Origin of the sequence: Fibrobacter sp. UWH4 (assembly GCF_900142475.1) — a bacterium.
Classification (GTDB): Bacteria; Fibrobacterota; Fibrobacteria; order Fibrobacterales; family Fibrobacteraceae; genus Fibrobacter.
On sequence record NZ_FRAY01000003.1, the window covers coordinates 230686 to 288356 of the forward strand.

Sequence of the window (57671 nt, forward strand, 5' to 3'; positions counted from 1 at the left end):
CCTGCGGGTTTTTCGTTTGACCATGCGGAATGGGTGGGAAGGTTGGATCTTGCCGTGGCATCTTTAGTCAATTCGAACGGATCACACCGCAAAGTTGTGTTGGTTGATTTGGTCAACGACGAAGTTGTTGAACTGGCGGAAGGCGAGGAACTTTGGCATCCGAGCCTGTGGATTTATGAAAGTGGCTTTGAGACAAAGAATTTTGAACTTGATTTGGATAGTGCCGGAATATATTTTGACAATCCGTCGGATCCTCTGTTGTCTTATAAAATGAACATATTTTGGATCGAAGCGGACTCGATTGAGGTTGTAGCCCTGGGATCTTCTAGAATGAGTGCTGGTTTTAATTCGAATTCGATAACTTATGGCAAGTCGTTCAATATGGCAACGATTCCGTCGGATATGGATATTTTTATGTATCTGGCGGAATTTTATATCCATAAACATTGTCCTCGTCTAAAGGCCCTTGTGGTTGGAATTGATTTTGACTTGTGGTATGATTTGGAAAGCGCGACCGTGATGAAAAATATCCTTTCCTATCCTGGATACTTTTATGACTATAATCATCAGTTCTGGGTTGACGGAGGCGTGGACCAAATAAAAATGATTAGCGCCAAAATAGTCGATGAATCGACTGTTTATCAAGATATGCATCGTAACATGGGTTGGGTCTATGTGGCGGAGAGTCCCTTTGAAGAAAATCCTGAATTCTCCGGATTTATGTTTGGACGAGATTCAACCTGGAGTGACGATTCGACAACGTATCGGCGCGCCATGAACAATCTTGATTTTATCATTCGAAGCGCAGCGATTAAGGGCGTCAATGTAGTCGGAGTCATTTTTCCGCAAAGCCCTGAATATAAGAATTCAGGAGCATTTGGAAGACATGGCATGCGACGTTCCCATGCGATGAAGCTTCTTGAAGAAGTTCAGGAACTTGCCCAAAAATACGGTAACTTTTATTTGCTGGACGAAAATAAGATGGGGGACCATGATTACGCTATGAGCATGGCCTACGACTATGACCATCTGAATTATCGGGGGGCCGAAAAAATAACGGCTCGTATCGATTCGGTTCTGAATTCGATAAAATAATTATTTCTCCACCACGTTCCCGAGGATGTGGTGGATTTTTTTGATGCCGTCGAATGCCGAGGGGTTGCTGATGTAGTAGAAGATTTGTTCTACGAGCGCGTCAGTGTTGAAATCGTAAGAGGGAATGCGCAGCAGGTAGCTTTCCATGGAGTTGTCGAAGGCGATATAGGTGGGCCCGATGTTTGGCTGCGGGATTTCCATATTGTTCTCTTCGGCCATTTCCATGAAGATTCCCGCGACCTCGTCGTTCACGCAAATCCAGGGCATGTTGTTGCCGTTTGTCGCCTGGAATTCTAGCGCACGTTCGGCAAGCGTCTTGAGCTTGTCCTTTTCGAGGCTGCGCGCCATGATTTCCACAGAGAGTTTTTCGACTTTCTTGCGGGCGATTTCTTTGTAATCCCAGGGGCTTGCGAATTCGGCGTCTACGTAGGGGTGCACCACGAGTCCCGATTCTTCGAGGCCGGTCAAGCGGTCCTTGGACCAGGAGCTATTGTGGTACGGCGAAAAATAACCGACTTCGGTGACTCCGAGGCCCAGCAGATAGCGGCCAATTTCTTTGCCGGGGGTCTTGCCGAAGGTGGAGTTGAAAAATATCCAGTTGTCCTTGCGCAAAAAGCTCCTGGGTACGGCGTCGATGGGGTGTTCCCACCATACGGCTACGGGGAACTTGGCCTCGGCAAAAAATGTCAGGAGCGGCCTGAAGTTCTGCACCAAAAGTGTCGAAAGCACAGCTCCCACGGCATTTGGATGTTCCGAAAGTTTGCAGGGCTTGCCGCTGCGGTCAATGAGCTTGCCCGTGGCATCGTTGATGCCGAACAGAGTCAGCTTGTAATGGTTTTTACCCGCAGTCTTGTAAATCAGTCGCAAAAAGTCCAGTTCGCGTTCACTTTCGGCGCTGAATCCGCCCCAACTGTTGCAGCGTGTGACAAAGATGAGCTCGCTGAGGGGAGCGTCGTCTTTTTGCTGCTGTTTGCGGTAAAAGACATACTGGCGACCTTCTTTTTTCAAAATACCCAGAGTCACCTTTTCTTCTAGGAATTTGCGGAGCGTGCCTTGTGACACGTTATAGCGGGCCGAAAGTTCCTTGGAAAGCGGAAGCGGCTGCGAAGGCTTCAGGTAGCCTTGCGCAAAGTCGCGTTCGAAAGCCTTGGCGAGTTTTTCGGAGACAGTCTCATGAACGTAGGCGACTTTGGTCCGTAGGGGAGACGTGCCCCAGAAACAGCCCTTTCCTTGAATCTTGCAAATTTTTCCGGCGGATTCCAGCTCGGCAAGCGCCGCCTGCACCGTGCCCGACGAAGCTCCAAAACTCTTGATCATGGAACGCACTGACGGGAGCCTGTCGCCCTCGGCGAGGTTCATGTCGAGCAAAGCCTTGATAATCCGCTGTTTCATACCTAAATATTAATAAAAAGTCGTGAGCCACAAAGCCCCAAGCGTTAAGCTGGGGCTGTGGCGAGAGCGCGAGCCAATAGGAAGCACCGACTTATTAGCTGCTCGCGCGGTCTGTTGTAAACAAATGACCCGCACAGGGGAGGTTCCTATGCGGGCCGGGGTTGTTTGGGGTTGGATGAATTTCTAGAAATTAAAGTCGACCTGGTAGTTTGCCTTGTTATTCGGGTTCACGCGAGCGCCCTTGGCGTTGACCGTACCGCGGATTTCCTTGTTCTGGAGCTTCACGCGGGTCGGGAGGATGCTGGTCGGATCGGCAGAAGAACTCGATGACACGAACGGATTGTTTTCCTGACTGCTGGAACTCGGCGGGTTAAATTGCTCGCTGCTAGAAGACTGGGGATTTTGGCCCTGGCCGTTGAATTCTGCATCGCCTGCAGCATCCTGGGGAACCTGGCCGTTGAAGTTTTCCTGACCCTTGCGGGTGAGGGCCAAAATCAGCATGCCGTTCCTGGAATAGATGTTCTTGTCGGTGAGATCTACGCGGTTGCCTTCGAAGGTCCAATCGCCCTTGCCCCAACGGGAGCCGTCAAAATTCTCAAAGTTGTCAGACCAGTCAAGCGTAAAGTCGCTGCCGTTCGGGCCTTGGCCCGGAGTGTACTTGTAAGCCTTGACCCAGTTGATGAACTGGAAAAGCGGAAGTTTGGATTCGTCAAACTGGCCGACCCAAGCAGCACTTTCGGAAGACCAGAGGTTAAAGCGCAAGCCCTGCGTTCCCTTGAGGTCGTTTACCTGGCCGCCTTCGGTCTTGCGGACTTCGACTCCATCGACAGTCCAACGGACATAATTAGGAGTCCATTCGAGGCCGTAGGTGTGGAAAGCCTGGTCGGCAGCCGGATTCACCGCATGGTGCTTTTCGCTTGTTTTCTGTGCACCGGCCTTGCCGGTAATGATGTTAGATTGGAAACTGCTTGGGTTTTTACCCAGAACTTCGATATCGACTTCGACCCAAGGGCGTCCATCTGCAATTTCGGAACCATTCTGGTAGAGGAACATGGAGCTGACAGTACCGGAGGCTGCAGCCATCTTCATGCGGGCTTCGTACTTGCCGTACGTAAATTCATCCAGAGTATAAAGTTCTGCCCCGGAATAAGCTTTGTCTTGAGCCATGGTTGCTACCGCCGCGATTGCGAGTACGGAAAGAGTCGTTTTAAGATGCATTATGCCTCCAATTAACACATCCACATTCACCGATAATGAATTTATAAAGAAAATGCAGACGTTACAACGTTTGCAAATGTCAAAACATTACAAGTGTATCGACTGAACTATATGAAAAAGGGAGATGCCTCTCCCTGATTACAGCCCCTGCAGCGCAGGGTCTTCCATCACCCTTTCGCCTAAGGGTTCCGCCCCTAAAACCCCAGAATGCGAGAAAAAATTTGCTTAAAGATCCAGCGATTCCTGCATTCCGGATTCGGCGAGTGCTTTTGGAATGCTCTTGTGGAGCATCTCGTAGGCGGTGCGCGTGGCGGTACGGCCACGCGGCGTTCGCGCGAGGAGCCCCTTGCGGATAAGGTACGGCTCATAAACTTCTTCGAGGGTGTCCGGCTCCTCGCCGAGCGCTGCCCCGATGGTGCCCAGCCCCACGGGGCCACCGCCGAACTTGTCGATGATCATCGATAAAATCTTGCGGTCCATGTGGTCGAGGCCTTCACCGTCGATTCCAAGCATTTCAAGCGTCTTGCTTGCCGACATCAGGTCGATGACTCCTGTACCGCGAACCTGGGCCACGTCCCTGCAGCGGCGGAGCACGCGGTTGGCGATACGCGGCGTTCCACGGCAGCGCCCGCTCAAGAGTCTTGCCGCGTCTTCTTCGAGTCCGACATTCAGAATTTTCGCGCTGCGCATCAGGATGCTCTTGATGTCATCGTCGTCGTAAAGCTCCAGTCGATAATGAAGCCCGAATCGGTCTCGTAGCGGGCTAGTCAGGAGTCCGCTTCTTGTGGTCGCGCCCACCAGCGTAAAATGCTTGAGCGGCAGGTTCACGCTCCTGGCCGCCGGTCCTGAATCGAGCATGATGTCGAGCCTGAAGTCTTCCATGGCGGGGTAGAGGTATTCCTCGACCACGCGGTTCAGACGGTGGATTTCGTCGATAAACAGGATGTCGTTTTCCTGTAAACTCGTCAAAAGTCCTGCAAGGTCGCTCGCCTTTTCAAGAACAGGGCCGCTCGTGATATGGATGTTCACGCCCATTTCTTTCGCGATAATCCCGGCAAGGGTTGTCTTGCCGAGCCCCGGAGGACCGCAGAACAGGCAATGGTCCAACGAGTCGCCACGGTGCTTGGCGGCCTCGGTAGCAATCGAAAGGCTCTCTTTGATGTTCTTCTGTCCGGTAAACTCTTCGAGACTAGGCGGTCGGAGAGTGCGTTCAACATCGCTTTCGTCGCCTGTCCGGCGTTCCGGAGAAATAATGCGCTGGTCGTCCATTCTCATCCTCTGTGGATTGCTTCGCTACGCTCGCAATGACGTTTTTAAAGATACTTCAAAGCCTCAGGGATAAGGGCTGCCGCATCGGCGGAATCTCCCAAAATTTCGGCTGCTTTCATGACGGCCTTTTCTGCCGCGGGGTCCTTCACGCCGAGGGTATGCAATGCGAGAACCGCTTCCATCTTCGGTCCCGTGAGTGCGCCCATACTGGCGATTCCCGAGCCTTCCACACCGCCCAGGGCGGATAGCATGGCTCCCGCCTTTTCCTTGAGCGAAAGGACCATCTGTTCGCAAGTTTTCTTGCCGAGTCCCTTGATTTTCCCCAAGGCGCTCTTGTTGTCGCTGGCGATCATGTTCAGAAGGTCTGCCGGGGTGCTTCCGCTAAGGATTCGCTGGGCGAGCTTGGGGCCGACCCCGTTCACGTCCAGAAGCATCAGGAAAGTGTCCTTTTCTGTCTTGTCGGCAAAACCGAAGAGTGTCATGGAGTCTTCGCGCACGACGAGGTTTGTGTACAGCGTGACTTCGGCCCCCTCTTCGGGGAGTTTGCCCGCGGTGTAGGCGGAAATATTCACTCCGTAGCCTACACCGTTGACGTCGACGACCACGAAAGTGGGGGTCTTTTCAACCAAAATTCCACGAATCTGCTCAATCATGACAGGACCTTTTGCACTATTTTGATTATAAACATCTGTTCACTGCACAAATATATACTATATCTTTGGCTCTGTCAAGTTTTTTTTGATTTAGGAGTCATTTTTTATAAGTTCTTGTCACACTTTTTCGCCTTGTTCGACTTGGACAGCTCTTTAAGAGGTTGAATAATTTATATTGATGCAAAAGAAAGGAGGACGATGATGGATATTCGCAAGAGTAAAGTTGAAAAGAATCGGGAATGGTCGGTGTCTACCCAGAGGCGTCTTGCTGCCGCGTTGGGAGTCTCGGCGCTGGTTTCGCTGACAGCCTGTGATCCTGTTTCGACTAGTGGAAGCATCTCGGCTCCCGATGAAAATTCCTCCTCGTCGGAGGATGCAATTTCGTCTTCTGCGGACCAGAAAAACATATCCTCGAGCAGTATTGCTCCTGTAAGTGGAGTGTCCTCGGCTTTTGATGATTTCCCGAAAAGTTCGTCCTCGGTCAAAATTGATTCGCTGGAGGTGACCGCTGGCGAAATCGTTCCGCCGCTGGAATCATCCAGTTCTTCGGCTAGGCTTGAGCCACCCATGAGTTCCTCGGTTGAATATCCACCCTTGGCGGGGATTCTTCCGCCGGATCTTCCTCCCGTAAAAACGCTCTCGAGTTCCTCGCAGGGCCGTATCGAGTCAAGTGCTGCGACTGCGGGCTTGTCCTCTTCGTTCAGCGACGTGGTTCCGCAATCCAGTTCATCTGAGCCTGAGCCATTGGCCGGCGATCCGGTTGAAATTGCGCCTCCTCTGGCGGACGTTATTGAGAATCAGCCTGTCGAAAAATGAATCTCGTCCTCTCTTTAACGGAACGGTGCAACCTGCGTTGCACCTACTGCTATTACAAGGTAAGCCACGAGGCGCGCAGCCTGGTGATGATGGATGACGTTATGGAGGCGGCAATTCGGCTTGCTTTTGAACGAACCCTGAAGCTTGGCCAGAGGTTTCTGAATATCACTTTCTTTGGCGGCGAACCGTTACTTTGTATGGGCGCCATCCGCAAGGGCGTGGATTTTGCCAAGAATCTTGTGCGTGAACGGCTTGGCGAGAGCGAATTTCGCTTGCGCTTTGCGGTGAATACGAACGGAACTTTGCTCGATGATTCCGTTGTCGAATTCCTGGAGCGGGAAAATTTCCGCATCTATCTTTCGCTCGATGGTCACGAGGCTCATCACGATGTTTGTCGCAAGCAGGTTGGCGGGGCGGGTTCTTTCAAATTGATAGAACCGCATATTCCAGCACTCCGTAGACTTGATACGGTTGTTCTTTCAGTCGTGACCCGTGAAAATATGGGCTCGCTTTCGGATGCTGTCCGCTGGATTCAATCCCAGGGGTTCAGGAACATGACGACGGCGGTCGATTTCGACGGCAAGTGGACGGGGGAGGAATTCGATGTTCTTGCCCGTGAGTACACAAAGTTGGCTGGATTTTGGGTTGAACTTAAAAAGAATAAGGTTCCTTTTTACTTGGGAACTGTTCAGGACAAGCTAAAATTTCGATTGACGGGTGCGCGTCACCGTCTTACGAGCTGCCATGTGGCCGAAGGCATTGTCGCTTGCGCCGCGAACGGAAACCTTTTTCCTTGCACGCGTTTTATCAGCAGCAAAAAAGACGCACCCTACGTCATGGGGAATGTCTTTGACGATCCTGCTCAAATTTGGAATGGCGCGGTCGCACGGGATATTCTGGATTTCTTCAACCGCGACAAGGAAGATTGTGTAGGTTGCGCTCTGCGTTTCCGGTGCCATGCGCATGAATGTGCCTGTACGTCTTTTTATTCTACAGGTTCCATTCACGGAGTTTCGCCGGAAGTCTGTACGCACGAACAGATGCTCGCCGCCATTTGCGACGATGCTGTTTGTGACAATGCTTTTTTTGACAAGGCTCTCGGCGAAAACTAGAACAGGCTCGGGGGCGGATTGTTGTCGTCGAGGCCGGCCAGGTTGCGGTCGGCATCGGACATTTCGTTCGCTTTATACTGGTCGAGCGGGTCTTCGGGTTCCACGATCAGGTTGTAGTAGACGTTGTTCTTGAGTTCGTCCTCAATGTAGAACAGCGTGCCGCCCATGGCGGAGCCGCATCCGGCGCAGGCGCCCTGGTAGCGGATTTTCAGTCGGTTGTCGTCGGTGAGGTCCAGGATTTCTACGTCGCCACCATCGCCCTGGAGCATTCCTCGGACGGACTGGTGCAGCCAGGCTTCCACCTTTTCGATCTTCTGCACCTTGGTCAGGGCATTCCATTCGGCATCGGCTTCGGCGCGGCCTTCGGCGGTCTGCGTGCGGTACTTGATGCGTTCCATCTTTTCGCGAACCAGGATGGCGGTTGCCTTCTTTTCGGGGTACTCCGTGAGAATCTTTGCGATCAGCGTGTTCATCTGCTTGATTTCCGGAGCGGTTTCGGGGATGGCCCGCACATCGGGGGTGTCGCGGAGTTCAAGTTCGATGCTTTCGGCGGTAATGGCGCAAGCTTCGTCTACGGTTACCATCTGGATTTTCTTGCAGAATGTATCGGCAAGAGCGGTAAAGATGGGACCACCGTAGGTGAAGAATCTCGTTTCCAGAATCTTGTCGCATTCCGGGTCGATCATCAGGTAGACTTTCAGGCTTGCTTCCTTGACGTCGACGAGGGCGAGTCCCTTCTCGTCGGCTTCAATCTGGAAAATGGCGCCCCTGTACTTGGGGGCCTTCGCTAAATCCTGCAACTTTTGAGACAAATCTTCGACACTCATCGTTTAAATCCTGTTATGCTCGCACCTGGCCGTTTCCGCGCAAAATCCACTTGTAGCTGCAGAGGCTTTCGACACCCATGGGGCCGCGTGCATGCAACTTGTCGGTAGAAATACCCACTTCGGCGCCGAGGCCGTATTCGCCACCATCGGCAAAGCGCGTACTCGCGTTCACCATCACGCTGCTGCTGTCCACGTTCGCAACAAAGTAGTCCTGCACGCTTGCGTCTTCTGCCACCACGGCTTCGGTGTGGCGGCTGCTGTTCTTTTCGATATGGTCACAGGCTTCGGCGACGTTATCGACGAACTTGACGCTTGCCTTGAGGGCGAGGTATTCGTGGTGGTAGTTGGAGTCGTCGCCAATGTCCTTGATGCGGCTGTCGTGGCTCTGGGCGTCGTGATCGCCAAAGAGTTCTACGCCACGGTCGGCGAGGCAATCAATGAGTTTCTTGACGGTTGCCGCGTCAATGTGGCGGTCGATAATCACGCATTCCATGGCGTTGCACACGCCCGTGCGCTGCGTCTTGGCGTTAATCAAGATGTTCACCGCCTTGTCCATGTCGGCAGACTTGTCCACATATACGTGGCAGATGCCGTTGAAGTGCTTAATCACGGGAATTTTGCTCTGTTCGACCACGGCGCGGATCAGGCGTTCGCCTCCGCGGGGAATCACGAGGTCGAGGCAGTCGTTACGCTGCAGGAGCATGCCCACCAGGTCGTGGCTCGTTTCAGTCACGAGCTGCACGGCGTCTTGGTCGATGCCTTCTTCGGCGAGGGCTTCGTGGAAAATGCCGGCGAGGCACTTGGCGGAATTCAGCGATTCCTTACCGCCGCGCAGAATCACGGCGTTGCCCGCCTTAAAGCAGAGGCAGGCTCCGTCAATCGTTACGTTCGGGCGGCTTTCAAAAATAAAGAACACGGATCCGATAGGTACGGCGATACGGCTAATCTTGATGCCGTTCTTGAGTTCGCGGCTTTCGAGTACCTTGTTCAGCGGATCGGCAAAAGAGGCGATTTCTTCGGCGCCCTTGGCCATGGCCTCGATGCGGGCGTCGTTCAAGGTCAAGCGGTCCATCTTTGAGTCGTCGAGCTTTCCGGCGGCGGCTTCGAGGTCTAGCTTGTTTGCTGCAAGGATTTCCGGCTTACGGTCGCGCAGAATCTGGGCGACACGGTTCAGCACGGCGCTACGCTTTTCGCCCGGGAGGGTACGGAGCGCCTTGCTTGCCTTCTGGGCGTTTTTGGCCAGAAGGTCGGAGTATTCTTCCAAGTTGGAATATTTCAAGTTGGAGCAAGTCATAAGCCGTTTTTATCCTTTTTTGAGCATTTTTTTAACTGTTTGTCTTATTTTACAATATAGAAACTTGTTTTTTGTCACATTGGAGTATAATTTCAAAATACAGGTTTGTTTTTACCCGCGACGTTGGATTGTTGTCGCAAGGTATCGGACTTGGGTGTTTTGACTCGGTGCAGTCCTTCTCTCTCGGGGAGGCACCGGGTCTTTTTTTGTGCTTCGGAAAAATTCTATCTTTTTACCCATGGCAAAGAAGAAAAAGATTTGGAAATCTCCGGCCATGGCACAGGCCATGCGCAGCAAAGAAGACAAACTCCGTGATACGCTCACTCAGATTGTAAGCGGACAGAGCAGACTTTTAAATCGTCCCGAAGACTTGTACGAGGCTATTGCAAACGGCATTGACGATATCGAAAACTTCAAGAATCCGAAAGACCAGTTGGAACTTTTGGCCTGGACGTTGCGTGCCGACTTTATTTCGTTCAAGGCTGACACCGACGAAGAAAAGGAATACTGGGACAACCTCTTTTACGATGCCGGAACGTTCTTTGTGGAACTCGCATCGCAGTATACCGACAAGGATTATGTTGCAGACTTGGTTCATGACCTTGCCATGCGCCATGTGGGTGGTGAAGGCCGCTCGGTGGTGTTCCTGAGCGTCGAAGAAATTTTGCCCAAGGAACGAGCCCAGGCCTTGCTGGTTGAACTTATAGACAAAGTAACGGAAGTTGACCAGGGGAACCGCGAAGATATTCTGGATGCCATTTGCGACATGGCGGACTCCATCAAGGATGCGGCAAATTTTGCGAAGGCGGCTCTGTTGAAGGATCCGGATAAGAGCAATGCGACACTTATCGACATTGCCAATGCGCAGTTTATGGCGGGAAACCTTGAACTGGCCAAGCAGTGGCTCGGCGATGTGCGAAACCCTGGTTCCGAAGACGAAGAAGCGTACCTCGATTTGCAGGCCGCCATTGCCGACAAGGAAGGCCGCAAGTCCGACTGCATCAAGATAGCCCGTACTTTGTACGAAACCTTCCCGAAGGTGATGAACCTAGGGCGTTTGGCGGCATTCCTGCCCGATGCGGATGCCGACCGCGTTCTCAAGGAACATGAACAGTTCCGTAACGGCAATACCGCAGATTTGGAATTTATGCAGCTGCTTGCCGGGATGAAGCGTTACGAACAACTTTCGGGCTACGTGGACCGATTCGAAAAGGATTTAACGACGCTTGATGCCGAAGAACTGACGGGGCTTGCCGATGCGATCGAAAAGGATGGCCAGAAGGCTCTTGCCGACCACATCCGCGACTGGATTGTGGAAGAACCCGAGGATGCCCAGGCCTTTGATAATAGTGATAAGTAGACGAACGATTTAAGTCATCCTGGAGACCGTAGGTCGATACCGGACAGCACTTGGTTAGTGGACGCCTTTGGCGTCCGCAATTTCGGCTCAACCATGCCAGAATGTAAACATTCTGTCGCGGCGTTCGCCTTATATGCTTTTGTAACCTTAGTGCGCATGGTCCCCGAATGGGGAGGATCCAGTACTTATTATTCCAGCAGCAGTTCCTGCGGAATGGCGCCTTCGATAACGAGGAGACGCCGCTTGAGGTCGAGCCCCAGGGCGTAGCCGACCAGGCTTCCGCCCTTGCCCACCACGCGATGGCAGGGGAGGATAATCTGTAGCGGGTTCGCGCGGAGGGCGGCGCCCACGGCACGCGTGGCGCGGGGCTCTCCAACCGCTTCGGCCACCTGCTGGTAGGTGCGTGTTTCTCCGTAAGGAATCTCGGCGATGGCTTCCCAGACCTTTTTCTGGAAATCGGTGCCGTACACCTTAAGCGGGAGCGAAAATTCGTGAAGCTTTCCGGCCAAGTACAGGTTCAACTGCTGTACGGCCTTGCGGTAGGCGCGGGCCACCGTCGAAGATAGTGTTTGAACCATATCCGGCTCGGCATAGGCGCAGGCCTGAACCGAACTCGGCACGCCTTCTCCCGTATAGCGCAGACTACACAGCTTGGATTTTTCGAACACGAAAGTCCACTCGCCCCACAAATTGCGGTGCGCAATCGTCGTGAATCTTGAATCCGAGAAGTTCATGGTATGAATATAAAATTTGACAGTCATCTGGTTGTCAAAATTGATTGTAAAAAGACAAAAATGGTATAATTCCTTAAATTTTCCAGTTTTTTGCCCCATTTTACTATTTTTAGGTTGGTTAGGAGGTTTTTGTGGGATTTTACAACTGGAGGTCTTCTGTGAAGATTTTTACAAACGTCATTGCGAGCCCTGTAAGGGCGAAGCAATCCATTTTTGGTCGGTTAGTATTTGCTCTTGTCTTTGCGGCGTTCACTGCGTGTGACAGCGGTTCCAGCAGTACTGACCCTGACCCGATTGCGGAAGTTTCGAGCAGTGGCGGTGGTGATGAAGTCTTCTCCTCGAGTTCCGTTACGGACAAAGGAACGTCTTCCGGTGGAAGTTCGAGGTCTTCTAGCTCGGCAATTGGCAAAAATAGTAGCTCCTCAGTGAACTCTGGCTCGGATACATCTAGTTCCGATGAGGGTTCTTCTGTCAAATCTTCGTCAAGTAGTCTTGATCCTTGTAAAGAAGAATATGAGGGACGCGAAAAGATTTCTTTAGATGAAAATCGCCAACGTGTTGAATTTGTTTGTCATGATGGTTTTTGGATTCCCTTGGCTAAATCTAGTTCGTCAGAAATCTCAAGTAGCAGCTACTACGATATGTCGAAACAGTATAATGAAAATGTCGAGTATGGCGAGTTTACGGACCCTCGCGATGGAAACGTCTACAGAACTATTACGTATGCAGCGAAGCCTTATATATCGTCGAATATAGTAGCGATGGCAAGTAACCTTAATTATGGCGAGATGGTTCCCGTAGACTCGGCAACGAACGCCGACGGCGTTGTCGAAAAGTTCTGCTACAACGATGATCCCTGGTATTGCGAAAACGGTTTCGACGGACTTTATTCCTGGAGCGAAGCGATGAATTTCCACCGGGCGTGCGACACCCTTTTTCTAGGGTCATCTGCTGATTGTCCGAATGTTTTTGATGAAGACAATTCAGAAAGGCGTCAGCATCAAGGAATATGCCCGGAGGGGTGGCATGTTATGAATGAATTTGAGTGGCGTAGACTTCCGTCGACTGATTTTGGATGCGGCAAGATGCTTTCGAAACTTTTTATGGGAACGGATCAGGTTGGATTTTCTGCACTGCTTGGAGGCGGATATTATGTTGGTAACTATGAAGGAATGGGCGAATATGTCCCGTTTTGGACTCCTCAAGAGGTCTCTGATACGTCAAAGTTTGCGGGATCAGTTTTCTTGACCACTTTTTTGAATGCAGATAAGGTCGAATTTAGACATCGTAGTTACAAACAAAATAAAGCGGCTGTTCGCTGTGTGAAAGATTATATCGTAGAGTAATCTTTTTTAACAAATGTTTAACATTAAAGCAGGGCTTTGGGGAAAAGCGTGCAAGGCTCTACTGCGCGGGCGCTTGCGCACGCATAAGAGAGCCGCCGCAGCGGACGCCGTAGGCGTCAAAAGCGTGCTAAGTGAGTGTCGCGACAAAACGCTTGCGTTTTGGCATGACCGAACGACGCCGCGGACGCCGCAGGCGTCAAAAGCCCATTGGGAGTTATTATGTCAAAGAAGAACAACAAGAAGTCTATCAAGAAATTCAACCACAATGCATACAAAATCGAGTCGCTAGAACCTCGTATGCGCTAAAGCGCACTTCTTTTTACACAAGTTTTACAAACACATTTTTGCCAAGAGTGAATACCTTTCTATATTCTCGGTGCAGTTCTGAAAAGTGTGCGGAGACATCCAAGAAATTGGATGTTTTTCTTTTTCAAAAGGAACTCTATAAAGGCCATGGGTGATTCTACTGAGAAAATCGTGGCAGTTTCTGGACTTACTCCGGCAGAAGTCGAAGCGCTGTAGCCCGGTATGATAGCTAAAATAGACGTCTTTTACTACATTTCCTGACATGGAATCTTACTTTTTTATCGGTGTAGCGGGCGTAGGCATGAGTGCCATCGCCCAGTATTTGGTTGGCAAGGGTGTTTCTATTAGCGGATCTGACCGCCAGTTCGGTGCAGCAGAAAAGCCGCTTGTGATGACTCAGCTCGAAGAATGTGGCGTCAAGTGCTTTCCGCAAGACGGCTCGGGCGTTGTCGCGGGTCTCTCTGCGGTGGTGGTGAGTACCGCCATCGAAGATACGAATCCGGATCTCAAACGCGCCAAGGAACTGGGAATCCCGGTAATGCACCGTAGCGAAATGCTCGCAAAGATTTCTAAGGAAGCAAAGACCATCGCCGTTTCGGGCACCAGTGGAAAGTCCACCGTGACCGCCATGATTTATCACATTCTGCAATATGCGGGCCTCCAGCCGTCGGTCATGACGGGGGCGGGCCTCGTGAATTTGCAGAAGGAAGGCAAGATCGGTAACGCCGTGTCCGGTAAGGGTGAATGGCTCGTGGTCGAAGCAGACGAAAGCGACGGAACGCTGGTGCGCTACGAACCCGAAATCGGTCTGATTCTGAATGTGGACAAGGATCACAAGGAATTGAGCGAACTCCAGGAAATTTTCCTCAAGTTCAGTCACAACATTCTTGATAACGGCAAGATTCTGATTGTAAACGATGCGCATCCGCTGGCCAAGAAGTTTAGCGCCGGTCGCGAATTCGATTTTGGCTTCGAAAACTATGTGGGCGTGCAGGGCACGGATTTCAAGTCAGTCGGCACGTCCATTCAGTTCCGCGTGCGCCACAATGCAGAACTTGTGAAGTTCGTGGTACCGCTCCCGGGCAAGCACAATATGGAAAACGCCCTGGCTGCAACGGCTGCCGCACTCCGCGCAGGAGTAACGCTCCACACTTGCGCCGACGCCCTTGCGACGTTCCCCGGCGTGTTCCGCCGCCACCAGATTTTAGGGGCTTTCAACGGCGTGACTCTGGTGGATGACTTCGCGCATAATCCGGCAAAGATTGCCGCCAGCATCAAGAGCGCCCAGGACTTTACCGAGGGCCGCGTCATCGCCTGGTTCCAGCCTCACGGCTTTGGCCCCACGCGATTCTTGCGCAAAGACCTTGTGGAATTTATCGCGAAGACGCTCCGCCCCAAGGACTTTGACGACGACCGTGAAAACGACGTGATGTTCTTCAGCGAAATCTACTACGCCGGCGGCACCGTCACCCGCGACATCAGCGCCGGTGACCTTGCCGATGACCTCCTGCTCAAGGGCTGCGAAGCCATCTACATCGCCGACCGCAACGAATGCGCCAAAAAAATGGTGGAATACGCCCAGCCCGGCGACACGATTCTGCTGATGGGTGCGCGAGATCCGAGTCTACAGAATTACGCTCAATATGTGCAGAAGTTACTCGAAGAAGAGTTAATGTAAGCACACCCATCGCTGTGAGCTGAAAACGACTCGTATTGACGAGTCGTGTCAGCGAGAGAATCGGCGTTGGGGAAGTTCCTTGTTGATTCTAGCCGATTCGGTCTTTATAGGACCGGGCGGCCTTCGCAACTCCGAGCTGGGGCCCCTCCCGCATTATAAAAAGTTTTTAAGGGCTTCCCTTAAAAACTTTCATGCTTGCTCATGCAATGCAGGCTGCCGCCTTCTTCAATCACGGTGCGGCAGTCCAGCCCGATGACCTTGCGGTCGGGGTACACGCTTTCAAAGTAGCGCTTGGCGACAGCGTCGTTCGGCGACTTGTACTTCGGGAAAATGAGTGCCCCGTTGGCGTAGATGAAGTTCATGTAGCTGGCCGGCAGAATCTGGCCGTCGTCGAGCTTGCGCTGCGGCGGGAGCGGCAATGTATCGACCTTCGCCGACTTACCGTAATGGCTCTTGAGCCAGGTTTCGATCAAGTACTTTGCTTCGGTCAGAATAATATTGTTCGGGGAACGCTTGTCGGTGGCTTCGCACATCACGATGCGGTCCTTCGCCACGAAACGCGCCACATTGTCGATGTGTCCGTCGGTGTGGTCGCCATGCAAACCGTGGGGGAGCACCAACATGTCGCGGAGCCCGAAGGCCTTGCAAAGCGCCTTGACAACCTTCTTGATATCCTTTGCTTCATTACGGTTCTTGCCCGTCAGGCAATCCAGCGTGGTAATGCCGAGGCCGTCGCCGTTGACTTCGATAGCGCCACCTTCAAAAATGTACGGGACGCTTACGCCCTTCTTGTATTCAAAAATGTCGGCGATTCGAGCAGGAATTTCGTTGTCATTTTTCCAAGGCGGAAACTTTGCGCCCCAGGCGTTAAAGACCGTTTCAGAAACAATCGTTTCTTTTCCCTTCTTCAAGAAGAACGGACCGTAATCGCGAATCCAGATGTCGTCTGTCTTGATGGTAAAGAAACTAGCCGGGTAAGGGCGGTCGGCAACGGCAATTTTTTCTTCCGTCGTCAAAAAATCCTTTTTAGGAACCAGCACATTCACGGGCTGAAATTCGCTAATTGTGCGAATCAGATCGACATAGAACTTGCGGATCATTTCTCCGCGTTCACCGTACCAGTTCTTTTTGTTGTGCGGGAATGCGAGCCACGTGGCGGCCTGTTCTTCCCATTCGGCGGGGTAACGTACATTTGTTTTAGCCATATTTACTATCTACCATAAGAGTCATTCTTGATGAATCCAAGACTGGTTTCCGTCGCTGCGCTCCAGGATGACTTTTGTAATCGCGTCATCCTCGACCAACGGGAGGGGATCCAAGTTGACTTAATTCGTTCCCCAGATTTTCAGGATGTCGCCATAAAGGTCTACGCGGCGATCCCTGAAGTGCGGCCACCAGCGGCGATTTTCTTCGGTTTCCTTCAGGTCGATTTCTACGATGCTTGCACCCAAGAAATCGGTGTCGCACTTGTGAATCAAGTAGCCATCAGGGGCTGCCACGAACGACGTTCCCCAGAAGGTGAGTTCGCCTTCGGTGCCGATACGGTTTGCCGAAAGTACGAAGGTGCGGTTCGCAATGGCGTGTCCGCGCATCACCGTGACCCAGCTGTCCTGCTGGCGCGGGTAGATTTCGGCAGGTTCAGACTTCATCCAGCCGATAGCGGTGGGGTAGATCAAGATGTCCGCACCCTTCAGGCTCATGATGCGGGCCGCTTCGGGGAACCACTGGTCCCAGCAAATCAGCACGCCCAGCGTACCGGCGCTCGTCTTGATGGGTTCAAAACCCGTGTCGCCCGGAATGAAGTAATACTTTTCGTAGAAAGCCGGATCGTCAGGAATGTGGCTCTTGCGGTAAAGACCGGCAATGCTTCCGTCGCGTTCAAAAACGAAGGCGCTGTTATGGTATATGCCACGGGCGCGCTTCTCGAAGAACGGGAAAACGATCACCGCGTTGATTTCTTTTGCAATATCCTGCCACTGCTTGACGATGGGGCTATCTTTTTCGATGGCCATGTCAAAAAAGTCGGCATTTTCCTCGAACGGAAAATACGGCGTATGGAACATCTCGGGGAGAACGACCAGGTCGATTCCCTTGCCCTTGAGCGCAAGCGCCTGGTCCACGTACCACTGGTTATTGGTTTGGCTGTTGCCTGTCCACTTGCCCTGCAGTGTTGCTGTCTTGATTTTGTTCATTTTGCAAATCTTTGTTGTTCAGTTTTAGAAACCAATAATCTTCGCTGTTAATGGAACTAGCGTTAAGGATAGGATCGTTTTCTAAATCGTTCATAGTTTAAATATAGAAATTAGCGGAGGGTGTCACGAACAAAACCGTCTTCAGGCGGTTCGCCAAAGACTTCGAAGGTTCCCGAACCAATGACGGCCCCGTTCTTGTACGCGACTTCGACGCGGTACTTGCCCGGGGGCGTGTTCTTTTTGCGTGTGAACGTCCTGAAGCCCGATTCGCGGCCTCCGTTTAGCGTCATGCGTCCCGAAGAAATGCGGTCCGTCAGTTTGTACTTGCTGGTTTGAGGATCCTGGTAGTACCATAGGTATTCCAGTTCGGCCTTGAGTTTTGCCGGTGCGTAAATCGAGGCGAGGAAATAAACCTCGGAAGAATCAACCTTGTGTACGCTCGGAATCTGCAACCCGATGCTCTGGAAAATATTTGGGTCATCGATGTCGCAGGTGTAGGTTGCCTTGTCAAAATTCTGGCAGGCAATTTTTTGCTTGAGCACGAGCGGAACGGGCGGAACCCAGTTCATAATGTAGGCGACCACCAGGAGAATGCTGATGAGCGCCGGGGCTACGAGAATGCTCTTTTTGCGGTGCGAAATTTTCCAAATAAACATGCACATTCCGAACGAAAGTAGCGTGCTCAGGAAAAACCAAATGAATCCGATTCGATGAACCAAGTGCGGAATGGCAAAGTTCATGAACATGGTGCCCAGCAGACAGAAAAAGGCGAGGCTCACTCCGAAACTTTCGTATTTCTTCTGCAAGAATTCGTTACCGACCAAAAGGATTGCTAACAAAATAACGAGTAGGAACGAGGCGAGGGATCCGCTGCTCTTGAAATAGCAGACTACAAGGGCGCTAAACAGGCCGCCGAAGCAGAACTGGACTGCCCAGGTGAATCGCTGCTTCCAGGTTTCGCTCCACTCGCGGTCCAAAAAGCGGTGGCGCACGACAATCGCATTTTCGGGAATGGCGGTCGATTCATAGCCGACGTTCTTGGCGAACTTGCTAGCGGCATCTTTCGCCTTGACTGCGGCATCCTTTGCTTGGGCGGATGCCTTGGCGGCGGCGTCTTTCGCTTCTTGTGCCGCTCGGTTCGCCGCTTCAATTGCCTTGGCGGGGGCCTTTTCTGCAAGGAGAGCTGCTGCCTTCTTGAATTTAGATTCGACGGCCGTTTCTGCAGGAGCGTGAGTTTTGGGTGGTGTAGTTGCTGATGACGTATTTTGCTTGGGTTTTGCCTGAGCCTCCGCCAGCGCTTGCAGGCGTTCTGTGGTCCAGCCTTCGGGGTGTTCCAGCTGCGCCGAAAGCAAGATTACCAGAATAAGCGCACCGGTGTAATAGGCGAGTAGGATAAGAATGTCGGACCCATAGACCATTTGCCCGAGCGTTATGGAATCCCATGCAAAACCGCCCAAAAAGGCTATCGCGGGAAAGAATTTCTCAATTTTTTTGACAGCGGGCTTTTCCCGCAACTTGTTCACGAACTCCATGGCAAAAAAATACAAAAATGGGAGGCTTTTAATCCGAATACAAAGATAAAGAAATGTTTATTTGCTCAATTTTTTTGAATAAGGATGAAATTGTCATAAATTAATTAAATTTAAGGTGTTAAAAAATAAGATGGGTGAAAAATGAAATTTGTGCCAATTTTTTTTATGTTTCAAAGAATATGTTTATAGAAGGACCTTTTGGTGGAACTATATTTGCCCCTCTATCTAAACTTATTTTAGGACAAAATACTAAAGTATTATATGGACTTTTTTTTGCCAAAGATATTACTGTTCATCAATATACTCAAATATATCGTGTAGACTTTGATCCTATTGTAAAAAAAACGTATGTGTTAGGTAGGTAGAACGATGAAAAAAATAATCCAATTTGTAATCTTCCTTGTTGCCTTTTTACAGGCGGAAACATTTACCTTCTATCTATTCGTTCCTGAATATAAGGAATGGATTGAGGCTCCTCCTGCAATCAAAAATTTGGAAAATGGTGATACTGTTTCCATGTCTGCTGATGAATATGTTGGATGGTATCATTATTCATGGGATAAAAATGAAGTTCCCGATTCGATTCTAATTTATTCGCGTAGGGATTCCTCTTATCTTGATCCAATAAGTTTAGACGGCTATTGTTCTAAAACAGCAAGTCCTCTAATGATGAAATTGTTGAGTGATGCAATAAATCAGGATACAATTTTTTTCGTTGCGGATTCATCTTCGCGTGAAATAGTGAATGGTGAGGATGTTTTTTCTTATTTTGATATTCGTAAGGAATTGCATTATGCTCAAAAAGATTCTTTTGATTACTATGTAAAAACTTTATATATCCTTGTTCCTGATTATAAAGAATGGATTGACGAAATACCTGTTGCGATAGATGCTTATGATTTTTCTAGAGCATGGGAAATGCAGCCTGATGAAAGGTATGACGGATGGTTCTTTCATTCATGGAAATATTGCTCGGAAACTCCAGATTCAATTTATTTAGTAAAAAAAATGGATAATGAGAGAAAATCTCTTGTGGGGATAAACGGATATGCATACGGCGAAACGGAGCTTGTTGCGTTGAATCTTGAAATGGGAAGGGAAATTTATTTCTATCCTGATTTAAATTACGATTGCGAAATCCCTGGTAAAGATTGTTTTTGTGAAAAAGAAGGTGAATGTTTCTGTAATATTCAGGAACGTTCAACATGGCAATATTATGATGTTCGTTCAGAATGTCAGCTGAGGTATGATTGTTTAAAAGATGATTTTGAACCGACCTATTATGATAATGTGAATAAATTAGCTTTTATGTATACGGTTTCTTCCGTGGAAGGAACTCTGATTCAGGCTGAAAAGAAAATGACCTCGGATGCAAATGATGTTGTTTATTTCGATAAACAAAGTATTCATGTTAATACAAAACAGCTTGTAGATGGCTCTTATATCGTTGAATTTTGGCCGATAGCGAATGGAAGTGCAAGAAAACGAATTCTTCGATTCTCTGTAAAAAATGGAGTCGCATCAAAAGGTCCGTCTTTTGTGAAACGGCCGTATATTGGTATTCAGACATTTGGTTCTTCAATACAGATTTCAAGTTCCATATCTCAACCGTATGTTATATTCTCCTCTATGGGGCAAACAATAACTCGTGGTTCTGTTAAGGGTACGATAAATGTAAAGATGCCTTCAGCGGGGATTTATCTTGTAAAAGTGGGAGCAGAAATGCTTCGGATAAAGGTCTTTGAATAGTTTTGCAGGCCTCGATTCTTGTCGAGCGTCTTCGTTTTAGCTAAATTTACGCCGTAAAAAATTTTAAAAGGCAAAAACCATGAAACTCTCCAAGTACTTTTACGTGACGCTCCGCGAAACGCCGAGCGACGCCACCATGCCGAGCCACATCTTTTTGATGCGCGGCGGCTACATCAAGCCTGTTTCTACCGGTATCTACTCCATGATGCCGATAGGTTTCCGCGTGATCCAGAAGATCGTGAACATCATCCGCGAAGAAATGAACAAGATTGGCGGTATCGAAGTGGACTTGCCGGTGGTACAGACTGCTGAACTCTGGAGCGAATCGGGCCGTTACCAGGCCATTGGGGAAGAACTGCTCCGCTTCAAGGACCGCAACAACCACAACATGGTGCTCGCCATGACGCACGAAGAAGCCATGACCGACCTCGTGCGCTACGTGCTCAACAGCTACAAGCAGCTGCCGGTGATGCTCTACCAGTTCAAGACCAAGTACCGCGACGAAGCCCGTGCCCGCGGCGGCCTGATCCGCGTTCGCGAATTCCTGATGAAGGACGCCTACAGCTTCCACACCAGCCAGGAAGACCTGGACCGTCACTACCAGGAAGAATACGACGCCTACCTGCGCATCTACCGTCGCGTGGGCATTGAACCGGTGGTGGTGCAGAGCGATACGGGTATCATGGGCGGTAAGGTCGCTCACGAATTCATGCTCGACACTCCGAACGGCGAAGATTACTTGATTCTCTGCAAGAAGTGCGGCTACCAGGCGAACCGCGAAATTGCGAAGTTCCAGCGTGTGCCGTTCAAGGGCGACGAAAATGCAGCCCTCGAAAAGGTCGCCACGCCGAACAGCGAAAGCATCGAAGAAATTACCAAGTTCCTGAACGTGCCTGCCGAATCGACTGCCAAGTGCGTGTTCTTCGACTTCGAAGGCAAGCTCATCACGGTTGTTGTCCCGGGCAACCTCGACGTTTCCGAAATCAAGCTTCACAACTTGCTGAAGGCCAAGGAACTTTACCCGGCCGAAGACAGCCTCATCAAGGCATGCGGCATGGTTCCGGGCTTTGCTTCCCCGATCAATTCTCACGATACGCGCGTCATCGTGGACGAAGCGATTGCCGATTCCTTCGACCTCGTGACCGGCGCCAACGAAGAAGGCTTCCACTTCAAGCATTGCAACCCGAAGCGCGACTTCCCGAAGTTCGAAGTGGCCGACATTGCCGAAGCTTCCGAAGTCTGCAAGTGCCCTTGCTGCGGTGAACTCCTCACGGAAACTCGCGGTATCGAAATGGGCAACATCTTCAAGCTCGGCACCAAGTTCTCCGAATCCATGGGCGCAAAGTTCCTCACCGCCGAAAAGACCACCGCTCCGGCCATCATGGGCTGCTACGGCATCGGCGTGGGCCGTTTGATGGCTTCCGTCGTGGAAAACAGCCACGATGACTTCGGACCGATTTGGCCCAAGTCCATCGCTCCGTTCCAGGTGGAAATCGTCCCCATCGGCAAGGATGCCGAACTCGTTGAACTCGCCGAAAAATTCGAAAAGGAACTCGAAGCCGCCGGCATTGACGTGCTCGTGGACGACCGCGACGAACGTCCGGGCGTGAAGTTCAAGGACGCTGACCTCTGGGGTTCTCCGGTGCGTATCGCCATCGGCAAGAAGGGACTTGCGAACGGTGAAGTCGAATGGAAGTTCCGCAACGAAAAGGAATTCTCCATGGTCAAGGTGGAAGACGTCGTCGCGAAGGCGAAGGAATATTTCGCTGAGTAATGACAAGGGAGGGGTTCTCCCTCCCTAAAACTCTCCCTGCGCTCGAAACTAGTTTCTTCGCGGGCACCTTCGGTGCAAAAAAAATTATTTTATAATGAAGATAAATCCTATAGCGAATGCTATAGGATATTTTATTAGAAAAAAAGCGTCGGCCAGGGAAGGGGAGGGTGCAGGGAGGGGACCGGGCGGCCTTCGCAACTCCGAGCTGGGTCCCCTCCCGCAAAAATAAAGCTTTTTATTTATAACCTCTGTTTTTTTGAAACTTTTTTAAAAAGTCATTTTTCTATATTATTCTCCGAAAAAAATTTCTCTAAGGAGATTCTTATGGACATGAAGAAGATTGCTCTTGGTTCTGCAGCGTTGGCTGCTTTTGGTCTTATGGGTTGCGACCAGATGGGTGGCGACAAGGCCGAATCCAAGGCTCCGGCCGCAATTACTGCAAATTCTACCGACGACCAGAAGTTTGCCTATATGCTAGGTGCTCAGTTCGGTGGCCAGAATTTTACGATTATTCCGCGCCAGATGGGCGAAGAACTCTATGAAGATGCCCTGCTGCAGGCGATTCACGACAATGTAAAGGCGAATAAGGATACGAACTTCAAGGTTCAGATGACTCCGGATTCGCTGCAGGCCGTGAGCCAGCGTTACACGGTAATCGCCCGTACCCGCAACGAGATGCTTCGCCCCGATAGCGCCCTGTTGGCCGAAGGCAACCAGGAAAAGATCAGGGCTTATGTGGATTCTGTTTCGAAGACTCTGCCTGTCGCAAAGGCTCCTGCTTCTACGGGTGCTGCAGTGACGGTTGCTGGTGATTCTCCGGACAATACCAAGTTCTCTTACCTGCTTGGTCTCCAGTTTGCAAACCAGCTTATTGCAATCGGTAACCAGTTCCAGACTGAATTTGATGTCGACTATTTCATTCTGGGTGTCAAGGAATCTGTAGCCAAGGTTGCTGACTCGACGGTTGCTCTTTCTCTCCCGCAGGATTCTCTGACTGCGGTCGGCCAGCGTTACCAGCAGAAAATCCAGGAACTGCGTCAGGCTGCTTTCAAAAAACAGCAGGAAGAAGAAGCCAAACTGAAGGAAGAAATTGCTCCGCTCCGTGGCGATACCCTTGCTAACGGCATGCCGCAGAAGTTTAACCTGAAGGTGAAGGCTACCAAGATTTCCGTCGACAAGGCGATTGCATCTGGACTCGAAAATCTCGAACCGTTCGCGAACAAGCCGCTTCTCGTGTTCTATTTCTCCGCCACTTGCGGACATTGCGCTCACGCTGCACCTGAAATCCTTGCGATTGCCAAGGAATTGGCTCCGAAGGGCCTCACGACGCTCGCTGTGGCCAGCGGTGGAAACCAGAAGGTCGGTATCCGCAAGTTCATGGACAACGCCAAGTGGGACGAAACTGTTAACGTGGTCTGGGACGAATCCCGCCAGTTCGGCGAACTCTATAGCGACGGCTATGTTCCGAAGGTCTACGCCGTAAATCCGGATGGCACTTACAAGATGTATGCCGCCTTCGAAAGCCAGAAGGAAGAACTCAAGCAGGACCTTGCTGGAATCCTTTCCGGCAAGAATGTTGAATGGAAGCCCGAAGCTCCGAAGACTGAAGAAAAGAAATAGTTCAGATTTCGGAATTCAGAATTCAGAGTTGGAGGAAAAATTCCGAAATCCGAATTCAGAATTCTGAATTTATCTTATGTCTCTAATCGCAGAATTCGATGTAGTCGTTGTCGGCGGTGGTCATGCCGGTATCGAGGCGACCCACGCCGCTTGGAAATTGGGCGTAAAGACCGCCATGCTCACGATGGATATTAATGCCATCGGTCGTATGAGCTGTAACCCGGCCGTAGGCGGGGTGGCGAAGGGGCAGATTGTCCGAGACATTGATGCGCTCGGTGGCCTGATGGGATTACTCACCGACAAGGCGGGCATCCAATTCCGCATGCTCAATATGAGCAAGGGGCCGGCCGTGTGGGGTCCGCGAGCCCAATGCGACATGAAGTACTACAGCGAGGTGGCACGCGAAGTCATTACAAGCCTTCCGGGGCTTTCGGTGATTCAGGGGGAACTCGCTGCTTTTTCGCGAATGGCTGACGGTCGCTTGGAACTTTCGCTCCTGAATGGCGAACGCTACATCACGCGCTCGCTCGTGATTACGAGTGGGACCTTCCTTGCTTCCAAGATGTTTACCGGGCTTGAAACCAGCATCGGTGGGCGAGTGGGTGAGCCGAGTGCCGATAAACTTTCAGAATGCCTTGCACGCGAAGGGATTGCGCTCCGTCGCCTGAAGACGGGGACTCCCAGCCGCTTGGACCCTGATTCCATCGACTTTAATGAGTGCGATATTCAGCGTGGCGACGATACTCCGTGGCCCATGAGCGATCGTCACTTGGCAAACACGGTGCCAGGCCGCGATGCGGATTATTTCTGGGGCGACCCGACGAATAAATTTGTTCGAAACGATTGCGTGTGCTGGATTACCCGCACGAACCTGAAAACTCACGATATTCTGCGCAGTGGCTTTAAGGATAGCCCGATGTTTAGCGGACGCATTCATGGAAAGGGCCCGCGCTACTGTCCGAGTATCGAAGACAAGATTAATCGTTTTGGCGATCGTGACGGTCATCAGCTTTTCTTGGAACCGGAACAGGCCGATATCGGTCGAGTCTACATCAACGGTTTCAGTTCTAGCTTGCCGGCGGATATTCAGCTTGCGGCTATTCATACGATTCCGGGATTGACCCGCGCCCGTGTGTTGCAGATTGGCTATGCTGTGGAATATGACTCGGTGGATGCCACGCAGCTTTTCCCGACGTTTGAATGCAAGAAGGTTCCGGGGCTCTATTTTGCGGGTCAGGTCTGCGGTACGAGCGGCTATGAAGAAGCTGCCGGTCAGGGGCTTTTGGCGGGTATCAACGCCGCCCTGAAGGTCAAGGGCGAAGAACCTTTGATTCTTGGTCGCTCGGATAGCTACTTGGGCGTCATGGCGGACGATCTGGTAAACATTCTGCTGGATGAACCTTATCGCATGTTCACGAGTCGCGCCGAATACAGACTGTTCCTCCGTAGCGATAATGCCGAAGCTCGCCTCAAGGAACGCGCCCATAAGATTGGCATGATTTCGGATGATGATTATGCGGACTTCAAGCGTCGTCAGAATCTGATTGAAATTGCCCGCACCCGTATGGCCGAGGAATCGGCGGCGCCCGACCAGGCGAATCCGATTCTTGAAGCGGGTGGCCAGGCGCTTTCGACGGAACGCACCCGTTGGATCAACGTGTTGCGTCGTCCGGGAATCGATCCGGAACAACTTTTCAAGGCTGCCGTGCCCGACTTGAATCTTTCTCGCCGCGACCAGTGGTTCATGTACGCCGAAGAAATCTACGCAGGATTCTTCGACCGGCAGGCCCGCGAAATCGACGACCAGAAGAAGATGGAATCCGTGCGCCTGCCCGAAAACTTCGACTACATGCAGGTGACCGCCGTCAGTATCGAAAGTCGCCAGCGCCTCAATGCTCACAAGCCCTTGACACTCGGCCAGGCTAGCCGTATTCCCGGTGTCCGCCCGGCTGACATTACGGTTCTCGCGCATTGGCTAGAAAACAAGAAACTGAACGGCTAGGGGTTCCGCAGGTGGCGGTCACCCCCGTTTTTTGACTCGAAAAAGCATAATTTTTAATTGCTTTTTTGAGAAAACATCAAAAAATTACTATCTTTGCGCCGTCAATTAACAATATTTCCAAGAGATCTATTATGTCAGAAGAAACTGAAGTCAAATCCACAGAAGAAATCAAGCCTCAGGAAACAAAATCCCAAGAAAAGAAGGCCCCGGCCAAGAAGAAGCGCCCCCTGAACGCCAAGCGTAAGGGTGCTCCCGCTCCCAAGAAACCGGCTGTCTTTAGCGATTCCCTGGAAGAACGTTTCCCCGCCCTCGCCGCCAAGCTCAAGAAGCAGATTGAAGACGGTATCAAGCAGAAGATCAAGGAAGCCCAGAACGACCCGAAGGTCAAGGCCGCCTCTAAGAAATTCGCTGAGAAGTAATTCGATTTTTCTTTGACAATTTAAAATGCCGCTGGTCATTCGATCGGCGGTATTTTTTATATATTTATTTAAAAATTTACAAGGAGATTTCTAATGCGTAAGTTGTTTACGATTCTCGCTCTCGGTTGTGCTCTCGGTATGGTTGCCTGCGGTGGTGGCGGCAAGACCGTGACCCGTATCGATGAAAAATCTACGACGGATTTGTCGGGTAAGTGGAACGATACCGACTCTCGCCTGGTTGCAGAAGAAATGATTACGAGCTGCTTGCACAGCGCCAAGATCGAACGCGTGATTGGCGAAATGGGCCGCACTCCGACCATCGTCATTGGCAAAATCCGCAACAAGAGCCACGAACACATCAGTGTCGAAACCTTCGTTAAGGACATGGAACGTACCCTCCTGAATTCCGAGGCGGTTGACTTCGTGGCAAATTCCGCCGAACGCGCCGAACTTCGTAACGAGGTGGCCGACCAGCAGGGGAACGCAACCGAAGAAACTGCCAAGGATCTTCATCAGGAAACGGGTGCCGACTGGATGCTGACCGGTACCATTAACACCATCGTGGACCAGGAAGGCGGCAAGTCCGTTATTTTCTACCAGGTGGACCTGGAACTCACCGACCTGCAGAGCCACAAGAAACTCTGGATGGGTGACAAGAAGATCAAGAAGTTCGTCTCTCAGGATTCTGTGAAGCTTTAGTCGATTTCCCGCAGGGCATTCCCTTGCGGGGCTTTTTTTATGCGTCTTTGGATTACGACCGCACCTGACGATTTTTCTGCTGAGTTCGACGATATCGAGCAGATGTTTTCTCGTGGGCTTTCGCGCCTTATTTTGCAGAAGCGGAGCCGTACCGGTGCCCCTTATGCGACCGAAAGCGAATATGAACGCTGGCTTATGGCTCTCCCGATGGAATGCCGTGACCGCATCTGGGTGCGTGGGACTCCCGACCTGGCGGAACACCTGGATGTGCGCGGGTGCGTCGCCGAGGCGACTTCGCTTTTGGGAGATGTTCCCGAAAGCTGGAAGCGTGTGAATTGTATCGCTTTTTGCCGCAAGCTTGAACAGCTTGAAATGCTTCCCGAGTGGGTAGCAGGGGCTTTGGTGGGGCCCGTGTTCCAGCCGCAGTCCGTCTACGAACCGGTCGAAACGCTCGGTGCCGGATTGGTTGCGGATAAATTAATCGCACGTGATTCAAATCGCGATTCGTCCAATTCGGAGCAAGGTGTATCTGCTCCTAAGGTTCCGCAGGTTATCGCTTTCGGTGGCGTTGACCATGAAACTCTCGATGAAATAAAAAAACTCCCCGTGCAGGGCGTCTCTGTTTTGGGCGGAATCTGGAATTATGCCGATCCGGTAAATGCGTTTATAAAGCTAAATAGGACTGTCGCAGGAATGTAATGTGAGTGGTTAGTAAATAGGGCCGCTTCGCCGCGACTATAAGTCCTAACCACTAATCACCAACCACTGTCTACTCATCCCACATCCTTGATCTACCGCTCTATATAAACAGTGTTTCTCGGCTTGGCCTTGAGCCTGTTGCCGAGCAAATCAAAGTAAACCGGGTTACGGTTTAGGCGAGCGGGTTTACTGAAATCGCGGTATTTCTTGGCAATGCTGACAGTCGTGTCCGGCTCCACGTACGGCTTGTCCGGATCGTCGACGACCATCTTGATGCGCGCCGTGCTCTTGCAGCCGGTTTCGTTGGTGTAAGTCACGGTATAGTAACCGCTGAAGTTGCCGTCTACGTTCTTGAGAGTGTTTTCGCGAGTCGTCGACTTGAATCCGTTCGGGCCTTCCCAGCTCCAGAGCTTGCCGTCCCACGGGTGCGGGCCGAACTGCACCGTAGCGCCCTTCGCGACCTTCAGATCGAGTGTCTCGTTCCAGCCTCCTTCATCGATTTTCACGTAGGGGATAATCTTCGTGCCGCTGCAGGGGCCAACGACCTTCTTGCCGTCGCACACGCCGATGGAATCTGGAATGTCAATCACTCGCGGTTCAAAGTCCGGAGTGGGGAAGGCTTTCATGAGTTTTGCAGTCTCTTCGGCGGTAACCGGGAGGATTGTCCCGTGGCGGGGTGTGAATGCGCCGCTCGTCTTGGTATCCTGCACGAACTTGAAGTTTTCGAGGTCGGAACTGCTTGTGAACTGGTAATGCCCGTTCATGTAGCAGTCGTACATGAGCACCCAGGTGTTCTGGTTGATGAGCTTGAAGACTCCTGCACCTTCTACGGCCTCGGTCGTCTGTTGCAGGGCCTTGCTCGGTTTGCTCCACTGCGAACCGCTGGCGGCTCCACTTTTCGGCATGAGAGAACTTGCGGTCACCTTGCAGATGCCGCCGTCGCCTTCGTTCTTGTAGAAGGCGTGGTAGAACTTGTCGACCGGGTTGTAGACGATGTCCATGTCGATGGTCGATTTGCCGCGGTCAAAGAAATGCTGCGGTTCGCCTTCTAAGTCGGTAAAGTCCTTGTTCGAGTAGGCATAGAACACCTTGTCGTAGGGGATGGTGCCATCGTTGGTCAACAGCGAAAAATATACTAGCGGGCGGCCCTTGGTGCCGTCGCCGTTGTCGTAGGTGTCGTCCCAGAAGGTTTCGGGGGCCCAGACACGGGTCACGTTCGCGAAGTTCTTGCCCTTGTACTTGTCCGGGAAATGTACCGTGCTGTGTTCCCAGTTGATGAGGTCGCGGGAGCGCATGAGCACCATGCCGCGGTTGCTTGCCCAGCCCTCGGCGCTCTTCATGTCGGTATTTACCATGTAGAACCAGCCGTCGGGAGCGCGCAGCACGTGCGGGTCGCGGAGTCCCTTCTTGATGCTCACGGTATCAGCGGCCACCACGCGCTTGCCGTTGTTCATGGCGGTAAAGCTGTAACCGTCGTTACTCAGCGCGTAGTAGATATTTTCGTTGTCGTTTGACGGAAAATAGGCGAAAAGGTAGTTGGAGTAGGGTTCATACCCGTGGATGGAAACCTTGAATAGTTTTTTCTCGGTTTGCTGCGATGTGTCGACATTCTTGATGCTGGCGGTCAGGGAAACTACCTTGTTTTCGCCCACGAAGCGTCCGTTGATGCGTCCGTCATGTCCGAGGAAGAGGGTGTCCGAACTTTCCCAGGTGATAGGGTATTTGCGGTCGGTACGGGGGGTGGAGTCGGGAAGGACGAGGTCTTCATAGAGGTCATTTATCGCATTGCCCAGTTTGACGCTGTCGTATGCGGCCCAGAACGGCGAAATTTCGACGATGTCTTGGGAAAAGGCGATTCCCGCCCCTATAATCGCAAGTGCAAATGAACGTTTCATATTTTCATTCTCCTATAACCTCAGTAATTTCGACTCAAGTCCTCATTACTAATCGCTGCCTACATCAAATATAACTACTCCGTTTCGTTCCGTTTTGCCCTGAAAAATACGATTGTTGATAATTTTTCCACGGTCCAGGTGTATTTTATGTCACATGAATTTCGAAAAAAACATATAATAAAGTTGCAAAATGCCATTTTTGAGAAAAAAAAGGCATATTATTCCAAGTTGGAATAATATAAATTGGACAAATTTCAAATTTTAATGATATATTAGGAGTGTATGGATCGATCCCGCGCGAAAATTTTAGTTATTGACGATACGAAAACAAACATCGAAGTGCTCGAAGGCATTTTATCCAACGATTACGATGTTTTTGTTGCCCTGGATGGTAAAAAAGGGCTGTTGCTTGCCGAAAAGGTCAAGCCTGATCTTATATTGCTCGATGTGATGATGCCCGAAATGGACGGCTACGAGACTCTTCACCAGATGAAGGAGAAGGGGCTCGTCGACAATACTCCGGTCCTGTTCCTGACCGCCAAGGCGGATTCCAAGAGTGAACAGCAGGGGTTGGACCTTGGGGCGGTCGACTACATTACCAAGCCGTTCCATCCGAACCTGGTACAGCTCCGTATCAAAAACCAGCTTGAATTCAAGCACCAGCGTGACCATCTGCAGGAACTTGTTGAAGAAAAGACGGTGGACCTGCGCAAGACTCTCAAGGTGATGCTCACGAGTCTCGGTGCACTTGCCGAATACCGTGATCCTGAAACCGGGGCGCACATTAAGCGTACCCAGGTGCTGGTGCAGATGCTTGCCGAAAAACTGCGCAATCACCCGCGTTTTAAGGATGCCATCCCCAATAACGAATATATAGACTACTATGCAACGGCGGCCCCCTTGCACGACATTGGCAAGGTGGGCATTCCCGACGAAATTCTGCGCAAGCCAGCCCGCCTGAACGAAGAGGAATGGGCCGTGATGAGTACGCATGCGCAGATGGGCTACGATGTGCTTGTCAATGCGACGCATGAACTCAAGGACCACCCGCTGGTGCGAATTTCTGCAGAAATTATCTTGAATCACCATGAGCGTTTTGACGGTGACGGATACCCGAACGGTCTCAAGGGTGACGCTATCCCTGTCGGTGCGCGCCTGATGTCGGTTGCCGATGTCTACGACGCCCTTGTTTCCAGGAGGCCCTACAAGGAAGCTTTCCCGCACGAAGTTGCCGTCAAGGAAATCCAGGAAGGAAGGGGTACCCAGTTTGATCCGGACGTGGTCGATGCCTTTATGGAACTGGAATCGCAGCTTCCTGCCATTTACGACCGGTTCAAAGAAGAATCCTAGTGAGGTTTTGATTTGACCCACAATCCCATCAATGCGCAGCGTCGTCGCCTTCGAAACCGTATTTCAATGGTTTATGTGTTGCCGACTTTTATAGCGGCGATTGTGTTGGTCTTTATATTTTCTTATGCGGTTCGTTCCATGCTGGTGGATTCGGCGGTCGCCAATACCGAGACGGCGCTCCACGAACGCGTTCAGACCGAAGTCGAGGCTTTTCTCAAGAATCGCGAAGATAAGTTCCTCTCGTTTTCAAAGCGTTTTCAGCAGATAACGAAGGACAATGCGCTTCGGCCCATGCTTTACAAGCAGACGCAGCAGGGGGGTGAAGGGATTGTCGATGTCTATTACGGAAGCAAGGACGGCGATTTCATTTCGGGTCGCGGACTGAAACTTGAGAGTGGGAAGACGGAATTCCGCACGACGGGCTGGTACCTGGAAGCATCGCGTAAACGCGGACTTGCCTACACGGGGCCGATTCTCCGCAAAGATGTGAACAAGCAGGTGCTTTCGCTTTCGTATCCGATTTGGGATAAGAATCACAAGTTCAAGGGAGCCGTCGCCGAAGATATCAATCTTCACAAGGTGCGTCTTTCGATGGGCGGGCTTGCCAAGGAAGAAGGCGGCGTCACGATGCTGGTGGGGAGCGAAAACGACAACCTCCTGACCTATTTCCCGTACGAGATCAATCGTGGAAAGGTCCTGCAGGATAGCGTCGAAAATTTGCTTCAGCTGGTTTCGGACAAGTTCAATTCCGATACGCTGATGGATGGGCGCATCTTGCGATTCGAAAAGACGAATGAACATCGCCAGCAGCTCATTTTCATGGTGACTCCTTTGAGCCAGTTGCCGTTCTATATTGTCCACGTGAGTCAGCACAACAGGATTGCCGCGAATATCGACAACCACGCATCGACGGTATTCGGCGTGGTCGCCATCGCCGTGTTCCTGATGATGGGACTTGCTGCCCTTCTTTCCCATATTCTTTTCCGTCGTTATATCCAGCGCGATCTGAACGACAGCGTGAATTCCAGTACCTTGTTCGATACACTTTTGTGGAAAGGCGACAATTTTACGATTATCCTTACGAACGAGAATTTTGACATTCTTCATGCGAGTGCTTATGTGGTTGATTTCCTGAACGTCGGCGAGGACATGAAGGACGAAAGCTTGTTCAAGTTCTTCAAGTCGGAAACCTTTGAAAAGTTTGCGCGCAGAGTTGCCATGGGCGGCCAGATGCTTGCCAGTGAACGCAAGACGATTGAGCAAGTCCAGAATTCTGACGGGGAAGTGGCATGGTGGGGCATGTCGTTCCAGGTGCTTGTCGAAGATAACGGTGCGACAAGATTCCTGATCATGGTGACCGACGAAACGAGCGGAATCCAGAAAGATACCATCTTGGATACGATCATGCTTTCGGGCGACCATTCGATTCTGATCATCTTTGACAAGAATATGCATGTCAAGTACATGTCGAGGCAACTTGCTGAATTCTTGAACAAGGAATGGCGTTCGTTTATCGGTCTTTCGATTATGGATCTTCCCGAAATGGGACTGCCTAAATCGATTATCTCTTCGATGATTGATTCGTTCAAGAAGGACGAAGTCTGGAAGGATTCCTTTATGCTGAAGCCCGAGGACGGTTCCTCGGAAACTTGGTTCCGTGGTGAAGGCTGCACCTTGAAGACGCAGGAAACCGTTGTCGGCTACATGCTTTCGATGATCGATATCTCGGAGGTGGTGGCGGCTCGCGAAATTGCCGAGCAGGCGACCCAGGCGAAAAGCGAGTTCCTTGCGAATATGAGTCATGAAATTCGTACGCCGATGAATGCCATTATCGGCATGGCGCACCTGATTTCGGAAACGAACCTGGACAATCACCAGCGCGGTTTTGTGGATCGCATTAGTCATGCGGCAAAATCCTTGCTCGGCATCATCAACAATATTCTAGACTTCTCGAAGATTGAGGCGAAAAAGCAGGATCTGGAAATTACGCAACTTGTGTTACAGGATGTCATCGGCGAGGTGGCGGCGCTTGCGGAAGTTCGTATTGCAGGTCGCCCGATTGAACTGATTGTGGATGTAGATCCGGATATTCCAGAAATCTTGATGGGTGACCCGCTCCGTCTTTCGCAGATTTTCACGAACCTGATCAACAATGCGACCAAGTTTACCGAAAAGGGCGACATTACTTTGAGTGTAAAGCTCTTGCAGCAGGTGAACAATACGGTCAAGCTGTATTTCTGCGTCAAAGATACGGGAATTGGCATGACTCCCGAGCAGCTGGGGCGCCTGTTCAACGCCTTTACGCAGGCGGACGGTTCTACAACGCGCAAGTATGGCGGCACGGGACTTGGACTCGTGATTTCGAAGTCGCTGGTGGAACTGATGGGCGGTCAGCTGCAGGTGTCGAGTGTTTCGGGAGAAGGTTCTCAATTCTTCTTTACGATTTCTCTGCCCGTGGCATCGCAGGCCGGCGAACCGAAATGGAAAAGTGAAGACCGGTTACGCAACAAGAATATCTTGCTGATCGATGACTGTGCGAACTTGAGGACGGTTCTTCGCCATTACCTGACGCGTCTGCAATGCGTTGTCGAGGAAGCCTGTTCCGTTGACGAGGCTCTGGAGCTGATCCAGGCTCATGAAGAGGCCAACGAGGATCCGTACGATCTGTTCCTGGTGGATTACAGTATGCCTCTCTTGAACGGTTTTGACTTTGTGTATGGCCTGAGCGATTCGATGAAGTCGATTCCCAAGATTTTGATGCATCCGATCCATTTTGACGAAAGTGAACTTTCGACGGCCGAAGGACTCGGGTTCAATGCGTTTGTCTCTAAGCCGCTGCAGTTGAGTTCCATGTTGAGCGCCATGCAGGAAGCTTTCGGTTATCCGCTCACGTACCAGAAGGCGGCCAAGAAAGAAAAGGGTAAAATCTACTTCAAGGAAGCTAAGATTCTTCTGGTCGAAGATAACCAGATGAACCAGGAATTGGCGGTGTCCCTGTTGAACAGCGTCGGCCTTACCACGATGATCGCGAACAACGGTAAAGAAGCCTTGGAAATGCTCAAGAAGGATGCGTTCAACCTGGTGCTGATGGATATCCAGATGCCCATTATGGACGGCCTTACGGCGACCCGCGAAATCCGTGCCCGCGAAGATGAATACTTCAAGCAGGTGCCGATCCTCGCCATGAGTGCCCGAGCTTTCAAGAAGGATACGGAAGAATGCCTTGAAGCGGGTATGAATGCGCATATCGTAAAGCCGATTGACCCGACGATTCTTTACGAGGAACTGGCGAAGTTCCTGCAGGTTGCCGCAGAAACGCAGGGCGCCGCGAAGGACGATCAAGTCGATATCTCGCAGGATGACAAGGACTTTATTTCGCATTTCCAGAAGGTCAAGAATTTTGATGCGGAGTCGGGGCTTTACCATGTCAACAACAACCGCAATATGTTCCTCAAGATTTTGCAGGGCTTCGTCCGCGATTATGGTGGAAATTCGTTCAATCTGCGTTCCCTGATAGAACAGTTCCATTACGAAGAGGCGACCCGTATCGTGCATACGATTAAGGGACTTTGTGGAACTATCGGCGCAGGCCATGTCCAGAACCTTGCGGCAACGCTCGAAGCGGACTTGGAACAGAAACAGTGCAATTTTAGCGATTACAATGTTTTCGAAGAAAACCTGCGTGAACTTGTCGACGAACTGAATATCGTTCTGACGGATATCGTGACGGAACAGAACGAACCTGTCCAGAAAGTGGATGATCCCGAAGCAGAAAAGAAGTTGCGTGAAGCGGTTGTCGCCTTGAAGGATGCGGTGGATACCTGTTCTTCGACCCAGTGCAAACGAATCTTGGACGGTATAGACGGGATTGCCTTTGAAAAGAGTCAAGAAGTTCTTCTGCGCAAGCTGAAGGAACTGCTTGAAGATTACGATTTCAGCGAGGCCGCCGAAATCCTGGATTCCCTGGAAAAGACTCTCGGTTAGTGTAGCACCATTGCTGCGATAAATGCCAGGGTGACGATGATTGCCGCTACGATGGCAAGCGGGTTCGCTTTTTTCTTGGAACCGAATTCATTATCGACTATTTCTTCGTAGTCCGGTGTCTCGAGATCGGTAAATTCCGAACCTTCGCTCCAGCCGGTTTCCTTGTCGCTTCCGCAGTGCGGGCAAAAGGTGGCGTTTTCCTTGAGTGGGGAATGGCAGTGGGGGCAATAGTTCATAAAAGTCAAAGTAGAAAAAGTCTTTTGAGTTTTCTGTCCGCTTTTTGGGTTTTCCATCCGCTTTTTGGGGCTTCTGGTCATTTTTTTGAGGCTCTAATTTGCTTTTTTAAGGTAAAAAATGCTATAATACTGATGTATAAGTGGAGGATTCTATGAATCGTACAATTAAAGGTCTTCTCGCTATAGTCGCCATGACGGCGATGTCCTTTGCGCAGGCTCCGGTTGATTCCGCTACGGCACCTGTTGCTGAACCTGCTGCTCCCGCGGCAGAAACTGTCGCAGAACAGGCGGCCCCAGCAGCTCCTGCCGCTGTTGAAGCTGCTCCCGAAGAAGCTGCTCCCGTGGCAGTCCGTGGCGCCGATGCCGCTGAAGCTGCTCCCGCCAGCTCAAGTTCCGACGTCGCTGCACCCGTTCCTGCGGAACCGGTGCAGGAACCAGCCGTTGTCGTGGCCCCGAAGGCTGTTCGCGGTGCCGACAAGGATCCTCAGGCGGTTGAACGTTTCCGCGATGCAAAGAATGTGGTTTATTACGAAACGGTCTACACTCGTGAAGATGGCGTGCCCGTCCGTACGGTTTACGTTGCCGAACGTGAAGGCAAGGATACCGTGACCATGGACAACCTGATGGGTCTCAAGCCGATGAAGTTCAAGATCGGTGCGCACGCCTCTGTCGGCGCCTACCAGATATCCGGCAATGATTGGGATAGCGACCGCTATACCGGTATGAACTGGAAAGCGGGTCTCATGGCCTTGATTCCCCTGAGTGAATATACGATGGGCCTTAAGATTGGTGCTATGTACGAACAGACCAAGGCGAGTGAGTCCTACTACATTAACCAAGTCCCGACAAATTTCGAATTTAGGCAGAAGATGATCGATATTCCGGTTCTGTTCACCTTCAAGGCTCCGTCTTCCAGTCTTTACTTTGATCTCGGTGTCGAAATGAGTATTCCTCTTTATGACAAGCTGAAGATCTCTTATACAGATCGCAATGACAACCATGTCTCTAGTCGCGTAGACCTGATGGATGACTACCGTAATGCGATGGATTGGGCGTTCGTTTTCGGTTTCTCGATTATGGCCAATCAGTATATCTCGCTTGATATTGCCGCTAATCTCGGTATGTCCGATCTTTACGATGGTCACTTTAAGTACACGAACTTGAATTTGGATGCCTCCTCCTTCAACGTAGGTATCACTCTCTATCCGTTCTAGTCTATGATACTTGCTATTGTTGCTGTAATTGTTGGCTTGGCCGTTCTCGTCTGGAGTGCGGACAAATTTGTGGATGGTGCCGTAGGTGTTGCTGAATTCTGCGGCATGTCCACGCTCCTTATTGGTATGGTTATTGTTGGTTTCGGAACCTCTGCTCCGGAGCTTACGGTGTCTGCGATTTCTGCGGCGCAGGGAAATCCTGAGCTTGCGCTTGGAAACGCTTATGGAAGCAACATTGCAAACATTGCGCTGATTTTGGGGGCGACCGCACTGATTTCTCCAATCTTGATGCAGCGTTCCGTGCTTCGCGGGGATTTGCCGATTCTGCTCGCGGTTTCAGTTCTTTCGATTATCCTCGTTTGGGATGGAAGCGTCGCTCGTTGGAACGGCATTCTGTTGCTTGCTGTTTTTGCAGCCGCAATGGCTTACAGCATTCATCGCGAACTGAAAAAAGCCAAGTTGGAAAAATCCGAAAGCCTGTCGGGGAAAGCTGATTCTGCCGAACCGAAAAAGGTGTCTCTCGGAAAATCTGTCTTTTGGTTAGTTCTTGGTCTTGTGTTGCTTGTCGTGAGTTCTCGCGCCCTTGTCTGGGGTGCTGTTGAAATAGCCCGTACGCTTGGCGTGAGCGACCTTCTGATTGGCTTGACGATTGTTGCCGTTGGAACATCTCTTCCGGAATTGGCTAGCTCTATTGCCGCTGCTCGTAAAGGCGAAAACGACATTGCTCTGGGCAACATCATCGGTTCGAACTTGTTCAATACGCTTGCGGTGGTTGGCATTGCGGCGATTGTTTCGCCGATGGATGCAATTGAAAAGGCTGTCACTTATCGCGACATGCCCTTGATGATTGCTTTGACCGTTGCCTTGATTGTGCTTGGCTTTAGGCGTAAAGGCGATGGCCGCTTGAACCGTATTGCCGGCGCCATTCTTTTAGCCGTCTATGTCGGTTACCTAGCTCTGCTTATCGTGCAAGCAACAAAATAATTGTGAATAAAAAAAAGTCATCCTGAACTAGATGTTTCGCTCAGGGTGACTTATGATTCTATTAGAAATAATTCTGAAATCCGAATTCCGAAATCTGAAATCTGAAATCCGAATTCTGAATTCCGAAATCTGAATTAGTTAGGCGGGAAGAACAGGTAGGCGATTGCGATTGCTGCAATCACGCCGGCTGCATCTGCGATCAAGGCGCATGTAACGGCGTGGCGAGTCTTCTTTACTCCTACGGAACCGAAGTACACCGCGATAATGTAGAAGGTCGTATCGGCGGCTCCCTGGAACATGCAGCTCAGGCGACCTGCAAAGCTGTCTGGACCGAGAGTCTTCATGGCGTCGATCATCATGCCGCGGGCACCGCTACCGCTCAAGGGTTTCATGATGGCAGTGGGGAGGGCTGGCACGATATCGTTGCCCACTCCGCAGAGTCCAAGAATCCAGGAAACGCCGTTCAGCAACAAGTCCATGGCACCGCTTGCACGGAAAACGGCGACACCCACGAGGATGGCGACCAGGTTCGGAATGATCATCACGGCGGTATGGAAGCCATCTTTCGCTCCTTCGACAAAGGCTTCGTAGGCCTGCACCTTCTTGTATACGGCGAGTCCGAGGAAGGCTACGATGATGCCGAACAGGGCGATGCCGCTAATCAAGAGACTGGTCGTGCCGATGGCTTCTGCCGTCAGGTGGCTGAAGTAGACCATGATAGAAATAACGCAAGCCGAAAGTCCGCCGAGCCAGGCGACCGTTACTGGGTCCTTGAGCTTGACCTTCTGGAAAAAGCTGAGTGCGACTATGCCGGCGATAGTGCTGAAGAACGTAGAAAGCAGGAGCGGAAGGAAGACGTCGCTCGGATTGGAGGCGCCCATCTGCGCGCGGTAGGTCATGATGCTTACTGGAATCAGCGTAAGGCCGCTTGCGTTCAGCACCAGGAACATAATTTGCGAATTGCTCGCGACGGTCTTGTCTTCGTTCGGATTGATTTCCTGTAGTTGCTTCATGGCCTGGAGGCCCATCGGGGTGGCGGCGTTGTCGAGACCGAGCATGTTGGCGCTGATGTTCATGAGCATGGTTCCGATAACCGGGTGGTTCTTCGGTATTTCAGGGAACAGGCGGCTAAACAGCGGCGAGACGATTTTGGCGAGAATCTGGACTGCGCCTGCCTTTTCGCCGATTTTCATAATGCCGAGCCAAAGCGAAAGGATGCCGGTAAGCCTTAAGGCAATTTCGAATGCCGTTTTCGACATGTCGAATGCACCGAGGATTGCCTTGTTGAAAATGCCGGAATCGCCGAAGGCGATCCATTGAATCATGCAGGCGACAAATGCGCCAAAGAAAAATACGAGCCAAATGATATTTAAGACCATAGCATAAAAATAGCAATAATGAAACAATATGGAAAGCGATGTGCCCCAATAAAAAGCGGACCTGTTGGATTAACCAACGGTCCGCTCTTGTTTATTTAGATGTTGCGATTTTTAGTACTCGAATCCGCAAGCGGACATTGCATCACTCTCGCTGATTTTGGTACAGCTGCTAGATGTGCAGGAATACACTTCGCCATCGTTGCAAGCATAGATGCCCGAACAAGCTTCAACGTATGTGTCACAGACGCTTTCGATGGATCCTGAATTGGATATAGGGGCTATATCCCAGTCGTCGTCATCGTCGGAGCTCCAGTCGTCGGAGTCCCAGCTTGAGTCGCTGTCATAATCGTCATCGCTATCGTAGTCGTCGTCGCTGATGTTTTCGTCATCATCGTCGTCTGCGAAATCGCTACAAGAAATCTCGTCGTCGTAAACGGAAATGTCTCCGTAAATAGACGAGGTACATTGCTTTTTTGCGCCAGACGGACAAGCGGAAACGATCATGTAAGTAAACTTGTCTTCAGCTTCGCCGTTGTTCTTGCACAGGTTTTTAGGCACACTACCGCAAATGACAGGCTCTTCATCATTGGAGGCCAAGCAGTAAGATGTCGTGTTTGCATCTGGACTGGTTTCGTCACCCGTAAGTACAGCATCGGTCGATCCCTTGCCAGAGCAAGCGACCAAGGCCAGCATACCTGCTGCGAGTGCGTACTTTGTTACTTTGTACATAAATCACCTCTGGGAGATTAGAACGTGAGGAACACGCCGAGGTTGCCGACAAGGCCGCTCCAGGACTGGCTACCCAGGTCGTCTGCAATGGAAGCTTCGACGATCAGGTTGTTGTACTGGAAACGGATACCGCCGTTTGCCACGGTGCCGTTAGTACGCATAGTGATAATGGAAGTTTCGTCGGTGTTCTTGCCCTGTTCGATGGTGGTTGCGCTGCGGCTAAACACGTTCCAGAGGTAGGTTGCACCGGCAAAAACAATCCAGTTTTCGTTGATGGCCATTTCGCCCAAGATGTTCGGGCTGGTGTAGAGGCTGATGGAATTACGATTGTTGGTCTCGGTGTTTTCGCCTGCGCCATTTTCGATTTCATCATAGAGACGGATGGGGGCGAAGGTGTTCAAGCCAAGGAAGACGTTAGCAGAAGCTGTCTGGAAGACCGGAGTACCCAGGTTGAAGAACGGCTGGAACTGGATGTAGGCGTCTTCGCCGGTGACTTCGCGGCTCTGGTTACCCTGGGAATCCTTCTGCCAGTCGGTGTGGCGGAAGAAGTTCACGCCGACGGACCATGCGAGACCCTTGGCGGAAGGACTGTTAGAAAGGGCGAGGTCTGCACCGAGAGTCCAGTAGTCTTCGTCGTGGTCAACCTTTGCGCCGTTGGCGTCGGTTTCGGTATCGGTTTCAGTCTGGTAGGTGAGCCAGTAGAGGCGAGCCGTGAGGTCCAAACCGCCGAGGAGCGCACCAATACGAAGGGCGACAATGTCACCAGCGTTCGTGGTAGAAGCATCTCTGGTGCTCTTGGTATTTGCAGTTTCCTGTTCGCGGGATTCCCATCTCTTGTCGAGGGCAACGTCAACAGCCACGCCGAAGCTCTTCATGGCGAGACCTGCGGTGAGCATTCCGAGGCCGTTGCTGTTGTCAAAGGCGAGCAGGTAAGTCATGGAACCACTGCCGAGGGCCAATGCGCCATACTGGTCAGACGGTTCGACGTAAATCAACTTGCGGCCGTTCATCTTGTAAATGGCGTTCATGTCGCTACCGATGGTGGAGGCGGCAGCTTCGTTGCCAACCATGTTGTAGGCATTGCCATGGAGAACGTTCAGGCCCTGTGCCGGAGCTGCAGCGGGCTGTTCAACAGGAGCCGGTTCCTGGAAAACGGGCATCGGCTGCGGGGCAACTTGAGGAGCGGCAGCAACGGGAGCCGGTTCCGGTTCAGATTCTTCCTGAACGGCTTCAGTGGAAGCTTCGGTGGTGGTGGATTCTTCGTACTCGTCGTAGTCCTGTGCGACAGCAGCAGAAACAGCGACAGCGGTAGCGAGGGTAAGCAACTTAATGTTCATTATGGATTCTCCATGAGAGAGGTGTTTAAATTGAACCGAAATATAAAAAAAGTAACAAGTTTGATGGGAAATAAAAGCAAAAATTTTAAGAAAAAAATAAATAAAACGCATACGCAAAGCGTATGCGCAAGACAAACTCAATTTGCCGAAGCCCGGGAGGTGGTTAGGGAGGGCGTGCACTCCCTAGTCTCATTATTTTTTAGGTTCAATCTTCTCTAGCCCCCCTAACGAGCAGGCAAGGTTTCTTGCGAAACCTCGCACTCAGATTTTTCTTGACGAAAAATCTTCACACATGGTTAGGCTTTCGGTTTAATAACCTCAAGCCCACCCATGTACGGCCTCAGCACTTCAGGAATCAAGAGCGAGCCGTCCTTCTGCTGGTAGTTGTCGCAGATGCCGACCATCACGCGCGGAGTGGCGAGGCCAGAACCGTTCAGCGTGTGGACGTAGACGTTCTTGCCGTTAATCTTCGTCTTGATGTTGGCGCGGCGTGCCTGGTAGTCTTCGAAGTTCGAGCAGGAGCTCACTTCGAGCCACTTCTTTTCCACCGGGGCGTAGACTTCGAGGTCATAGCACTTGGCGGCACCGAAACCGAGGTCGCCCTTGCAGAGGGCCAAGCGGTGGTAGGGGAGGCCGAGCTTTTCCAGGAGCTTTTCACCGAAGCGTGTGAGTTCCTCGTGGTCTTCGTAGCTGTGTTCCGGATGGGCGAAGTAGACCATTTCCACCTTGTTGAACTGGTGTAAGCGGAGAAGACCGCGGGTGTCCTTGCCGTAGGAGCCGGCTTCGCGGCGGAAGCAGGCGGAGTAGGCGCAGATGCGCTTCGGAAGTTCAGATTCCGGAATCACTTCGCCGGAGTAGAGGTTGGTCAGCGGCACTTCTGCAGTCGGGATGAGGAACAGGTCGTCATCCTTGTCGCAGCGGTACATGTCTTCTTCGAACTTCGGGAGCTGGCCCGTGCCGCGCATGGTGTTGCGGGTCACCAGGTACGGAGGAGTGAATTCTTCGAAGCCAGCCTTCTGGTGTTCGTCGAGGAAGAACTGGATGAGGGCGCGTTCGAGACGAGAGCCGAGACCGCGGTAGACCGGGAAGCCGGAACCGGAAATCTTGGCGCCGCGTTCGAAGTCAAAAATGCCGAGGCGTTCGCCCAAAGTCTTGTGGTCAACGCGGGCGAAGTCGTCGTTCTTGGTGTAGTAGTCGGCCGGAATCGGACCGTCTTTTTCAACAACGTTATCCGAGCTGTCCTTGCCTTCCGGAGAACGCGGAGCGATGTTCGGCACGTGCATGAGCATTTCGGTCTGCTTGTAGTCGAGTTCCTTGAGCTTCTTGTCGAGTTCGTCGATCTTGTTGCCGAGTTCGCGCGTAGCGGCCTGAGCTTCGTCGGCGTTTTCGCCCTTCTTCTTGAGTTCGCCAATCTTCTTGGACTGGGCGTTGCGTTCGCTCTTGAGGCGTTCGACTTCGGTGAGGAGCGGGCGGCGTTCGTTATCGACTGCCAGCACGTCACGAAGGCTTACGGTCGTATATTTCTTTTCGGTTTCAGCAATGTAGTATTCCGGATTTTCACGGATTTTTTTGATGTCAAGCATTTTATGCCTCGGATGATAAAAATTTTACGGGTTAAAGATAGTTAATTCGGAATTCGGAGTTCGGATTTCAGAATTAAAAAAGCGGAAAAAATAGAGTGCGTATTAAATTTCGGCGTTGTCTTTTGCAACAACATTATTGTGTCGTGGATTGAGTTAATCCTATTTTTTGGGATATATATTGTATTTCAAGATATAATATCTAGGGAGTTAAAAATGAAATACTTGTTACCAGTATTGGCAGCAGTGTCGTTGTCTTTTGCCCAGTGGGGAAACTGGGGTGGCAACGGCGGCGGAAAAACCATCAATGACTACAAAAAGGTGTCTGTTTCGGGCCGAGACATTCATGTCTATGCACCGTCAAATCTTGCACCGAAGAGTCCGTTGCTTCTTTCTCTGCACGGCATGGACCAGGACCCGAATTACCAGCAGAATAATACCCATTGGGAAACGGTTGCTGATACGGCGGGCTTTGTCGTCGTTTATCCGAGGGGTGCTACGGGGATGAGTACGTGGGATATCCAGGGAGACAAGGATACTAAATGGGTGGTGCAGATTATCGAGCAGATGGTCAAGGACTATGATATCGACACCACGCGAGTTTACCTTTCGGGATTTTCGATGGGTGGCATGTTTACCTACCATGCCATGAGCAAAATTGCCGACAAAATTGCGGCTTTCGCCCCTTGTTCTGGGCCGAATGTTTACGGAGCGTCGAAAGCTCAACGCCCTGTTCCCATTATGCATATTCACGGAACAAACGACGATGTGTTGAATTACAGTATGGTTGAGAATTTCTTAAAGAATTACCGCGATCAGTTTAATTGTCCGTCAAAGGCTGAAGAACAGGGCAACTATCCCAATGCTGAAAACTCGGGTGGAACCATGTACACTTGGGGACCTTGCGATAAGGGGGTCTATATCAAGCATTTGAAACTCCCTGGCCGTGGTCACAGTCCTTCCCATGCAGACGTTTCGGACATCTGGAACTTCGTGAAGCAATGGGACGTAAATGGCCTTATTAGCGAAAAACCTGAACCAGAATCATCAAATTCTTCCGAAATAGCAAATCAGGATCTGTCTTCATCTAGCGAGGGTATCGATGCGTTGCGGATGGATCCTAGCTTGGCCTTGGTCTCTGTCTACAAGTCTTCTGACAACAGCCTCATGGTTGTGGGAGCCCAGGGCATGTCTATCACCGTGTTCAATAGCCTTGGCAACGTCGTTAGCACGACCCGTGGCATTGCAGGCGCCCAGAAGGTATACACTGGAGCTAAGGGAGTGTACATTGTGAAGGTTGGTTCTAGGACTTTCAAGACATCGCTCTAGGAATTAACAGATTTGTTGCTTTAAGGACACTCCCTTGGGAGTGTTTTTTTTAAATTTGAGACATGTTTGCTAAAAAGGCGTCTTATTTAATTTGTTTAGTCGCGGTTGCCCTGTGTGTAGGGCTCTTGAGTGGTTGCTATAGCTTTACGGCATCGACGCTCCCAAGCCATATCAAGACGGTCAAGATTCACGAAGTCGAAGACAAGACGCTTGACCCGGTGCTGGCCAACAACATCCGCGCCGGGGTGCTCGAAATGTTCCGAAAGAATGCGGGCGGTGTGCGTGTCGTCAACGACAATGCCAATGCTGATTTCGAAATGACTCTCTTGAGCTATACGAATAAGCCGGAAAACTATAACAGTTCCAGTGACGTGGAAACCTACCGCGTGACGATTCGCGTAAGTGTCAAGTTTTACGACAACGTAAAGGAACGTGTTATTTACGAATCCAAGTCGCTGAGTGCCGAAGGCACTTACGATGTGCAGGCGAATGAGACCGAAGACCGTCACGGTCAGACCCGCGCCATCGAAAAACTTCAAGACCTCATTATTACCAACGCCCTGGCTAAATGGTAACTGCTTACGCAGTGCCGATAATAGTCAGGGCTGCCCTTGCCAAATGGTAAATAAAAACGCAGAGCACACGGTAAACGTGTACTCTGCTAGGGGTTGGTTTGGAGTAACCAATAAGATAGAAAATAAAATCTTAATTGGAATAAACTTTTTTGTAAAAAATACAAAAATATTTACACTTATTTAGTTATTGTTGTTGAAATTGCACTGAAAAGCGCAATTTAATTCCTTGTCTTTTACACGAATCGCAATGCAGAGTGTGAGAAACATCACTTGCAAAAATGTTTTAAAAAACTTTCAAGGATGACTGGCTCATCGTTCAGCAGGGCTTGGGTGAGCGAATTTCCTTTGTATGTAAGTTTGAGCGAGAAAAATGGTTCGCCACGTTCGAGAAGCGCCAGGAATATTAAGTCGCCATCCCAGTGGGGGAGTTTGGCCACATCTTCCTTGGGAATCCATTCGAGCGTGCCTTCGTCGCATTCCTTGAGGGTGCCAGTGAATTCTGTCGCCGTGAACAGGTGCATGAATTCGGTTTGGTCCATGCCGTCGCTAATGAAGGTGACTATCCCTCTGTACTTCGGGCGAATCAGCGTGAGGCCTGTTTCTTCGAGAGCCTCGCGCTTGATGCAGTCCTCGGGAGATTCCCATTCCTCGAACTTGCCGCCAATGCCGATCCACTTGTCCTTGTTGATATCATTCTTTTTCTTGACGCGGTGGAGCAGCAAGTACTTGCCGTCTTGTTCGATGTAGCAGAGAGTTGTGTTGAGCATAGATAATTCGGAGTTCGGAATTCAGAGTTCGGAGTTGATAACCACACTTCGTTCACAAAAAGACCCCCGCAAGGCGGGGGAACTCTTGTGAGAAAAGTTGAGGTCTTATTAGCCGAGCGCAGCGATAATCGCATCGCCCATGCCGGTCGTGCCGACCTTGGTGCAGCCTTCCTGGTAGATGTCGCCAGTGCGGAAGCCCTGGGCAATCACCTTTTCGCAAGCAGCTTCGATAGCCTTTGCAGCTTCCTCTTCCTTGAAGGTGTAGCGGAGCATCAATGCCACGGAGAGAATCTGGGCGAGCGGGTTAGCAATACCCTTGCCAGCGATGTCCGGAGCGGAACCACCGGCCGGTTCGTACAGACCGAAGGAACCTTCGGCGATAGAAGCGGACGGGAGGAGGCCCATGGAACCGGTGAGCATGGCGCATTCGTCGGTGAGGATGTCGCCGAAGAGGTTCGGGCAGAGGAGCACGTCGAATTCACGCGGGCGCTTCAGGAGCTGCATGGCAGCGTTATCGACGTAGAGGTGTTCGAGAGTGAGTTCCGGATAGTCCTTAATGACTTCGTTCACGACTTCGCGCCAGAGCACGCTGGTGGTGAGCACGTTGGCCTTATCGATAGAAGCGACCTTCTTGTTGCGGAGCATGGCGGCATCGAAAGCGAAGCGGGCAATGCGTTCGACTTCGTAGCGGCTGTACTTCATGGTGTCGAAACCGATTTCTTCCTTGGAGCCCGGAACGCCTTCGCGGCCCTTCGGCTGGCCAAAGTAAACGTCACCCGTCAGTTCGCGGACGGTGAGGATGTTGAAACCGTCGCCCACGATGTCGGCACGGAGCGGGCAAGCGCCTGCGAGTTCCTTATAGACGCGGGCCGGGCGGAGGTTGCAGAAAAGCTTGAAGTGCTTACGGAGCGGGAGCAGTGCGCCGCGTTCCGGCTGCAGGTTCGGGGGGAGGTGTTCCCACTTCGGGCCACCCACGGAACCGAAAAGAATACAGTCAGAAGCTTCGCCCAGCTTGAGGGTGCTTTCCGGCAGCGGAGAACCGCTTTCGTCGTAGGCGGCGCCACCGACGTTTGCCCATTCGGCATTCACGTCGAAACCAAACTTCTTGGAAACAACGTCCAACACGCGGACAGCTTCTTTCATCACTTCCGGACCGATACCATCGCCCGGGAGCACTGCAATCTTGTAATTCTTGCTCATTGTTAATCCTTGTTAAAATTTGAACGGCGTAAAAATAGTAAATTGTGGGGTAGTTGTTTGGAAGTTGAATATGAACATTTATAAAATTAGAATGCGTGCTGCGGTTGTGGCGAGCTGTATTTCCCTTAGTTTGGCAGGACATAGTATGGCAGGAACTCCTATAAATACCGTGCCCTGGAACGGCCATGTCGGGGCAGTAAGTTTTACTTTTGACGATGCTCTTGCAAATCAGCCGCAGAACTTGAAGCCGATGCTGGATGATTTACCGGATGTCCACGTGACGTTCTTTCTAACGGACATGGGAAATGGCCTGAAGCAGAATGCCGCGGGTTTTGCTGCGCTTGCAAAGGCGGGTAACGAAATTGGAAACCATACCAAGACGCATGCGCACTTGACTGGAGTCGGCAGTGATAGCGAACTTGAAGAAGAAATCGTCAAGTTTGCGGAAACGATTGAAAGTACGCTTGCGGAGCAGGGGGCAGATGTGAAGGTGACGTCGCTTGCGACACCCTTCTGCGAGAATAACGCCAAAATTAAGGATGTAATTGCCAAACGGCACTTTATCAATCGTGATTGTGGGTGGCATGGACGCAACGATTGGGATACGGAGCCGGATTGGATGAGTCTTCAGGCAAAAATCTGGACGCGCTCGGGTGCGACTGTTACCGAAATGCTTTCGGCGCTTGATACGGCTGCCTATATTGGAAATTTCGAAGGGGCTAACCCCTGGGATGTTCAGGTGAAGGATGGATCTTGGCTCGTTGTGCTGAATCACGGAGTCACGGATGATGCGGGGGATGACTACGCCATTAATCCATCGGACATTAAGAAAATATTTGAACATGCCGTCGAAAATAAATTGTGGGTTGCTCCGTTTGGGACGGTCGGTGCTTACCATCGTGCGCACTTTGTTGTCGATGCCGCGACTTCAAACGCTACCGATGATGGTTTTACAGTGACTTGGGAAATTCCGAATGAACATATGCCGAAAAGTGTTCCGCTGCGCGTGAAAATCGATACGCAGAGTGTTGACGAGAATGCCGTCGTGGAACAAGCTGGCAAGAAGATTGTACCCGAAAGCGACGGTTCATACATTATTGAATTTATGGCGAAAGAACTCAAGGTGCGAAAGCCTAACGCGGACGATGTTCTAGATGATTCCCAAAGCACTCTCCACAAGACGACTTTTGCAAATCCTGCCTATACGAAATATACAGTGTTCGATTTGAATGGCGTTCGACTCGGAGGAACCAATGGCTGGATTATTCCTGCCTCTTATCCCAAGGGGAGCTACATTATTCGCGCCGAAGCGGGCGACTTACCTGCAGTGACAAGAATCGTGAATAAATAGGTGAAATTTCATTCGCAAAAAAGGAGCCGTTAGGCTCCTTTTCAATTTATTGGTGGGACGATTCTGATTGTTGTCTTAATCGTCGTTTTCGTTGCCCGAGGGCTTAGCGCAGCGGTCTCTCGACCAGTTGGTCTGCTTGAAGCAGGCGCTTCTGGTGTAGCAACATCCGTTGGCGTTGTTTGCTGTTATTTCGCAATTACAAGCGATGCCGTCTCCATTGCCGTCGTCATCGACAAGGTCTCCGTTGAAGCAGACAACCATGAATCCGCCGGTGTGGTAATCCTTGTTAATGCAAGTCTGCAGGGAGTTGTGGCATTTGCCGAAGTTGGTTCCCAGGGCGTTGCACGATACGCGGCGCGTCTCGTTAGTAAGGTCGAATTCAAAATCTTCCACGCGTTCTTCAGGAGCGGAGACTGGTTTGTGATTCGTCCAGTTGTAGCCGTGAACTTCTTTCGCTGCCATCTTTTTACTAGGAATCAGATCCTTCCATTTCTGTTTCGTCTCGAAACTCCTAAACGGCGGGTAGTCGGGGTCTTCATTGGCAAGGATTTTCTTGCAACGTTCCTCGTCGTAGCAAGGATTTGGATTGGAAGGCGCTCCGCCCATTGGCTCACCCCAGCAAGGATCACAATTAGAACATTGGTCTATGTCGCATTCGTTCTCCATCTTCTGTGGATCGGTGCCTTCTCTACAAGCGACGGGGCATTGGTAATACTCCTTGTCGAGCGGGTCGAACTTGTTATGGAGCCGTTCCCATTGCCCGTCGACGCACCTGTACATGATGGCGTTGTTGTTGATGTCGTTGTCGCACCTCAGTTCGCCGTTCAGGCACTCGCCGCAGATGGCCTTGTCGGTACGGCACGACTTGTTGCCGCATATGGAAACGGCCTTCTTGGCTTCGCCGGCGACGCACTCGTAGACGGTTCCCTTTCCTTCGTCATCGTTGGTGCATGTGTGTTCGTAGTTCGTGCACTCGCCGCAACCGTTGTCGCGCGGGTCACAGGATTTTCCGTCACAACTTTCAGTTACTTTCTTGCCCTTTTCGCAGCGGGTGACCGTCGCCTTGAAGTTTTTGTCCTCGGTACAGGTCTGCACGTCGTTGAGGCATTCGCCGCAGTCCGTGCCCTTTTCGTTGCAAGAGACCGTGCCGCACGAGCGGTTCACGACGATTCCCTTCATGCATTCCTTGACAATGCCGATGCTTGCAGGGCTGTCGGAGCATGTACTCTTGTAGCTGTCGTCGCACTCGATTTCAACAGCGTCCTTGTTCGCACATTCCTTGCTCTTGGTGTTGCAGAGAACGCCTTCGTCGCAGGAGACTTCGTCGCAGACGCAAATTCCATCCTTTGCCGTACCGCCAGATGCCTTGCACAAGTCGGCGAATGTGGTCGCGGTCGAGGAAGAACTGGCGGTGGAGTCTATGTCAGTTGGTTTGCTCTGGTTGCCGCAGATGCCCGTGATGGTGTTGCAGACCGCACCGACATCGCAGAGCTCGTTTTTACAGGAGCAGGCACCGTCTTTTACCTTGCCGCCGGAAGCCTTGCACAATTCGGTAAATTTATCGAGTTCCGCCTTGGTCATGGACGAGGAACTGGCGACACTGCTGGGAGATTTTGCGGAACTTAAAGAATCGCTCTTGGGGACGGGGGTCCAGCTTTGGTTGTCGCAGTAGTACTCCGCGTCCTGCTCCTTGGCGTAAACGGTGTCGCCCTGGTTGATATCGTTGCAGCTACCGAGTTCGTAGATGGAGTTGACCTCGGTGATTATTTTGCGGCTGGAGGAATCGTCGTCGCCACAGGCATCTAGCGTTAATGCGATGCCAAAAACGGCTACAATTTCAAAAAGAAAAACGGCTTTGTTCATAAATACTCCGTTAGTTTTGTAGTCTTAATGATAGAAATTTTTAAGATAAAAATATTGTCTTCTTTTCGAAAAGCGGCTTTCAGGTCTAACCTGTTTTTTTGGCTATTTTAAGCCCATGCTTTCTTTTGTTTCTCCCGAACTTCAAAATTGCGAGCGGTCGTTAAGGCTGTGGCAGAATCGGGTTACGCCGGTAGTGACGCGAATTTTGCAAACATTTATCTTCTGCGGAAAACTGCCGAAGGCCTCGCGACGCTCGCGGGTAGCCAGTACCGCAAAAAGCGCAACCACATTTCGCGATTCAACCGCACTTATGCAAACTATGAACTGCGTGAAATTACGGGTGTAAACATCGCCGATGCCCTCGACGTGGAAAATCGCTGGCTGAAAGGCGATCCTGCAGATAATGCTGGCGATGCAAATGAGAATGCGGGTGCCGCCCCGAGAGAATCGAGTGTCGAACTGCCCTGTGACTGCGCCGAAGCCGCCTGGGTCGAACGCTCCGAAGACGAAAAATCACGCATGGCGGAATACTGCGCCATCGTGGAAGCGCTGGAAAACTTCGACGCTCTCCAGATGCGGGGCGCAGTCCTGTACGTAGAAGGCAAACCCGTCGGCATGACGATGGCTTCTGAGACTGCTCCCGGCGCATGGGACATCCATTTCGAGAAAGTCATCGGAGAATACGCGGACAATGGCGGTTATGCGATTATAAACAAACTATTCGTCGAAAAACTCTGGGCTACGGGAGTTCATTTGATAAACCGCGAAGAGGACATCAACATCGAAGGCCTCCGCAAGGCGAACTTTCATATTACCCGCAGACTATATTAGACAAGTCCCACATCGTCATTCTAGAGGGGCGAAGTCCCGATAGAATCCATACATCCTATGCCTTAATGTGTGAAGAAATTTTATGCTTTCCTCTATCCTATCATACCTGCAAGTTCTGCTGTTCCTTCCGTCGGCAGAGCCTCTGGGAAACGCCGCTGTTCCCGCCCGAAGTCGTTGAAAAACTCAGCAAGCCTAACGAATACGGCGTGGTGGGGGAGTTCCGCGACGGCCAAATCGTCCTTGGCGGCTACAAAACCGCCGACCCCGAAGAAGAAGTTCCCTGCACCTTCCTGGACCCGCAAAAAGGTTGCATCCTGAAGCCCGAAGACAAGCCCTTCGACTGCTCCATCTGGCCACTCCGCATCATGAATAAAGACGGCGAACTCGTCATCGCGCTTACGCCCACATGCCCGAGCATCGGCGCAGTTCCGAGCCAAATTCTCAACGAACTTGTAAAAACTGGCCTCGGCGAAAAGATTCTTGAATATGCAAAAAAGCATCCTTACATCATAAAGGAATATCGGGCCGGTTTCCCGATTATTTATCTTTAGCACGTGAACAATAATCCCTTCGAACTCATAAAGACAAGCGACAAGAGCAAGGCCCGCCGCGGACGAATCCGCACGGCCCACGGCACAATCGAGACGCCGATTTTTATGCCAGTGGGCACGCCTGCAAGCGTGAAGGGACTTTCGTCGCGGGACCTCCGCGAAATGCAGGCGCAGATTATTCTCGCGAATACGTACCACCTGTACTTGCGCCCAGGCACCAAGCTGATTGCCGAGGCGGGCGGTGTGCAAAAGTTCATGGGCTGGAACGGCCCCATGCTTACGGACAGCGGCGGATTCCAGGTCTGGAGCCTCAAGGATTTTCGCCACATTACCGAAGACGGCGTGGAATTCAAGAGCCTGCTGGACGGCAGCCGTCACAAGTTCACGCCCGAATCCGTGATGCAGGCCCAGCGCGAAATCGGGGCCGACATCATCATGGCTTTTGACGAATGCACTCCGTACCCGAGCACCGTCGAGGAGGCCTCGCACTCGCTGGACCTGACGCTCAAATGGACCCGCCGCGCCATGGAATGGCTCGAAAAGAATCCGCCGCTCCACGGCTACCCGCAATTCTTTTTCGGAATCGTGCAGGGCGGCATGCACAAGGAACTCCGAAAAAAATCCATCGAGGCACTCAAGGAACTCGCTCCCGACGGCTATGCGATGGGTGGCCTCTCCGTAGGCGAACCCGTGGAACTGATGTACGAAATCGCGGATTTTTGCACCGACAACCTGCCCGAAGACCGCGCCCGCTACGTGATGGGGGTGGGCACGCCGTGGAATTTGCTTTCGCTTATCAAGCGCGGGGTCGACATGTTCGATTGCATTTTGCCTGCGAAAAACGCCCAGGACGGCCTCGTTTATACCAGCAGGGGAGTGCTCCGCTACAAGAACGCCAAGTTCGCGCACCAGCACGATGCTCCGCTCGACCCGGAATGTGACTGCTACTGCTGCCGCAACTACAGCCGCTCCTACCTGCGCCACCTATTCAAAGCCAAGGAACCCCTCGGCTGGACGCTTTCCACCATCCACAACCTGCATTTTTACCTGCACCTGATGCAGCAGGCCCGCGACCACATCGAGGCCGGCGATTTCGAGGAATGGTCTGCAGCAATGATTCCACAGTTGCTGCAGGAAGCGGTTTAAAACCGTTTTGAAATGGCTGTTTACGGTTGTATTTGCAAGGTGTAAAAAAATTATTCCTTGCGACAAGAAAAATTGTATTTTCTGAAAGATGATAAACTTTAAGAGTCCAGAAATTTCTGATTGGGCTGCGGCGGCAAAGGCCGTGGCCGATTCGGGTTATACCGGCAGTGACGCGAGCTTCGCGAATATCTATCTACTGCGCCAAAAGTACGGAACGCAAATCGCTTTGCAAGAGGGGTTCCTCTTCCGCTATTACAACGGGCAAGGGAGCCGCAGGGGCTATGCCTTTCCGCTAGGAGAGGGCGATGCGGAGGCGGCGCTCGCACTTATTGTCGAAGATGCCCGCGAATCGGGCCGTCCGCTGGAATTCTGCCTGGTAGACGAGCCTCGGGCACAGATTTTGCGGGAGTATTTTAAGACAGTCGGGGCGAACGGCGCAAAATCCGCCCTTCATTTTACAGAAAATCGCGGCGACAGCGACTACATCTATTCTGCCGAAAGTCTTGCCACTTTGACCGGAAACCTGTACAAGAAAAAGCGCAACCACGTTTCCCGATTTAACAGGACTTATTCGGACTACGAAATCCGCCCGCTTACGCCGGAGAATTTTGCCGACGCGCTCATGGTCGAAAAGAGTTGGCTCAATATCGAAACCTTGGGAGAATCCAGCAATACTGATTGCGAATGCCGCGAAGCCGCCTGGGCAGAACGCTCCGAAGATGAAAAATCCAAATTCTCGGAATACTGCGCCATCCGCGAGGCTCTTGAACACTTTGATGCTCTCGGCATGAAAGGGGCGGTGCTCTATATTGGAGGAATTCCGGCCGGCATGACGATGGCTTCAGAAATTTTGCCCGGCGTCTGGGACACGCATTTTGAAAAGGTCATTGATGAATACGCCGTGAATGGCGGATATGCGATCATAAACAAACTATTTGCCGAAAAACTCTGGGCTACGGGAGCTCATTTGATCAACCGCGAAGAGGATGTCAACATCGAAGGACTCCGCAAGGCCAAACTCTCGTACTACCCGCAAACTATATTAGACAAGTCCCACATCGTCATTCTGGAGGGGTGAAACCCCGATAGAATCCATAACATTTAAAGACAAATGCTATCCTCCATCCTCTCCAAAAGTCAATGCGCCGCCTGCAAGTTCTGCTGCTCTTTCCGCAGGCAGAGCCTCTGGGAAACCCCGCTGTTCCCGCCCGAAGTCGTTGAAAAACTCAGCAAGCCCAACGAATACGGCGTGGTGGGGGAGTTCCGCGACGGTCAAGTTATTCTTGGCGGCTACAAAACCGCCGACCCCGAAGAAGAAGTTCCCTGCACCTTCCTGGATCCGCAAAAAGGTTGCATCCTGAAGCCCGAAGACAAGCCATTCGACTGTTCCATCTGGCCGCTCCGCATTATGGACAAAGATGGTGAACTCGTCATCGCCCTCACGCCCACCTGCCCAAGCATCGGCGCGGTTCCAAGCCAAGTTCTCACCGAACTCGTAAAATCTGGTCTCGGCGATAAAATTTTTGAATACGCCAAGACGCATCCGGAAATCATCAAGGAATATCGTGAAGGCTTTCCGATAATTTAATCCGATTGCGTTTTCACGCCTTTAATGCGAACCAAGTGACAAGGCAATCTTCTTGCACTTGGCAATTTCTTTGGGCGTAAGGCCATTTTGCTTATGGGTTCCGCCTTTTTGAATCACACCTGCAATCTTGAATCCACTCCAGCAAAGGATTTCCTTGAGGGCGCGAACGGTGCCGGCCGACTGCTTGAAAATCAGGTTGAATGGCCACTGGGTAGTGCATGTCGTCACAATGACAGCCTTCTTTCCCTTTAACAGTGGAATCGGGTAATCACGCTCGCTGTGGTCCATCATGCCGTAAACCCAGCGGTCGAAAAGCATTTTGAGTTGCCCGGTCATGTTGCCCCAATAGCAAGGCGAACCGACCACTAGACCGTCGCATTCTTGCACCAGGCGCAGAATCCGCTTCGCATCGTCCTCCGGCATCACGCAATCGTGAGCGCTACGGCATTTCATGCAGCCAATACACGGACGAAATTCCAATTTGCAGACATCAATGATTGTTACCTCGGTGCCTTTTTCAAACAGGGTATCACCTATGATATTTAACATCTGGCTGATGTTTCCGTCTTTGCGCGGGCTCGCATTCAAAATGACCACTTTTCTCATTGTGTCTCCATCCAAAAGAAACGTTCTTCTATAAAACTTTCTCCTGTTAAACACCCCAGAATCTAGAAAATGTTACTTTTGAACCAAGACGTCGTTTTTTGTCCGAATTTGGCGATTTTGTATTTCGTGAAAATTTTGACTCAATTATAAGTTATATTTAGATTGAAAATAACTGATGGAGCCCGTCATGGTTTTGAACAGAAAGATAAATACTCGCGTCTCTAGCAAGAACGTCATTGCGAACCCCGTAGGGGTGAAGCAATCCATTGCCGTTCTTTCCTTCACCCTTCTCCTTGCCGCCTGCGGTGGAGACAGCAGTTCGGGCGCCAAGGACCCTGAACTAGCTGAAGGAAACGATACGGACCTGATGGTTGAAACCTTCGACGACCTGCTGGTTTGCAGCAGCAAACGCGAAGGTACGACAGCCTACGTGAAGGACGAAAAGAACGCCTACGTGTGCGTAGCCGGCGACTGGACCTTGGACGGCGAGGATCCCGCCGAAAAGAGCTCTTCGTCGAAAAAAACTTCTTCGAGCAGCGGCAAGGCGAAGTCTTCATCGAGTTCGATAAAGTTGGAACTTTCGTCTTCTGTTGATGATTCTCAGTTGTCCAGCAGTGAAAAGTCGAGTAGTAGCGAGACAAGTGTGTATAGTAGCAGTTCTACAGACAAGATAAAATGTCAAGAGCTTTTAGAAAGTGAAACGAACTGGAACTGGGATGTGCCGAAGGAATGTCGCTTCAACCCTGATATTGATTACGGCACGATGACCGATGAACGCGATGGCAAGGTTTACAAAACAGTGAAAATCGGTGATCAGATTTGGATGGCCGAGAACTTGAACTACGCCGACAGTACAAAGACTCCGAGCCTGAAGGGTAAATCTTGGTGCTTCAACGATAGGGCTGCCAACTGCGACGTGGTCGGTCACCTTTACACCTGGGCGGCGGCAATAGACTCGGTGAAACTCGCAACCGATGCGGACAACCCGCAGGACTGTGGCTTCGGCAAAACCTGCGACCTCGCTTCGGCAGGCTCAGTGACCTTGGTTCAGGGCATCTGCCCCGAGGGTTGGCACCTGCCAAGTTATGACGAATGGAAAACTCTGTTCGATGCCGTCGGCGGTCAAGATACGGCAGGCAAGGTTCTCAAGTCGCAGACGGGTTGGCCTAGCAATGGCCACGAAACGGATGCCTTCGGTTTTTCCGCCTTGCCTGTTGGCGGCAAGAACGATGTTGGCTACTTCGGCGTCGGCACGTACTTCTGGAGTTCTACAGAGGTCAATAGCGGCCACGTGTACGACGTGTACTTGTACTACGGCCTCGGCAATGCGGGCCTGGCCATCGAGAATAAGATCCTCGGGTTCTCTGTTCGTTGTCTCCGGGACTAGCGGTGATGCGAACCCTGCACGGAAATGCTAGCATTTCCGTATTGCTTTTTTTCTCCATGGCACCGCCTAAACGATATCGGCCAATTTATATGGGGTAGGGGTGATGCAATCTTGAAAGAATTACCTCGATTTTTGGGGATTACATCAAAGCCGAGGGTTGTTCTAGACGACTCGTCATCGCGCTCACGCCCACCTGCCCGAGCATCGGCGCGGTTCCAAGTCAGGCCCTCGTGGATCTCGTGCAGGACGGCCTCGGCGATAAATTTTTTGAATACGCCAAGACGCATCCGTACATTATCAAGGAATATCGCGAAGGATTCCCGATAATTCTAATGCGAACCAAGTGACAAGGCAATTTTCTTGCACTTGTGTCTCCATCCAAAAGAAACGTTCTTCTATAAAACTTTCCCTTGTTAAACACCCCAGAATCTAGAAAATGTCACTCATGGGGAAATCTTTCAAAAAATATGGGGAAAAGCTTTATATGAAAGAAAACGCCGAGATTCCGCCGTCTATTTGTTACTTCAAACTGAACACCGCCACCGACAAACATAAAAAGTAAATTGGCCTGCAGACCAACACTTTCCATAAATCCCACTTCTCTCATATCCCGACCGCCATCCTTTACCCACCATTCAAATAAATGATTTTCAAATGCGGCTAGGCCGATCATGTTGTTCCCCCAAAATGCATAATACGATGTACCCGAAGAAAGCCATAATGATCCGAAAACAATGTAGTAGGCAACAGATTTTTCCTCTTTGTAGCTTTCATTGGCTTGCAATATTAGATTTGCCGTGCCTGCAATCGCAAAAACACTTAAGCTACCATAAGATGTCTCATCAGCATCTAACCTTAAATCTAGCCGTGGGGAATATTCAAGATATAAGCCTATGTTTTTAAACGGCTGAAATCCATTAAAAAAATCCTTCGATTGCAATTCTGTCTAGAGAGGAATATCCGAAACCTCCCAAAATAAGGGCGGGGTCAATTTGTCTTTTCCTATCAACTTCGGGGACTACGCCATCTTCGTTCGCAAATGCGATGGTGCATATTAAAAGTACGATGGCGATGAATTTGTTCATGAATGTAATTATAAAAAACTCCCGGGCATCGCTGTCCGGGAGAATTTCTGAGATCCTTCGACTTCGCCCTATGGGCTCCGCTCAGGATGACACGCCGATGGCATGCCTAACCACTAATCACTAACCACTGTTTACTTGAACAGATTCTTCATCTTCTCGAGGAAGGATTCTTCCTGTGCGGTTTCCTTGTCGTGCCTGAGTTCCGCGAGTTTCTGGTAGAGTTCCTTCTCTTCACGGCTCAAGTCCTTCGGGATTTCCACGCCGATGTTCACGTAGAGGCTTCCGCGGTCGCCGCGCTTGTTCAGCGGGTACAGGCCCTGTTCGCGCAGGCGCAAGATGCTCCCGGCCTGAGTGCCGGCCGCAATCTTGATCTGCACTTCGGCACCGTCCAGCGTCGGGATGCGCTGCGTTCCGCCAAGGACCAGCTTGTGGACCGGCACCTTGATTTCGCAGTGTAAATCGTCGCCTTCGCGGGTGTAGAAGTCGTCGGGCTTTTCGGCAATCACCGCCAGCAAGTCGCCGCAGGCACCGCCGCGAGGCCCGCAGTTGCCTTCGCCACGCAGGTTCAGGTACTGGCCCTCGGCAACGCCCGCCGGAATCTTGATGGAGATTTCTTCCGTTTCCTGCACACGGCCCTCGCCGTGGCAATGCGGGCACGGTTTCGCGATGACTTCGCCCATGCCGTTACAGGTGGGGCAGGCGCTTTCGGTAATCATCTGGAAGAATCCGCCCGTAGAACGGCGAACACGGCCCGTTCCGTGGCAGGTGTCGCAGGTCTTGATGTCCTGGCCGCCCTTGCCGTTACATTCCGTACACGGCGTGTAGCGTTTCAGGCGAACCTTCTTGGTGCAGCCCTCGAAGATTTCCTTGTAGCTGAGCGCCACCTTGATCTGCAAGTCGTTCCCGCGCGGAGGCCCG

At 51.2% G+C, this 57671-nt stretch carries 51 protein-coding genes (2 of these 51 only partly in view); 28 read left to right on the forward strand and 23 right to left on the reverse strand.

Translation table 11 applies throughout. The features are described from left to right. Positions 1–1095, forward strand: partial view of a TIGR02171 family lipoprotein gene (locus BUA93_RS06300; protein WP_083597194.1) — the final stretch only. It extends 1788 nt beyond the left edge of the window; only the last 1095 of its 2883 coding nucleotides appear in the window; its start codon lies beyond the left edge, outside the window; its stop codon occupies positions 1093–1095. Here the strand turns inward: BUA93_RS06300 and BUA93_RS06305 are convergent, their stop codons facing one another. The 4 genes from BUA93_RS06305 to ruvA all read right to left on the reverse strand — a co-directional run bounded on the left by BUA93_RS06305 (position 1096) and on the right by ruvA (position 5627). Continuing rightward, positions 1096–2487 carry a GntR family transcriptional regulator gene (locus BUA93_RS06305; RefSeq protein ID WP_072978317.1) on the reverse strand — a complete coding sequence of 464 codons (1392 nt, stop codon included), beginning with the start codon at positions 2485–2487 and terminating at the stop codon, positions 1096–1098. Between the two features lie 183 nt (positions 2488–2670). Beyond that, positions 2671–3705 (reverse strand): glycoside hydrolase family 16 protein, encoded by a 1035-nt coding sequence (locus BUA93_RS06310; protein WP_072978318.1) that lies wholly within the window; start codon positions 3703–3705, stop codon positions 2671–2673. A gap of 225 nt (positions 3706–3930) precedes the next feature. Continuing rightward, positions 3931–4974 (reverse strand): Holliday junction branch migration DNA helicase RuvB, encoded by a 1044-nt coding sequence (gene ruvB, locus BUA93_RS06315; RefSeq protein WP_072978319.1) that lies wholly within the window; start codon positions 4972–4974, stop codon positions 3931–3933. Between the two features lie 44 nt (positions 4975–5018). Continuing rightward, entirely contained in the window at positions 5019–5627 is a 609-nt protein-coding gene (gene ruvA / locus BUA93_RS06320; protein WP_072978320.1) for a Holliday junction branch migration protein RuvA, read from the reverse strand. A 201-nt stretch (positions 5628–5828) separates the two neighbouring features. Here ruvA and BUA93_RS15885 point away from each other — a divergent pair, with 201 nt between their 5' ends. Both BUA93_RS15885 and BUA93_RS06330 read left to right on the forward strand, forming a co-directional pair. Continuing rightward, entirely contained in the window at positions 5829–6443 is a 615-nt protein-coding gene (locus BUA93_RS15885; RefSeq protein WP_139257830.1) for a hypothetical protein, read from the forward strand. Next, positions 6440–7555, forward strand: a complete 1116-nt coding sequence (locus BUA93_RS06330; RefSeq protein ID WP_072978322.1) for a radical SAM/SPASM domain-containing protein — start codon at positions 6440–6442, stop codon at positions 7553–7555. The genes BUA93_RS15885 and BUA93_RS06330 overlap by 4 nt, the downstream gene beginning before the upstream one ends. Here BUA93_RS06330 and BUA93_RS06335 read toward each other — a convergent pair. Next, positions 7552–8382 (reverse strand): NifU family protein, encoded by an 831-nt coding sequence (locus BUA93_RS06335; protein WP_072978323.1) that lies wholly within the window; start codon positions 8380–8382, stop codon positions 7552–7554. The genes BUA93_RS06330 and BUA93_RS06335 overlap by 4 nt on opposite strands. 13 nt (positions 8383–8395) lie before the next feature. Then, positions 8396–9676 carry a glutamate-5-semialdehyde dehydrogenase gene (locus tag BUA93_RS06340; RefSeq protein ID WP_072978324.1) on the reverse strand — a complete coding sequence of 427 codons (1281 nt, stop codon included), beginning with the start codon at positions 9674–9676 and terminating at the stop codon, positions 8396–8398. A 238-nt stretch (positions 9677–9914) separates the two neighbouring features. On the opposite strand from BUA93_RS06340, the gene BUA93_RS06345 reads away from it, so the two are divergent. Next, positions 9915–11036: a hypothetical protein gene (locus BUA93_RS06345; protein ID WP_072978325.1), complete on the forward strand. Its 1122-nt coding sequence runs from the start codon at positions 9915–9917 to the stop codon at positions 11034–11036. Positions 11037–11224: 188 nt separating this feature from the next. Here the strand turns inward: BUA93_RS06345 and BUA93_RS06350 are convergent, their stop codons facing one another. Then, the gene (locus BUA93_RS06350; RefSeq protein WP_072978600.1) at positions 11225–11770 is read right to left on the reverse strand and encodes a methylated-DNA--[protein]-cysteine S-methyltransferase; all 546 of its coding nucleotides are present in this window, start codon (positions 11768–11770) and stop codon (positions 11225–11227) included. Positions 11771–11928: 158 nt separating this feature from the next. On the opposite strand from BUA93_RS06350, the gene BUA93_RS15890 reads away from it, so the two are divergent. After that, positions 11929–13116 carry an FISUMP domain-containing protein gene (locus BUA93_RS15890; protein WP_139257832.1) on the forward strand — a complete coding sequence of 396 codons (1188 nt, stop codon included), beginning with the start codon at positions 11929–11931 and terminating at the stop codon, positions 13114–13116. A gap of 568 nt (positions 13117–13684) precedes the next feature. Continuing rightward, on the forward strand, positions 13685–15100 hold the full coding sequence (gene murC / locus BUA93_RS06365; protein ID WP_072978328.1) for a UDP-N-acetylmuramate--L-alanine ligase: 1416 nt from the start codon (positions 13685–13687) through the stop codon (positions 15098–15100). Between the two features lie 179 nt (positions 15101–15279). On the opposite strand, the gene BUA93_RS06370 is transcribed toward murC, so the two are convergent. The 4 genes from BUA93_RS06370 to BUA93_RS06380 form a co-directional block, all read right to left on the reverse strand. Continuing rightward, entirely contained in the window at positions 15280–16305 is a 1026-nt protein-coding gene (locus tag BUA93_RS06370; RefSeq protein ID WP_072978329.1) for an agmatine deiminase family protein, read from the reverse strand. Positions 16306–16425: 120 nt separating this feature from the next. Beyond that, positions 16426–17292 carry a carbon-nitrogen hydrolase gene (locus BUA93_RS06375; protein ID WP_072978330.1) on the reverse strand — a complete coding sequence of 289 codons (867 nt, stop codon included), beginning with the start codon at positions 17290–17292 and terminating at the stop codon, positions 16426–16428. After that, entirely contained in the window at positions 17231–17386 is a 156-nt protein-coding gene (locus tag BUA93_RS16205) for a hypothetical protein (RefSeq protein WP_175547382.1), read from the reverse strand. Before BUA93_RS16205 ends, BUA93_RS06375 begins: the two co-directional genes overlap by 62 nt. Positions 17387–17402: 16 nt before the next feature. Continuing rightward, positions 17403–18824 carry a DUF2914 domain-containing protein gene (locus BUA93_RS06380; protein ID WP_139257834.1) on the reverse strand — a complete coding sequence of 474 codons (1422 nt, stop codon included), beginning with the start codon at positions 18822–18824 and terminating at the stop codon, positions 17403–17405. Positions 18825–18958: 134 nt separating this feature from the next. On the opposite strand from BUA93_RS06380, the gene BUA93_RS15895 reads away from it, so the two are divergent. The 8 genes from BUA93_RS15895 (at position 18959) to BUA93_RS06415 (ending at position 27786) form a co-directional block, all read left to right on the forward strand. Then, complete coding sequence (locus tag BUA93_RS15895) at positions 18959–19189, forward strand: hypothetical protein (RefSeq protein ID WP_139257836.1); 231 nt, start codon at positions 18959–18961, stop codon at positions 19187–19189. A gap of 4 nt (positions 19190–19193) precedes the next feature. Then, positions 19194–20573, forward strand: a complete 1380-nt coding sequence (locus tag BUA93_RS06385) for a hypothetical protein (protein WP_072978332.1) — start codon at positions 19194–19196, stop codon at positions 20571–20573. A gap of 79 nt (positions 20574–20652) precedes the next feature. Next, the gene (locus BUA93_RS06390; RefSeq protein WP_072978333.1) at positions 20653–22347 is read left to right on the forward strand and encodes a proline--tRNA ligase; all 1695 of its coding nucleotides are present in this window, start codon (positions 20653–20655) and stop codon (positions 22345–22347) included. Between the two features lie 324 nt (positions 22348–22671). Further along, on the forward strand, positions 22672–23967 hold the full coding sequence (locus BUA93_RS06395) for an FKBP-type peptidyl-prolyl cis-trans isomerase N-terminal domain-containing protein (RefSeq protein WP_072978334.1): 1296 nt from the start codon (positions 22672–22674) through the stop codon (positions 23965–23967). A gap of 76 nt (positions 23968–24043) precedes the next feature. After that, complete coding sequence (mnmG, locus tag BUA93_RS06400) at positions 24044–25969, forward strand: tRNA uridine-5-carboxymethylaminomethyl(34) synthesis enzyme MnmG (RefSeq protein ID WP_072978335.1); 1926 nt, start codon at positions 24044–24046, stop codon at positions 25967–25969. Positions 25970–26100: 131 nt separating this feature from the next. Next, complete coding sequence (locus BUA93_RS06405) at positions 26101–26388, forward strand: hypothetical protein (RefSeq protein WP_072978336.1); 288 nt, start codon at positions 26101–26103, stop codon at positions 26386–26388. Positions 26389–26481: 93 nt separating this feature from the next. Beyond that, complete coding sequence (locus tag BUA93_RS06410; protein WP_072978337.1) at positions 26482–27087, forward strand: penicillin-binding protein activator LpoB; 606 nt, start codon at positions 26482–26484, stop codon at positions 27085–27087. A gap of 39 nt (positions 27088–27126) precedes the next feature. Then, positions 27127–27786 carry a beta/alpha barrel domain-containing protein gene (locus BUA93_RS06415; protein WP_072978338.1) on the forward strand — a complete coding sequence of 220 codons (660 nt, stop codon included), beginning with the start codon at positions 27127–27129 and terminating at the stop codon, positions 27784–27786. Between the two features lie 92 nt (positions 27787–27878). Here BUA93_RS06415 and BUA93_RS06420 read toward each other — a convergent pair whose 3' ends face one another. After that, the gene (locus BUA93_RS06420) at positions 27879–29681 is read right to left on the reverse strand and encodes a glycoside hydrolase family 43 protein (RefSeq protein ID WP_072978339.1); all 1803 of its coding nucleotides are present in this window, start codon (positions 29679–29681) and stop codon (positions 27879–27881) included. Positions 29682–29963: 282 nt separating this feature from the next. Here BUA93_RS06420 and BUA93_RS06425 point away from each other — a divergent pair, with 282 nt between their 5' ends. Together BUA93_RS06425 and BUA93_RS06430 are read left to right on the forward strand one after the other, a co-directional pair. Next, complete coding sequence (locus BUA93_RS06425; protein WP_072978340.1) at positions 29964–31031, forward strand: HD domain-containing phosphohydrolase; 1068 nt, start codon at positions 29964–29966, stop codon at positions 31029–31031. Positions 31032–31133: 102 nt separating this feature from the next. Then, positions 31134–35015 carry a response regulator gene (locus BUA93_RS06430; protein WP_254793886.1) on the forward strand — a complete coding sequence of 1294 codons (3882 nt, stop codon included), beginning with the start codon at positions 31134–31136 and terminating at the stop codon, positions 35013–35015. Here the strand turns inward: BUA93_RS06430 and BUA93_RS06435 are convergent. Next, the gene (locus BUA93_RS06435; protein WP_072978601.1) at positions 35012–35251 is read right to left on the reverse strand and encodes a zinc-ribbon domain-containing protein; all 240 of its coding nucleotides are present in this window, start codon (positions 35249–35251) and stop codon (positions 35012–35014) included. The two genes, BUA93_RS06430 and BUA93_RS06435, sit on opposite strands and share 4 nt — an antisense overlap. Positions 35252–35403: 152 nt before the next feature. Here BUA93_RS06435 and BUA93_RS06440 point away from each other — a divergent pair, with 152 nt between their 5' ends. Together BUA93_RS06440 and BUA93_RS06445 are read left to right on the forward strand one after the other, a co-directional pair. Then, positions 35404–36465 (forward strand): outer membrane beta-barrel protein, encoded by a 1062-nt coding sequence (locus BUA93_RS06440; protein WP_072978342.1) that lies wholly within the window; start codon positions 35404–35406, stop codon positions 36463–36465. Between the two features lie 3 nt (positions 36466–36468). After that, positions 36469–37449 carry a calcium/sodium antiporter gene (locus tag BUA93_RS06445; protein ID WP_072978343.1) on the forward strand — a complete coding sequence of 327 codons (981 nt, stop codon included), beginning with the start codon at positions 36469–36471 and terminating at the stop codon, positions 37447–37449. 134 nt (positions 37450–37583) lie between these two features. Here BUA93_RS06445 and BUA93_RS06450 read toward each other — a convergent pair whose 3' ends face one another. The 4 genes from BUA93_RS06450 to serS form a co-directional block, all read right to left on the reverse strand. After that, positions 37584–38828 (reverse strand): nucleoside recognition domain-containing protein, encoded by a 1245-nt coding sequence (locus BUA93_RS06450; protein ID WP_072978344.1) that lies wholly within the window; start codon positions 38826–38828, stop codon positions 37584–37586. 111 nt (positions 38829–38939) lie between these two features. Further along, complete coding sequence (locus BUA93_RS06455) at positions 38940–39557, reverse strand: hypothetical protein (RefSeq protein WP_139257838.1); 618 nt, start codon at positions 39555–39557, stop codon at positions 38940–38942. A gap of 17 nt (positions 39558–39574) precedes the next feature. Then, entirely contained in the window at positions 39575–40894 is a 1320-nt protein-coding gene (locus BUA93_RS06460; RefSeq protein WP_072978346.1) for a hypothetical protein, read from the reverse strand. A gap of 296 nt (positions 40895–41190) precedes the next feature. Further along, positions 41191–42477, reverse strand: a complete 1287-nt coding sequence (gene serS, locus BUA93_RS06465) for a serine--tRNA ligase (protein WP_072978347.1) — start codon at positions 42475–42477, stop codon at positions 41191–41193. A gap of 213 nt (positions 42478–42690) precedes the next feature. On the opposite strand from serS, the gene BUA93_RS06470 reads away from it, so the two are divergent. Then, a complete protein-coding gene (locus BUA93_RS06470) occupies positions 42691–43803 on the forward strand; it encodes a CE1 family esterase (RefSeq protein WP_083597196.1) in 1113 nt (370 codons plus the stop codon). Between the two features lie 62 nt (positions 43804–43865). After that, positions 43866–44378, forward strand: a complete 513-nt coding sequence (gene lptE / locus BUA93_RS06475) for an LPS assembly lipoprotein LptE (RefSeq protein ID WP_072978349.1) — start codon at positions 43866–43868, stop codon at positions 44376–44378. A gap of 266 nt (positions 44379–44644) precedes the next feature. Here lptE and BUA93_RS06480 read toward each other — a convergent pair whose 3' ends face one another. Together BUA93_RS06480 and leuB are read right to left on the reverse strand one after the other, a co-directional pair. Then, positions 44645–45145, reverse strand: coding sequence for an NUDIX hydrolase (locus BUA93_RS06480; RefSeq protein ID WP_072978350.1), 501 nt, complete (start codon positions 45143–45145; stop codon positions 44645–44647). A gap of 108 nt (positions 45146–45253) precedes the next feature. After that, on the reverse strand, positions 45254–46345 hold the full coding sequence (gene leuB, locus BUA93_RS06485; RefSeq protein ID WP_072978351.1) for a 3-isopropylmalate dehydrogenase: 1092 nt from the start codon (positions 46343–46345) through the stop codon (positions 45254–45256). A 145-nt stretch (positions 46346–46490) separates the two neighbouring features. Here leuB and BUA93_RS06490 point away from each other — a divergent pair, with 145 nt between their 5' ends. Continuing rightward, positions 46491–47696 (forward strand): polysaccharide deacetylase family protein, encoded by a 1206-nt coding sequence (locus tag BUA93_RS06490; RefSeq protein ID WP_254793887.1) that lies wholly within the window; start codon positions 46491–46493, stop codon positions 47694–47696. Positions 47697–47771: 75 nt separating this feature from the next. Here the strand turns inward: BUA93_RS06490 and BUA93_RS06495 are convergent, their stop codons facing one another. Beyond that, entirely contained in the window at positions 47772–49559 is a 1788-nt protein-coding gene (locus tag BUA93_RS06495) for a hypothetical protein (protein ID WP_072978352.1), read from the reverse strand. A 147-nt stretch (positions 49560–49706) separates the two neighbouring features. Between BUA93_RS06495 and BUA93_RS06500 the strand changes: the two genes are divergently transcribed. From BUA93_RS06500 to BUA93_RS06520, 5 genes are all read left to right on the forward strand, one after another. Then, complete coding sequence (locus BUA93_RS06500; protein WP_139257840.1) at positions 49707–50390, forward strand: phosphatidylglycerol lysyltransferase domain-containing protein; 684 nt, start codon at positions 49707–49709, stop codon at positions 50388–50390. A gap of 65 nt (positions 50391–50455) precedes the next feature. Beyond that, positions 50456–50941, forward strand: coding sequence for a hypothetical protein (locus BUA93_RS06505; protein ID WP_072978354.1), 486 nt, complete (start codon positions 50456–50458; stop codon positions 50939–50941). 3 nt (positions 50942–50944) lie between these two features. Beyond that, a complete protein-coding gene (gene tgt, locus BUA93_RS06510; RefSeq protein ID WP_072978355.1) occupies positions 50945–52087 on the forward strand; it encodes a tRNA guanosine(34) transglycosylase Tgt in 1143 nt (380 codons plus the stop codon). A gap of 88 nt (positions 52088–52175) precedes the next feature. Continuing rightward, entirely contained in the window at positions 52176–53165 is a 990-nt protein-coding gene (locus BUA93_RS06515; RefSeq protein WP_072978356.1) for a DUF2156 domain-containing protein, read from the forward strand. Between the two features lie 33 nt (positions 53166–53198). Next, positions 53199–53675 carry a hypothetical protein gene (locus tag BUA93_RS06520; protein WP_072978357.1) on the forward strand — a complete coding sequence of 159 codons (477 nt, stop codon included), beginning with the start codon at positions 53199–53201 and terminating at the stop codon, positions 53673–53675. Between the two features lie 21 nt (positions 53676–53696). Here BUA93_RS06520 and BUA93_RS06525 read toward each other — a convergent pair whose 3' ends face one another. After that, entirely contained in the window at positions 53697–54281 is a 585-nt protein-coding gene (locus BUA93_RS06525) for a flavodoxin family protein (RefSeq protein WP_072978358.1), read from the reverse strand. 187 nt (positions 54282–54468) lie between these two features. Here BUA93_RS06525 and BUA93_RS15900 point away from each other — a divergent pair, with 187 nt between their 5' ends. Together BUA93_RS15900 and BUA93_RS16385 are read left to right on the forward strand one after the other, a co-directional pair. Next, complete coding sequence (locus tag BUA93_RS15900; RefSeq protein WP_072978359.1) at positions 54469–55668, forward strand: fibrobacter succinogenes major paralogous domain-containing protein; 1200 nt, start codon at positions 54469–54471, stop codon at positions 55666–55668. A 230-nt stretch (positions 55669–55898) separates the two neighbouring features. Beyond that, a complete protein-coding gene (locus BUA93_RS16385) occupies positions 55899–56015 on the forward strand; it encodes a YlbD family protein (protein WP_217650989.1) in 117 nt (38 codons plus the stop codon). A 92-nt stretch (positions 56016–56107) separates the two neighbouring features. On the opposite strand, the gene BUA93_RS06535 is transcribed toward BUA93_RS16385, so the two are convergent. Then, positions 56108–56608 carry a hypothetical protein gene (locus BUA93_RS06535; protein WP_072978360.1) on the reverse strand — a complete coding sequence of 167 codons (501 nt, stop codon included), beginning with the start codon at positions 56606–56608 and terminating at the stop codon, positions 56108–56110. Positions 56609–56884: 276 nt separating this feature from the next. Continuing rightward, on the reverse strand, positions 56885–57671 hold the 3' portion of the coding sequence (gene dnaJ, locus BUA93_RS06540) for a molecular chaperone DnaJ (protein WP_072978361.1). Its footprint extends 359 nt past the window's final position; 787 of the gene's 1146 nt are visible here — the last part of the coding sequence; its start codon lies beyond the right edge, outside the window; its stop codon occupies positions 56885–56887.

Bases quoted from the DNA above. Each gene is read 5' to 3' on its own strand.
- BUA93_RS06405 (WP_072978336.1), top strand. From the start codon at position 26,101: ATGTCAGAAGAAACTGAAGTCAAATCCACAGAAGAAATCAAGCCTCAG.
- BUA93_RS06525 (WP_072978358.1), bottom strand. From the start codon at position 54,281: ATGAGAAAAGTGGTCATTTTGAATGCGAGCCCGCGCAAAGACGGAAAC.
- BUA93_RS15900 (WP_072978359.1), top strand. From the start codon at position 54,469: ATGGTTTTGAACAGAAAGATAAATACTCGCGTCTCTAGCAAGAACGTC.
- BUA93_RS06470 (WP_083597196.1), top strand. From the start codon at position 42,691: ATGAAATACTTGTTACCAGTATTGGCAGCAGTGTCGTTGTCTTTTGCC.
- BUA93_RS06460 (WP_072978346.1), bottom strand. From the start codon at position 40,894: ATGAACATTAAGTTGCTTACCCTCGCTACCGCTGTCGCTGTTTCTGCT.
- BUA93_RS06305 (WP_072978317.1), bottom strand. From the start codon at position 2,487: ATGAAACAGCGGATTATCAAGGCTTTGCTCGACATGAACCTCGCCGAG.
- BUA93_RS06490 (WP_254793887.1), top strand. From the start codon at position 46,491: ATGGCAGGAACTCCTATAAATACCGTGCCCTGGAACGGCCATGTCGGG.
- BUA93_RS06445 (WP_072978343.1), top strand. From the start codon at position 36,469: ATGATACTTGCTATTGTTGCTGTAATTGTTGGCTTGGCCGTTCTCGTC.
- BUA93_RS06350 (WP_072978600.1), bottom strand. From the start codon at position 11,770: ATGAACTTCTCGGATTCAAGATTCACGACGATTGCGCACCGCAATTTG.
- BUA93_RS06515 (WP_072978356.1), top strand. From the start codon at position 52,176: ATGATAAACTTTAAGAGTCCAGAAATTTCTGATTGGGCTGCGGCGGCA.
- leuB (WP_072978351.1), bottom strand. From the start codon at position 46,345: ATGAGCAAGAATTACAAGATTGCAGTGCTCCCGGGCGATGGTATCGGT.
- BUA93_RS06310 (WP_072978318.1), bottom strand. From the start codon at position 3,705: ATGCATCTTAAAACGACTCTTTCCGTACTCGCAATCGCGGCGGTAGCA.
- BUA93_RS06450 (WP_072978344.1), bottom strand. From the start codon at position 38,828: ATGGTCTTAAATATCATTTGGCTCGTATTTTTCTTTGGCGCATTTGTC.
- ruvB (WP_072978319.1), bottom strand. From the start codon at position 4,974: ATGGACGACCAGCGCATTATTTCTCCGGAACGCCGGACAGGCGACGAA.
- BUA93_RS06335 (WP_072978323.1), bottom strand. From the start codon at position 8,382: ATGAGTGTCGAAGATTTGTCTCAAAAGTTGCAGGATTTAGCGAAGGCC.
- mnmG (WP_072978335.1), top strand. From the start codon at position 24,044: ATGTCTCTAATCGCAGAATTCGATGTAGTCGTTGTCGGCGGTGGTCAT.
- BUA93_RS06385 (WP_072978332.1), top strand. From the start codon at position 19,194: ATGAAAAAAATAATCCAATTTGTAATCTTCCTTGTTGCCTTTTTACAG.
- BUA93_RS06390 (WP_072978333.1), top strand. From the start codon at position 20,653: ATGAAACTCTCCAAGTACTTTTACGTGACGCTCCGCGAAACGCCGAGC.
- murC (WP_072978328.1), top strand. From the start codon at position 13,685: ATGGAATCTTACTTTTTTATCGGTGTAGCGGGCGTAGGCATGAGTGCC.
- lptE (WP_072978349.1), top strand. From the start codon at position 43,866: ATGTTTGCTAAAAAGGCGTCTTATTTAATTTGTTTAGTCGCGGTTGCC.
- BUA93_RS06420 (WP_072978339.1), bottom strand. From the start codon at position 29,681: ATGAAACGTTCATTTGCACTTGCGATTATAGGGGCGGGAATCGCCTTT.
- BUA93_RS06345 (WP_072978325.1), top strand. From the start codon at position 9,915: ATGGCAAAGAAGAAAAAGATTTGGAAATCTCCGGCCATGGCACAGGCC.
- BUA93_RS06440 (WP_072978342.1), top strand. From the start codon at position 35,404: ATGAATCGTACAATTAAAGGTCTTCTCGCTATAGTCGCCATGACGGCG.
- BUA93_RS06480 (WP_072978350.1), bottom strand. From the start codon at position 45,145: ATGCTCAACACAACTCTCTGCTACATCGAACAAGACGGCAAGTACTTG.
- BUA93_RS16205 (WP_175547382.1), bottom strand. From the start codon at position 17,386: ATGAACGATTTAGAAAACGATCCTATCCTTAACGCTAGTTCCATTAAC.
- BUA93_RS06505 (WP_072978354.1), top strand. From the start codon at position 50,456: ATGTGTGAAGAAATTTTATGCTTTCCTCTATCCTATCATACCTGCAAG.
- BUA93_RS06370 (WP_072978329.1), bottom strand. From the start codon at position 16,305: ATGGCTAAAACAAATGTACGTTACCCCGCCGAATGGGAAGAACAGGCC.
- BUA93_RS06415 (WP_072978338.1), top strand. From the start codon at position 27,127: ATGCGTCTTTGGATTACGACCGCACCTGACGATTTTTCTGCTGAGTTC.
- BUA93_RS15885 (WP_139257830.1), top strand. From the start codon at position 5,829: ATGGATATTCGCAAGAGTAAAGTTGAAAAGAATCGGGAATGGTCGGTG.
- BUA93_RS06410 (WP_072978337.1), top strand. From the start codon at position 26,482: ATGCGTAAGTTGTTTACGATTCTCGCTCTCGGTTGTGCTCTCGGTATG.
- BUA93_RS06495 (WP_072978352.1), bottom strand. From the start codon at position 49,559: ATGAACAAAGCCGTTTTTCTTTTTGAAATTGTAGCCGTTTTTGGCATC.
- BUA93_RS06425 (WP_072978340.1), top strand. From the start codon at position 29,964: ATGGATCGATCCCGCGCGAAAATTTTAGTTATTGACGATACGAAAACA.
- BUA93_RS06395 (WP_072978334.1), top strand. From the start codon at position 22,672: ATGGACATGAAGAAGATTGCTCTTGGTTCTGCAGCGTTGGCTGCTTTT.
- BUA93_RS06520 (WP_072978357.1), top strand. From the start codon at position 53,199: ATGCTATCCTCCATCCTCTCCAAAAGTCAATGCGCCGCCTGCAAGTTC.
- BUA93_RS06340 (WP_072978324.1), bottom strand. From the start codon at position 9,676: ATGACTTGCTCCAACTTGAAATATTCCAACTTGGAAGAATACTCCGAC.
- BUA93_RS06375 (WP_072978330.1), bottom strand. From the start codon at position 17,292: ATGAACAAAATCAAGACAGCAACACTGCAGGGCAAGTGGACAGGCAAC.
- BUA93_RS06330 (WP_072978322.1), top strand. From the start codon at position 6,440: ATGAATCTCGTCCTCTCTTTAACGGAACGGTGCAACCTGCGTTGCACC.
- serS (WP_072978347.1), bottom strand. From the start codon at position 42,477: ATGCTTGACATCAAAAAAATCCGTGAAAATCCGGAATACTACATTGCT.
- BUA93_RS06380 (WP_139257834.1), bottom strand. From the start codon at position 18,824: ATGGAGTTCGTGAACAAGTTGCGGGAAAAGCCCGCTGTCAAAAAAATT.
- BUA93_RS06435 (WP_072978601.1), bottom strand. From the start codon at position 35,251: ATGAACTATTGCCCCCACTGCCATTCCCCACTCAAGGAAAACGCCACC.
- ruvA (WP_072978320.1), bottom strand. From the start codon at position 5,627: ATGATTGAGCAGATTCGTGGAATTTTGGTTGAAAAGACCCCCACTTTC.
- BUA93_RS06455 (WP_139257838.1), bottom strand. From the start codon at position 39,557: ATGTACAAAGTAACAAAGTACGCACTCGCAGCAGGTATGCTGGCCTTG.